This is a genomic window from Acidobacteriota bacterium (genome assembly GCA_022562055.1).
Taxonomy (GTDB): domain Bacteria; phylum Actinomycetota; class Acidimicrobiia; order Spongiisociales; family UBA5794; genus BMS3BBIN02.
In genome coordinates, this window is record JADFQA010000012.1 from 1 (window position 1) to 55,533 (window position 55,533).

Here is a 55,533-nt window from a genome sequence, read left to right on the forward strand (position 1 = left end):
CTGAAATCAAACAGATCTGCTGCGAGTATTGCCCCGTGGCCTGCGGGTACAAGGTCCTGATGTGGCCCGTCGGCACCCAGGGAGGCACCGCGGCAGCTGACAACGCGCTTAGCGTAGATCTGCCAACCACGCCGCTGTCGGGCCGCTGGGTGTCCGAGAACATGCACACAGTGGTGGAGATCGACGGTGTTGCAACGAACGTAATCATTATGCCTGACTACGATATCGAAGCGGTCAATCTTGGCGGCACCCACTCGGTTCGCGGTGGTGCGCTGGCACAGAAACTGTACCGCGCTGACGGCCCAACATCCGACCGCTACAAGACGCCCCTGCTCAAGGTGAACGGCAGCCATGTACCTATTTCATGGGAGATGGCGACCGACCTCGTCGCTGAACTCTCCAAGTACACCTTAGAGACGTGGGACGAGCTCTCCTGGGGGATCAAAATCTACTCGTACCAGTTCTACGAGAATGTCTTTGCGGCGTCCAAACTTGGTCTCGGTATGATCGGCACGCCAAACTGGTCGCCGCATCACGCTCCCGCTGAGGGGGATGATGTGCCGGGGCTTTCCGACTGTGGACTCGACGCGTTCGGATCCGCGTTCGCCGATGATAAAGACGCGGACGTGATCTTCATCGCGGGTTCCGACCCATACGAAACGAAAACCATTCGGTTCACAACTTGGCAGGCGGCTGGAGGCGCGACACTCATCTATGTCGACCCACGCAAAACATTCACCGCAAACTACGCAGAAAACCACGGCGGTCTCCATCTCCAGATCAAGCCAGGGACTGACACCGTTCTCTACAGCGCTCTCGTGAAGTACATCATCGACCAGGGATGGGAAGACGCACAGTTCGTCGCCAATTACATCGCATCAACAGACGAGGTTGAGGCGGAAAGCAAGTGGCGTCGCGCACGCTTCGGGCGTTCATTCGACGGCATCAAAAGAGACCTAGCAGCCCAGCCCGCGTTTGAACTTGAGCGGGCGTCTGAGATCACCGGCGTGCCGATCGAAAAACTGAAGCGGGCGGCCGAACTGCTTACCGGAGGCGGTGGCGAGCGGCCCAAGGCGATGGTGCTCTTCGAAAAAGGAGTGTACTGGTCGCACAACTACGAAAACACCGCCGCGATCGGCAACCTCGGCCTTGTGCTCGGTGCGGTTGGACGATCTGGACGTGCGACCGGTCGCATGGGCGGTCACCAGCGTGGCGGCCAAAAGGCAGCCGGCTACCCATTAGACAAGTCACCGCATTTCTTTGAAAAACCTGAGCAGCCGGTCGAGATGGACACCGAACGTTGGCTGTACGAGGGCAAGACCCGCTTCCGCTGGATTATCGGCACCAACTGGCTCGGAGCGATGGGGGCCTCCCAGGACATGCGCCGCCGCGTCATCGAGCTGACCAGCATTGGGGATGCTGTCGATTCGACCGACTACGAGCGCACGCTGCGTCAGTTGCAGGACCGAATGGACAAGGGTGGCACGGTGATCGTGCACCAGGAGGCCTACCCAAACGGCTCGACCGGCGTAGCCGACATCATCCTGCCAGCCGCAACCTGGGGTGAAGATACCTTTACCCGTAACAACGCCGAGCGCCGTCTTCGGCTCTACGAGAAGATCATGAGCCCACCAGGGGACGCCAAGCCTGATTGGCAAATCTTTGCCATCGTCGCCAAGAAGATGGGATTCGAAGGCTTCGATTGGAAGGACACCAATGAGATTTTCGAAGAAGCAGCGCCGAAGTCGGTAGGAGGGCGCCGCGATTTCGTGGAGTTGGTTAAGAAGGCACAGGCTGACGGGGTACGCGGACACGATCTTCTCAAGACCTTCGGCACCACTGGCATTCAAACGCCAATCAAGAATGAGGGTGGCAAGCTGGTTGGAACCGTGCGGCTTCACGCGGACCTGAAATTCAAGACCGACTCTAAAAAGGCGAACTTCGTCTTTCCGGATTGGGATGCGGTGAACGTTCGCAACGACCTGCTCAAGCCACTTGCGGACCAAGTATGGGTCCTAAATGGTCGAGTCAACGCACTGTGGAACAACATGTCGGACTTCACTCGACGCGAGCTTTCCACGGAACGATGGCCGTCAAATTTTCTCGAGATAAATCCAGACGATGCCAAGGACTGGGGAATCGAGTCTGGCGACATGCTGAGCATTACGTCAGACAACGTTCTCAGCCCCGTTGGCGAGAGGGTTCGCGGGTCCTTCACCGCGGTGGCATACGTGTCGGATATCGTTCCTCCAGGTGTGACGTTCTCCTACATGAACTTCCCTGGCAGCGAAACAAACGCCATCACATCTGCAGACTCCAGTTTGCAACCACTGAACCTGAGACTCAACTTCAAGCTCGGCGCCGGAACCATCAAGAAAATCGGCACGACCGACCTCAAGGAAACTATGTCACTTGCTCCGAGAAACCTCGCTCCATAAGTTCGACTACCCAACACACTCCGGTGCCCACCGGACCACTTAGAAGACCCTTGCTGTGATGGGGGATCATGCCGGAACGGTCACCCGCTCGGTACGCAGAAACTTGAAAAACGACCAGGTGGCGAGCGCCGTCAGCACATGCCAAACGGCGTGAGCTTGGAGGATTGAGTCTGGGTCGCAAAGCCGACTATCTGGAACACCGGTTGTCCATATCGCATACCCGACCATGAAAGACGCGAACCCTGCCCAGTACCACGGCGAGTAGGCACGGCGTGAGTCGGGGGAGTTTCTAGCAAACAACGCCGGCAGCCAGAGGAGCACGACCCACCAGTACCGTCCAATCTCGCCGACAATGCGATCGACAGCCCGAAGAGATCGAGGCCGATGCCGAGGTCAGAGCCGAACACCCAGTATCCGACCGCAAACGTTATCAGGACCGAACCGTACACGACGAAAAATCTGCGGTCGTTCCACCGGCCGAGAATTGCGAGGTTGACGATCCAGGGAATGAGGATGTAGATAATCATCGAGAGGTTGTCGAGCCAGGACCCAAAGAAGGTGTGACTTCCATGCATGACCATCGACCCCGACCCGAGGAACACCACAGCTCCAGCATAAACCAGGGCCGTCGGCCGGTTCCCGATGAATCTGTTCGTCGGGCTCTTGCGGAAAATCTCGTCGCGAGCAAGAACGACAAACATGGAAGGCCCGCAACGACGAACCCGAGATTTCCTAGGGTGTTCGACGGCTCTCGCAGCAGTCCGCCACTTACTCGTTCGCACCAGCGAGAGACCTCCCCGATCGCCTGCTCGTTGGCAGCGGGTGTCCACCACCCGATCACACCACCGCCAACAAAGAGGACCGCAAAACCACCGACGCCCCAGAGCGCGTAAGTGAGGAATCGGTACGGATGATCCATCGTCAGATAGTAAGCAGGTACCGACGCTGGTTAGGTGTCGACGGGTAGGTTTGTGCGCGCAACGAAGCGCCTCTACGAAACGAACACCTCGTCGGCATCGGTAAACGTCTTGAACTCGATGCCGTTGCCCGACGGGTCCTGGATGAACATCGTTGCCTGCTCCCCTGGTTTGCCCTCGTAGCGCACCGTTGGCGGGATCAAGAACTCAACACCGTGCAAACTGATTCGCTCGCGCAACGCGTCCCACGATTGACGATCGAGCAGCGCACCAAGATGCCGCAGCGGAACGTCGATGCCGTCCACCTCAGTGGTCGTCCGAGGCTCCACAACATCGGTGACATGCCCAGAGATCTGGTTGCCGAAGAAGTCAATGTCGATCCAATGATCGCTCTCTCGGCCGATCTGGCACCCCAGAACATCGCGGTAGAACGTACGCGCCGACTCGATTTCCCTTATCGGAAAGGCAAGATGAAACGGTGCTTTCATGGTCACTCCCATTCGATTGTACCCGGCGGTTTTGATGTGATGTCGTAGGTAACGCGGTTGATGCCGGGAACTTCGTTGATCACCCGTGAAGACATTCGCTCGAGAACATCAAAGGGGATGCGCGCCCAATCCGCTGTCATGGCGTCCTCACTGGTCACCGCCCTGATGATCAACGGATACGCATACGTGCGTTGGTCTCCCTGGACGCCGACCGACCTGATCGCCGGCAGGACGGCAAAGGACTGCCACAGCTCGTCGTACAGGCCGGCGCGACGAACTTCTTCGAGCACGATGGCGTCTGCTGCACGCAGAATTTCAAGCCTCTCCCGCGTCACCTCGCCAATGATCCGGACACCAAGACCGGGTCCGGGGAACGGTTGGCGTTGCACAATCTCTTCCGGAAGACCAAGCTCTACGCCGATCGCTCTTACTTCGTCCTTGAACAAGTCACGCAGCGGCTCGATGAGTTCGAAGTCCATGTCGTCGGGCAGCCCGCCAACATTGTGGTGTGACTTGATCTTGGCGGCATCCTTCGTACCGGACTCGATGACATCGGGATACAGCGTGCCCTGGACCAGAAACTTTGCATCGTCGATGTCTTTGGCAACCTCTTCGAAGACACGTATGAACGTCTCTCCGATTGCCTTACGCTTTTCCTCCGGATCGGTGACCCCGACGAGCTTGTCGAGGAAGCGGTCGGCGGCTTTCACGTGGATCAGGTTCATGTGAAACGTCGCCCGAAACGTCTCTTCGATCTGGTCGGATTCCCCCTGGCGCATGAGACCGGTATCGACGAAGACGCACGTCAACTGATCACCAATAGCCTTGTGCACGAGCGCAGCTGCCACCGCAGAGTCGACTCCGCCGGATAGGGCGCAAATGACTTGCGCGTCGCCAACCGCTGAACGCACAGCCGCAACGGACTTCTCGATGATGCCGACGTGGGTCCAGTTCGGACGGGCGCGGCAGATGTCGTGCAGAAAGTGCTTGAACATCTCCTGCCCACGAGGAGTGTGACCTACCTCGGGGTGAAACTGGACCCCGTAGAGACGGCGGTCACGGTCCTCCATCGCCGCCACCGGCGAGTCAGAAGTCGACGCAACCACCGAGAAGCCCTCGGGCGGCGTGACGACTGCGTCGCGATGACTCATCCAGACGTCCTGGGTATCCGGCATGTCGCGAAACATTTGCGACGACCCGGATAACACCAACTCCGTGCGGCCGTATTCGGCGACACCGTTGCTCGCGACATCTCCACCAAGAGCCTGCGCGATCACCTGATGGCCGTAACAGATGCCGAGTATCGGGACACCGAGTTCGAGGATTTCGGTGTCGATATCCGGAGCGCCCTCGGCGTACACAGATGCGGGTCCGCCAGAAAGGATGATGCCGATGGCCCCGCGATCGAGCACTTCCTTGGCGCTGATGTCCCGCGGGACGATCTCGGAGAACACGTGAACCTCGCGCACGCGCCTCGCAATCAGCTGGGCGTACTGGGCACCGAAGTCGAGTACCAGTACTTTGTCAAAATCCCCCGTCGAAGCTTGACCTGCCGGCGTCGCCACGTTCGTCAACCCATGCCGACATGCTGGGTCAACTGGAGACGCTTTCCCTCGGTCTGCAGCGCCGGGGCCACCACGACCTCGGCCTTTTGGAAAGCTTTGACGTTGGCGTACCCAGTTGTCGCCATAGAAACTCGCAAAGCTCCGAACAGGTTACAGCGACCGTCGTTCTCGCTCGCCGGACCGACCAAGATCTCGCGAAGGGTACCGAGGCGGCCAGTTTGGACACGCGTTCCCCGCGGGAGTTCGGGGTGGAACGTTGCCATGCCCCAGTGGTAACCCTGTGCAGGCGCCTCGTCGGCCGAGGTTATCGGTGACCCGAGCATGACCGCGTCGGCGCCGCAGGCGATCGCCTTCGCAACATCGCCGCCGGTACGCATGCCGCCGTCCGCAATGACGTGGACGTAACGGCCGGTCTCTTCGAGGTAGCGGATACGGGCGCCGGCGGCATCGGCAACGGCGGTGGCTTGAGGCACGCCGATCCCGAGCACGCCTCGTGACGTGCACGCAGCGCCGGGTCCGACTCCAACAAGGACGCCGACTGCCCCCGTACGCATCAGGTGGAGTGCGCCTGCGTATGACGCGCAACCGCCCACGATGACGGGGAGCTCCGCACTACCGATGAACTTGAACAGATCGAGCGGGTCGGTACGTGTCGAGACATGCTCTGCTGAAACGACCGTGCCCTGGATGATCAGAAGATCAAGACCGCCGGCGACTGCGTACTCGTAATACTTCGACACATTCTGGGGTGTCAGACCGGCTGCGACCAGCACACCACCATCCTTGATTTCACCGACGCGCTGAGTGATGAGATCGGTGTTTATTTCGGTCTGGTACACCTTCTGGATGACGCGAGTTGCGTCCTCGGGTGAAGCTGCTGCGATCTCCGCGTACGCAGGCATGGGGTCTTCGTAGCGTGTCCACAGACCCTCGAGGTTGAGCACCCCGACCCCGCCTAGCTCGCCGATCAGAATGGCTGTCGATGGTGAAACGGCCGAATCCATTGCGGATGCCATCATCGGCAGATCGAATGTAAAAGCATCGATCTCCCACGAAAGATCGATATCTTCGGGATCCCTGGTGCGGCGCGAAGGGACGATGGCGATGTCGTCAAAACCCCAAGCTCGTCGGCCTGATTTAGCAATGCCGATCTCGATATCCACGAAGATCCTCCAGCTAGCTGTGATGCGCCACAGGCTACCAGCACCTAGCCGCGACGATTCAGCGAGCTTCCGCGATGCGTCGGGTCGTGTCGGCCTCGACTCGACACGCGATTTCCGAATTCAAGATGGCCACGTGGCGCGTTGTCATGGTGTCTTGCCGCGCAACACCACCGCGATATCCGTCCCGATGCTTCCCGGTATGGCGTCCATTCTCTCCTCGAAGGCCGCGCCAAGGGCCTGCTGCAGCGGTTCATAAAGAATCTGTTGTTGGCAACTGCCGGGAAAGAACGCCCTACCGTCCGCTGTGAACGCGAGGACGTATAGCACGGTGTTCGTGCCTACAAACATCTCTGGGTCACCGATCGCGAACCACACCTCGCCGCCAGTGTCGAGCGCCCATTCGACCTCGGGCCAGTACGACCCGTGGATCCAAACTTCTTCAGAGCTCGACTCGCCACCCACCGGTTGTTGGACGATGACCGTGGCTGGCAGGGTGCGGCTACTGTCGTCACTCGCTCGAACGATCCCTCCAACATGCACCCATCCGACCGCCTCCGCCAGGAACTCGATCGCAGGGGCGATTAAGTCCAACGGTTCCGAGCACGGAGAGAACGCAGCGGCGATGTCTGCAATTCCGGCGTTGCGCGGAACAGTCGGGAAGCCCTCCGCGTTTACTCAGATTTCACCGGGTGTCTGCGCACAGCTCGCTGACAGTAAGGCAAGAGATATCGCAGCAACCGCTGCCCGGCGCGGCCTTCGAAACAACCATGTGGTGATCCGAGATCCCGTGTCTGCCTCGACTTCGGCGGGACCGGCATGCGACATCGACACCTCCACGTTAAATGCGGTCGAGACCTACGGCTTGGCGGACTTTTGTTTGATGCGACTCTGCAGCGATTCTGGCGTCGAGGGCTCCCCGGTGCATGATTCGTGCGACCTCGGTGTCGTCGAGCCGCGCATAGGCCGTCCGGATCGGCGCGAGTTCTGCGATCACGGCGTCAGCAACGGCCTGTTTGAACACGCCATACCCCGTACTGCCATACTCGTCAACGAGCGAATCGATCGACGAACCGGTACATGCGGATATGATGTCGAGTAGGTTCGAGATCCCCGGTTTGCTGTCGCGGTCGTAACGCACCTCCGGGTCGGAGTCGGTCACCGCCGACTTGATCTTTTTCGAAATGACGTCGGGCGCATCCAAGAGGAGGATGCGACTCTTTTCGTTGGCGTCCGACTTCGACATCTTCTTTGTCGGGTCGGTGAGCGACATCACCCGCGCAGATGATTCCGGGATGAGCGCCTCGGGAATGTGGAAGACGTCGCCAAACCGATTGTTAAACCGTTCGGCAAGATCACGGGTCATTTCGAGATGCTGACGTTGGTCATCACCGACAGGGACCAAGTTGGCGTTGTAGAGCAGAATGTCTGCCGCCATCAACACGGGATACGAGTACAAGCCAAGGTTCGACCCATCCTTTTCAGCCTTCTCCTTGTGCTGCGTCATCCGATTGAGGACACCGGTCGGTGTCACTGTCCCGAGAATCCACGACAGTTCAGCGTGCTGGGGAACCTGACTTTGGAAGTAAAACATCGATCGCTCAGGATCTATCCCCACGGCCATGAGAACCTTGGCGGCCTCGATGCGCTCCTTCTTGAACTCCGCGGGATCGTACGGCAAGGTGATGGCGTGTAGGTCGACGACGCAATACACGGTGTCGTAGTCGTCCTGGAGAGCGACCCAGTTCTTGAGTGCCCCGAGGTAGTTGCCGATGTGGATGTTCCCGGTCGGTTGCAGCCCCGAGAAGACCTTCTGTCGCGTCTCCACGTCTACTCCTTGATGTTCTGTCGTGCTGGTTGGTAACGAAATAGCGCCGTCGGATTCCTCCGGCGGCGTACATAGTCATGCGCGATGGAGGGATTGCTAAATCCTCTGCCACCACCATTGCATGATCGTCGTATTCATCGAGCAGAGCATACCGGTGCCCACCGAACGAATCAACGCCTCCACGCAACGGCGTCGCTCATAGGACCCGACTGCTCGGACCAGCGGCATGTCCGCCGATACGGGAGTCTCGTGTTGTGAGAGAACTATGACGACAGATGTCGTAACCATCCACCTTCGACAGAGAACCAGCGTTGCAAACCTCAGCTCTCCGTTACGAACCCGGCATCGACGGCATTCGCGCTCTCGCCGTCCTTGCGGTAATCGCCTACCACCTTGGCTGGCTTTCGGCTCCTGGCGGATTCCTCGGGGTTGAGGTCTTCTTCACGATCAGCGGCTTCCTGATCACGTCGATTCTGGTGAGCGAGTTCCGAGACACGGGCCGCATAAACCTTCGCTACTTTTGGAAGCGAAGGGCTCGACGACTCCTCCCGGCGCTGTTCGTGTTCCTCGCATTCACCGCTGCTTATGTCGCCGCGTTCGTGCCATCTGAAGTCGCTCGTGTTCAACGAGAGATCTTCCCTGCGCTTGGGTATGCCACGAACTGGTACTTGATCGGGTACAACGAGTCCTACTTCTAGTCATTCGGGCGGCCTTCGTTGTGGCGCCACCTCTGGTCGCTGGCGATAGAAGAACAGTTCTATATCGGGTTTCCGTTGCTGTTTGTTGTGTTCCGCAAGATTCGCGGGGCGTTGGCGGTCTTTCTTGTTGTTGTTGTCGCGCTCGCCTCGACATGGTGGATGGCCCGGCTAGTTGTCGCGTTCGAAGATCCGTCACGCGTTTACTACGGCACTGACACCCGAGCCGCTGGACTCCTTGTCGGTGTCATACTCGGACTTGCTCGACACCGTATGCCGCTCGCCGAGAGCACCCGACGGTGGCCAGTGGTGTTCGGCGTCGCCGGGCTCGCAACCCTCATATGGCTTGTCGCGACGATGAACGACTTTGAGCCACGTCTGTACCGCGGTGGCTTCTTGATTACGAGCGTGGCAACCGCGTTCGTCATCATCGGTGTTGTCGGCTCGAAGCGACTGCGTGCGATCGTTGGCGCAGCTCCGCTGCGGTGGATTGGGTTGCGGTCCTACAGCCTTTACCTGTGGCACTGGCCGGTGGTCGTCTTCACGCGCCCCCAAGTCGACGTGTTCTGGGATCCCCTCGTTGTCACGGTCGTACGAATCGCCGCGACCTTTGCGCTCGCGGAAGCCTCCTACCGCTGGGTGGAGATGCCAGTGCGAAACGGGAGCCTCGCTGCCTACCGTGACCGCGTTCGGGGTTGGCGCCAGCGCCGCACCACGCACCGTGCATGGCGGGTGGCCGCGACGACGTTGATCGCGGCGTTCTCGTTGCCGATCGCGATCGTACTTGCCTCCCCTGTTCCTGAGAGACCGATCCTCGAACCTGAAGCGGCCGAGGTGTCCGCTGCCACACCAGCCGTTGCCAGCACCACGAGCGCACCCGCCAAAGACGTCGCCATCGGGACCTTGAACCTGAGTCCCGCGACCACCACAACCAGCACCTCACCACCAACGACAGTTGTGCACCGTACGATCGAGCCCGCCACAACGACCGAACAACCTAAGGCCGCACCTGCCTCGATAATTGCCGTAGGCGACTCGGTGATGCTGGGAGCAGCCGAAGAGCTCCAAGCTGCGTTTGGCGATGCAATTGTTGTCGACGCGCTCAAGGCCAGATCGTGGAACGATGGTGTGGAGACGCTGCGGAGACGTTACGCACAAGGCGTTTCAGACGACATCGTGGTGATCCATCTTGGACACAACGGACCCATCAACACTGCAATGCTCGACGAATTGATACAGTCTTCACCCGACGCGGCCCGCATCTACATCCTCACGATCAAGATAGACCGGAGGTGGGAGTCGACCCTCAACACCCTCATCCGAGATCGCGCCGCGTCGGACCCAGTGGTCCGAGTCATCGAATGGAAGTCCCTCGCCGAGTCTGACCGCACACTTTTGGCCCGTGACAACATCCATCTCAGCACGGAAGGCCAGCGCCGATACACCGATCTGGTGGCCACTGTGCTTGGAGATATCTCGTCATGCGCCGCAACGACGACGTGCTCAAACGGCACCGTCGAGTGACAGGTGGTTGACGCTTGTCCAGCTTTCCTGCATACTGACCGCCATGACGAATCACATCGCCCCACCCAGTTTCGAGATTATCACGTAGGCGTACACGCCTTCATATCTGCGTGTACGCACTGACCCTCCGCCAAGCGGGGGGTTTTGTCGTTACCGAACAGACCGAGCACGGAGCAGCACATGACACCCACAATCGAGATCTACGACACGACTCTGCGAGACGGCATCCAGCAAGAGTCGATTTCGCTCACAGCAAGGGACAAGTTGCGAATCGCTGAGCTACTCGACGAGCTTGGCGTTCACTACATCGAGGGTGGATGGCCCGGGGCCAACCCGAAGGAGGACGAGTTCTTTCAGCGGGCGAAGACCGAACTGGACCTCAAGAACGCCACGCTCGTTGCGTTCGGGTCGACCCGTCGCGCAAACACAAGGGCCGAAGACGACGTGGTGCTCAACGCCTTGCTCGAGGCAGAGACCGATGTCGTGTGCATTGTTGGGAAGACGTGGAGCTACCACGTCGAACATGCGCTGCGGGTAGACGAGAAGGAGGCCATTGCCATGGTTGCGGACTCGGTCGGTTACCTCAGGTCGAAAGGTCGTCGGGTGTTCTTCGATGCCGAGCATTTCTTTGACGGGTACCGTGACAACGCCGACTTTGCACTTGCCGTGCTGAAGGAAGCCCACCAAGCCGGAGCCGAGAGACTCGTGCTGTGCGACACCAACGGTGGCTGGTTGGCGCACGAGGTGGAGCGGGTTGTCGGCGATGTCGGTGAACGGCTCGACGATGCAGTACTCGGTGCGCACTTTCACAACGACTCGGGTATGGCCGTTGCGAACAGCCTCATGGCGGTACGGGCTGGGGCAACCCAGGTGCAGGGATGCATCAACGGTTACGGCGAAAGGACAGGGAACGCCGACCTGTGTTCGATTATCCCGAACCTGCAACTCAAGATGGACATGAAGGTCGTCTCAGACGCACAGCTCGCCAAACTCACCTCGATCTCTCACCACATGGCGGAGATCATCAACATCACTCTCGACCCGCAAATCCCCTATGTTGGGGCGTCAGCGTTCACCCACAAGGCGGGTTTGCACACGTCGGCTATTGCGCGGCGCCCGGATGCCTACGAACACCTGCCACCATCGGACGTTGGGAACACGACCCGCGTCGTGGTCTCCGAAATGGCGGGACGCTCAACTGTGCTTGCGAAGGGCAAGGAGTGGGGGATGGATTTGTCAGATGCCGACGCCCAAACGATCGTCGATCGGGTAAAGGAACTCGAGCACGAGGGTTATCAGTTTGAGGCGGCCGACGGTAGCTTCGAACTGCTTATTCGGGACGTGCAAGGCTGGGTGCAACCGTTTTTTGAACTCGAGTCGTATCGAGTGTTCGTTTCAAGCGGCTCGGGGATTGAATCGGAGGCGACAGTGAAGCTCACCGTCGGTGGCGAGCGCCGCGTCGTGACACGAGAGGGTGACGGCCCGGTCAGCGCGCTCGACCGCGCGTTGCGAGCCGCGCTAGTTGACACCTATCCAGAGATCAACAATATTCGGCTCATTGACTACCGGGTCCGCGACCTCGACTCGTCAGACGGGACGAGCGCACGAGTGCGGGTATTGACAACACACAAGATGGGCAACGATTCATGGAGCACCGTCGGTGTTCACACGAACAGCATCAACGCCTCGTGGCAGGCCGTGGTCGAAGGACTGGTCCTCGGGTTGCTCCGCTCCGAACATGATGCGTCTTCGGCTTGACTCGTTCTAGGGACTGTTCGCAACCCGTCGAAACCGCACGCTTACTCCCTTAGCTCAACCGTGGGGTTTCGGCCCTGTTCGATTTCGCGATGGCGCCGCTCAATGTACGGCGCCATGCCGCGATGTGTAAGTACGTAGAACGCGTCTGACTCGACTGCGGCGAGGATCGTGTCGGCAACACTCTCGGCCGTCCTCCCGTGTGCAGTTGCTTCGCGCACCGCCTCCCGAACGCGTGCACCCATCTCGGTGTCCCCGCGCGGGCCACCGGGACGCACCCTGTCGCTATCCGCAATCCCGGTTTGTACCCAGGCCGGGCAAACCACCGTCACACCAACGTTGGCCTCGGCAAGTTGGAGTTCCTGGTACAGCGTCTCTGACAAAGTGACGACACCATGTTTCGCGACGTTATAGGGGGCGGTCCCCGGCGGCGACACGAGACCGGCAACCGACGCGGTGTTCACGACGTAGCCGCCACCTTGTTCGATCATTCGGGGAACAAACGAGTTTATTCCGTGGATCACCCCGTAGAGGTCGATACCGAGCACCCACTCCCAATCATCGAGTGTCGTTTCAAGCACGGATCCGGTTGAGCTCACCCCTGCGTTGTTGAAAATGAGATCGACCGTCGGATACTGAGCGAAAGCAGCGTCAGCCAAGGTTGCAACAGCGTCTTTGTCGCTGACGTCGCATATCTGGGTTGCGGTCAAGGCCGCCATGCCGCCCAATCCCTCGTGCGCCAAGGTCAGAGCGCGTGGGTCGATGTCGGCCATCAGCACGTTGATACCCTTCTCGCACAAAGCCTTGGTCAGCGCCAACCCGATCCCGCTTGCGGCTCCCGTCACAACGGCGGCCATCCCCGATTGAAGTTTCACGACCTATCCTTCCTGACCCATGGTCCCGCCACGCAAAGTCTCGAACAACCGCCGCAACATACCGGCGGTCGCCCCCCAAAGGATTCCCTCTGGAAGTTCCAGAAACCAGATGTCGTACCCGTGCCACTGCTGGCAATGCCAATCAGGCGTTTCCATCAAGAAATCTAGACGCGGGGTCAGGATCGCCGCCACTTCGCGCTCGTCACGTGTCAGCGTCGGACGACCACCGCTGATCCGGCCGATAACCGGGACGATCATCTCTTCCTGGTTACGGGTCCAGAACGGCTCTGAACCGCCGACAACCTCCACCGTTTGCGGGTCGAGACCCACCTCTTCGAACGCCTCTCGCAACGCGGCGTCAACCACGGACTCTCCCGGTGCGAGACGTCCCCCGGGGCACACGATGTCGCCCGGATGCGTTGGCATGTCGTCGGGCCTGCGGGTGAGGATGATGCGGACGTACCCATCGTCGTCCTCGAACAGCGCCACCAACACCGCCGAGCGTGCGTCGGCGCCTTCGTATACCGGGCCGACGTTTTCGACTGCTGACCAGACATCAAGCATCGACGCAGTTTACGACGATAGGCTGTAGCCGATGTTGTCCACCGCTCCGCGATACACCCCCTCCCTCATGTTGCGTCCGTTCCGCCGGCGCGACGTTGGCGCCTTGGAAGAAGCCGTCAACGAGTCCTTGCGTGATCTCAAACCATGGCTGCCGTGGGCCCAGAAAACGTATGGTCGCCACCATGCGCTGCAGTTCATCAAAGAGAGCCTTAATGCATGGAACGGGAACCGTGCGTTCGACTTTTCGATCCGCGGCGCGAGCGACCCGGCTCGCCATCTTGGCAACGCATCGGTGTGGTACACCTCGCACGCTAACCAGAGCGGCGAGATCGGCTACTGGGTGCGTTCCGGAGCGCTTCGTCAGGGAGTGTGCACAGAGGCGACTGCGCGGATACTCCAGGTCGCGTTCGAAGAACTTGAGATGCACAAGATCACCCTACGGATAGCGGTCGGCAACGTTGGATCTGAACGTGTGGCGCACAAACTCGGCTTCCTTAAAGAGGGGATTCTGCGCCATGAGGTGCGAATTGGTGATGACTGGCTCGATCACTCGGTATGGTCGATATTGGCAGAGGAGTGGCCGATCGAGCGCCACCGATACGGTGGCCACGGCTGGGTATGACATTTGCAGCGCATGGCTAGCTTCATGTACAACGTGTTCTTCCCGAGGCGTGGGAAGATACTGGTGTGAACCAAAAAGTCGTCCTCATAACCCAAAGAGTTCTTTTCGCATTCATCGCGGTTGTTTTCATGCTTGTGGCTATCACCACCTTTCAGAAGATTGTCGGAGAAAACGAGTCCGTCGCGATCCGCCCACCAACGACTTCCCCGATCGTATCAACGACAACGACAACGACAACGACAACGACAACGACAACAACACAACCCCCAGCGGTCGTTACGACGACACTTGCGCTTCCCACGACGACGGGGGTGCTAGTGGGTTCATGCACCATGCCTACGCCGGCTGAAGACGGAGGTAGGCTCGTCCGGTTGTACTTCACCTGCGGGTCGCAACCCTTTCCGGCGACAAATACTTCAGTAGTGCGCCGCGTCGAGGCAACCAACCGCTCTTTCACTGCGACACTCACAGAGCTGACAAAGGGACCGACCGAACCCGAGGCATCGTCAGGGTTTCGCTCTTTCTTCAACGAGAACACGTACGGGGCGTTCGATGCCGTGTTCCTCAACAAAGGGCGCGCAACGGTCGAGTTCTCGCGCCCCGTCCTGGATCGCACGCTCACCGAGAGCGAGGCGGCGTTTTTCATCGCAACCGTCAACACCAGCGTGTTCCAATTCAAAACGGTTGATTCGGTGGAGTACCGCATCAGCGGCGATTGCAACGAATTTTGGGAACCGCTCGGGTCACGATGCGTCATTGTGACCCGTGAAAACTGGGAGACACAGGTACGAGATTGGCGCTCTGCAAACGGTTGATCGATGACTAGACACACCACGGTCGCGAAGGGCGCGACTGTTGGCTTCCAACGAGGAGCCGGCCGTAATTCTGCGACAAACGGTCAAGAAGAAATTTCGCTGAAATCGCTTAAGAATCTGCAACCGGACCGACAGACCCTCTGCGAACGGGTAACCCCAAATGGCGAAGCGATATGGATCCGGCTCGGCATCACCACCAATAGCCGATGATTCATTCCCTTCACAAGGAGTTCCGCTAAGGATTCTCCTCGACACGTCGCTTCGTTATGGGTTACCAGCACTTACGAGTGCAGAATGAGGGTGAGGCGTTAAGCCTCACCCTCATTTTCGTCACGATCCGTCTTCCGGCCTCGAGTGGAGCGGAAGTCGCACCGCACCCGCCCTTTCACTGAGGTGCACATGCCTCCCAGCCGCCCACCAGCCATCCTCCAGGGGTCAGATTCGTTCTGACCGTAAGCTTCCACGATCCGAAATCGTCCAAGAATGTCGCAGCGGCCGACTCGCCTACTTTCACTATTTGGTCGAGGTCCAGATCGTGCCAGTCCTGGCGGAGGCGATAATCGCCATCGTTGGCAATCCAATCATCGACAGCCGCGGCAGGGTCGTCGAATCCGCCGCCCTCATAGACCTCAACGCTGTAGTCGAAGATGGCTGCTTCCCGCTCGCCCGTGCACCCCGGTTCGGATCGATCATCCGCGTTCGCGTCCGTAGTCGCTGTCGTTGTCGACGCGACCGCGACGGACCCATCGAGGGCTGCGCCACCGCCACAGGCGTACGCCGCCACCGTAAAGGCCGTTGCCACAATCGCCATCCTGGGCGTCAACACCATGACGCAATTGTATGTTCGTGTTCACAGCTTTTGCCAGCGACTTTCCGCTCTAGCTTCCTGGCATGCGGCACATCGCCAGGCGACCCGCGCGGCTAGCTCCTCCTGCTTTGGCAGGAGGGTCGGTGCAACAAGTTGGGCCCCGGATTGCTCCGGGGCCCAACTTGCATGTCAACAGACATGAGTTACATCATGCCGCCCATGCCACCATCGTGGCCATGGCCGCCGCCAAGCGGCTCATCTTCAGCAACTTCGGCGATGATCGCCTCAGTCGTGATGAGAAGCGACGCAATGGATGCAGCGTTCTGCACCGTTGCACGCGTCACCTTGGCAGGATCGATGATGCCAGACGCCATCAGGTCTTCGTACTCACCGGTGGCAGCGTTGAAGCCGTGTCCGCCTTCCGACTGGAGAACGGTGTTGACAACAACACCACCCTCATAGCCGGCGTTTGCAGCGATCTGACGAATTGGCGCCTCGAGGGCACGACCGATCAAAGCGCGACCGGCCTTCACATCATCGGTGTTGCCACGTAGGCTCGAGATTGCATCGCGCGCACGCAGCAACGCAACACCACCGCCGGGGACGATGCCCTCTTCGATGGCCGCACGGGTTGCCAGGACGGCATCCTCAATACGGTGCTTCTTCTCCTTGGCCTCAACCTCGGTAGCCGCGCCGACCTTGAGGATTGCAACACCACCCGAGAGCTTCGCAAGACGCTCACTGAGCTTCTCACGGTCCCAATCAGAATCGCTGTTCTCGATCTCTTGGCGGATCTGCGCAACACGTGCGTTGACGTCCGCCTTAGTGCCTGCACCATCAACGATGGTGCAGGTGTCCTTCGTGACAACAACCTTGCGGGCACGGCCGAGAAGGTCGACTGTGATGCTGTCGAGCTTGAGCCCGACTTCCTCAGAAATCACGGTCGCACCAGTAAGGATCGCGATGTCTTGCAACATTGCCTTGCGTCGTTCGCCAAACCCTGGGGCCTTCACCGCAACCGACGCGAACGTACCACGCAGGCGGTTCACGACGAGTGTAGCTAGGGCCTCGCCATCGACGTCCTCAGCGAGAACGACGATGGCTTTACCGGTCTGGCTAACCTTTTCGAGAACAGGAAGGAGATCCTGCACAGATGAGATCTTCTGGTTTGCAATGAGGATGTAGGCATCCTCGAGCACGGCCTCTTGGCGCTCCGCATCTGTGATGAAGTACGGAGAGATGTAGCCCTTATCGAACTGCATGCCCTCAGTGATCTCCAGCTCGACGCCAAACGTCTGACTGTCCTCAACCGTGATGACGCCTTCGCCACCGACCTTGGAAAGCGCATCCGCGATCGACTCACCGATTGAGTCGTCTGCAGCAGAGTTGCCCGCAACATAGGCCATTTGATCCTTGTCGTCGGCACTTACCTCTTCGGACATGTCGGCGATTGCACCGACGACCTTCTCAACGGCTTCGTTGATACCAATACGCAGCTCCATCGGATTTGCGCCAGAGGCGACAAGACGGAGACCGTCGCGCACCATTGCCTGGGCAAGCACTGTTGCAGTGGTTGTCCCATCGCCAGCGACCGAGTTGGTCTTGTCGGCGACTTCCTTGGCGAGCTGAGCACCAAGGTTCTCCCAGACATCGTCGAGTTCGATTTCCTTAGCAATGGTCACACCATCGTTGGTAATCGTGGGTGCACCCCACTTCTTCTCGAGAACGACGTTACGGCCCTTTGGACCGAGCGTAACTTTTACGGCGTCGGCAAGTATGTCAACACCAGCTTGGAGACCACGACGGGCTTCCTCGCCAAAACGAATTTCTTTAGTAGCCATGTAGTTAAGTTCCTCCTAACCCAACACAGCAAGTACGTCACGGGCTGAGAGAATCAAGTAATCCTCACCCTCGTACTTGACTTCTGTTCCGCCGTACTTCGAGTAGAAGACGACGTCACCAACACTGACATCGAGCGGGACACGCTCTCCGTCTTCGAAGAGACCTGGGCCGACAGCGAGTACATCACCGAGCTGTGGTTTCTCCTTTGCCGTATCTGGGATGACAATTCCGCTTGCAGTGCGCTGTTCGTCTTCCTCTCGCGGCTGCACGACGATACGATCGCCGAGAGGCTTGAGCTTCATTCCGACTTCCTCCTTCAAGGCTGGACTTAGCAGTCGGGTGCTTTGATTGCTAACGGATCGTAGCAGTCTCCAGACGCGAGTGCTAACTCGTCATGAGGGGAAAAAAGCGCGACTTAGCGACCAATTTTCAGACTTGGATCAACATCGCTGGACCAGGGGGTGAACGCTCCGAGATCGTAGTGATAACGCGCCGCCGCGGCGATCATGGCGCCGTTGTCGGTACACATCTCGGGACTCGGTAGTAGGAGATTCACCCCGCGACGGTCTGCCTCTTCCTTGAGCTTCTGACGAAGACGTCTGTTGGCAAGCACACCTCCACCGCCCGCAACGACCTCGACGCCTGTTGCTTCTACAGCGTTGAACGTCTTGGACACAATCGTGTCAACAATTGCTTCCTGAATCGATGCGCAGACATCTTCGAGCGGAGGGACGGCGTTCTGAGCCTTTGCCTTTTCGAGGAACGTCACAACAGACGTCTTTAGGCCCGAGAAAGAGAAATCGTACGGCCGATCACGCATCGGCCGCGGGAAACGAATTGCGTCGGGGTCGCCGCCGGTGGCGTGCAGGTCGATCGCCGGCCCTCCGGGATAACCCAGGCCCATAAAGCGGGCAAGTTTGTCGAAAGCCTCGCCCGCAGCGTCGTCCAAAGTCTGTCCCATGACGTGGTAGTCCCCCCACGCACGCATGTGCACGATCATTGAGTGACCGCCCGATACGAGCACCACGATCGCCGGCGGTTCGTAGTCGCTGTGCTCAAGTAGGGGCGCGAACAGGTGGCCTTCCATGTGATCGACACCGATCAGCGGTTTCCCAAGCGTCCACGCCATCATCTTCCCGTACGCATAACCCACGGCAAGCGCACCGACAAGACCGGGGCCACGGGTAACGCCGATGACGTCAAGGTCGTCGTGGTGGATGCCGGCCTGGTTGAGAGCCTGGTGCACCAGGGGCCGGATCGCCTCCACATGGGCGCGTGCGGCGACCTCGGGAAGGATCCCGCCGTAACGAGCATGCTCCTCAACCTGGGTGGCCAACACGGAAGACAGCACCTCGTTGCCTGAAAGGACCGCAACCGCGGTCTCGTCGCAGCTCGTCTCGATACCAAGTATGAGCGGCTCCGTCATACGGCCTCCTCTAAGGACTCTCGTATGTCTGCAATACGGGTGGCATAATCTTGAGTGTCTATGTCGATCGCCCACATCACAAGAGCGTCTTCGTCGCGGTAGTAGTCCTTGCGCACCCCGACGGGTGCAAAGCCAAACCGCTCATAGAGCCGACGGGCTGCGCTGTTCGACACGCGGACCTCCAACGTCAGGTGTTTCGCTCCTATGGCCAATGCGCGATCGACAAGGTCGATCATGAGGTGGGTTCCGATGCGCTTTTGTCGTGCTTGCGGGTCGACAGCGACCGTTGTGATGTGAGCGTCGTCTTCCACAATGAGCAACCCCGCATAGGCCACAATGGCGTCATCTGCCACCGCAACAACGTAGGTGCGTGAATCAAGACCGAGTTCGTCAACGAATACCCGCATCGACCACGGCTGCGGATACACCGCTCGCTCGAGCTCGGCAACGACAGGGATGTCGGCGATGACCATCTTGCGAATCTGGACTGCGCTCACGATGGCTCCGATCCTGGCCACACACCCTCGACCCGAAACTCTTTCCACGAGATGTCGGCGTCGACTTCACGCATGTACCGGGGACGAATGTCGTCGACCGTGGAGAACTCCCCCGACTTGGCTTGCAGATTCGCTATCTCAAACACTACGTCCGCGGATGGGTAGCGAGGTCTGCCTTGTTTTGCCCGTTGGATGCGGTCAAGAAATCCGTCCCCGATAGCACCGACGTCGCCGACGACGAGAGTCTCCGCATCGTCGCTCGAAAGCAACGTGTGGAACTCCTCAGCGGACACGACCTGGGCAGGACCATCCGCAACAACACCGCCGGGCACTGGCATGAACGCTTGAGTTGCGACCTGGCGCCTTCGCATGTCAATGACCGGCCATATGCGCCGACGCCCCGTGGCTGCTCGCCACGCGAGTGCCGTCAACGAACCGACCGGGATAATCGGGATCCCGATCGACGCCGCAACCGCTTGGGCAGTTGCGACGCCTATCCGCAGACCGGTGTACGGACCCGGGCCAACGTTGACCGCGACTGCGTCAAGATCGCGAGCGGACCAGCCAACTTGATCGAAGAGCATGTCGATTGCAGGAGCCAGGAACGAAAGGTGGCCAACCCGGTCAACGCGGAGGCTCATCGCAAGAAGCTGGTCGCCGTCACCAAGCGCGACAGATGAGGCCGCAGTGGCCGTGTCGATGGCGAGAATCTTCAAGCCAGCACCTGCTCAATGTTTCGATCCTTCCATGTGCCGCAGGCCTTGAAGTGGACCGTGCGAGCAGTGTCGGATGTGTGCTCAATGTAGATAGTTAGGTGATCGTCTGGAAGACTGGACTCGACAGCCTCTCCCCACTCAATGACCAGAACACCCGGAATGTCGAGAATATCCAGATCGGCGAGTTCCGCCGTGCTGCCGAGACGGTACATGTCGGCGTGTGTCAGTTCGAGGAACCCGTGGTAGTGCTTCACGATGGTGAACGTCGGGCTTGTGATTGGCTCAGAGATCCCCAACCCCTCGGCGATGCCACCGACGAATAGTGTCTTGCCTGCGCCAAGGCGGCCGTTGAGCAAAACCACGTCACCATCGGTCAGTAGCGGCGCGAGCCGACGGCCAATCGCTAATGTCTCGTCTGGCGAAACGCTGTCTATAGAAAATGAGTTACTTTCGTTCAAAAGAGATCTAGCTGCTCGGGACTGACTGATGTCGACTCTTCGACTTCGGAGGCACCGGTCGTGTTGTCAGCAGTATCGTCGAGAATGTCGCGAACGAGGGTAAAATCTTCCTGCATCGCGGCAAGCACCCTGGCAGACCCGCGCAACGCTGCGGCGGGGTGGAACGTCGGCACGAGTTTTCTCCCCCACCACGGGTACGCGTTGCCCCGCAGTCGGGTTATGCCGACGGTGGTGTTGAGCAGCAACTTCGACGAGAAGTTGCCCAGCGTAACGACGACCTTAGGGTCTATCAGAGAGAGCTGCTGACGCAAATACGGCTTACAGGCATCGATTTCTAACGGGCGTGGGTCGCGGTTCCCCGGCGGGCGGCACTTCACGACATTGGCGATGTATACGTCCTCTCTTGCGAGTCCGATCTCACCGAGCAGCGTGTCAAGCAGGGCGCCCGAGCGGCCCACAAACGGTAGTCCCTGCTCGTCCTCGTTCTTGCCAGGCGCCTCTCCCACGATGACGACCGCCGCGTCCGGGTCGCCGGCGCCAAAAACGACATTTGTGCGGGTCGGGGCAAGATCGCAATTGGTGCAGACCGAGGCTTGTTCGGACAGAATTTGCAACTCGGCCGAGCGAATGGCAGCGGGCTGTTTTGTAACAGGGGACATCACCGAACGGTACCAAGCTGGAGACAACATTATTGCGCTTTCTACCCCAGATCTCTGCGTGGACGGGATAAGGAGAGCGAGGAGTCCCTTGCCGGCGCGATGTCCGTTCGTTAGAAGCCGAAACTGCAGATGTCCGTGCGACCGCTGGGTTGGACAATCGATGCGGGGCGGTGGGCTGGCGATTGCAGTCCCTCACCCAAGAACCTAGTTCCCGCATCTTGCCCTGCATCTTGTTGCGATCCCCGGCTGTCAGTCACACTTTCGGGCCATCGGATCGACGGGGGTACCGTCTGGGGAGTCTGGCACTGAATCCACATACGACCTCATAGCTGATCGTGTCGAGGAGATCCGCCCACTCTTCCGCAGAGATTCGGTCATTGCCCTGGGGTCCCAGAAATACGACCTCATCACCAACGCTGACGTCGTCAGAACCACAATCGATGACGACCTGGTCCATTGTTACGTTGCCTGCAAACGGGTATCTCCGTCCGTTGATGAGGACCTCGCCCCCGGCATCAGACAGCCGTCGGGGGATTCCATCGGCGTATCCGATGGGGACGGTCGCGACGGTCGACGCGACCGGTAATGGGCGCCGTCGTCCGTAACTCAAGCGCTCCCCGGCCGGGAGCGCTTGAGTCATGGAGACATGAGACACGACACGCATCGCCGGCTGGAGATCGACAATGGCCTCCTCGTCGGGGTGCGGATACATGCCATAACAACCGAGTCCCACCCGAACGAGATCAAAGCGCGCCTCTGGGAAGTTCAGAGCGCCAGCCGTGTTGCAGGCGTGAACGAGCGGCGGGTAGATGCCTGCAGTGTGCAGTCGGTCAACGAATCCATCGAACTGCTCGATCTGAATAAGGGTAAATGCGGCGTCTTCTTCGGCAACCGCAAAGTGTGTGAAGACACCACCAAGAATCAACCGATCATCCTGCTCGATGCGAGTCACAAGCTCGAACGCGACCTCCGCCGCTGCACCGACCCGATGCATGCCGGTGTCTACCTTGACATGAACGGCGACAGGGTCAGACGACGCGTCGGTGACCGTGGCTGCGATCGACTCGACAAAATCAAGTCGATACACGGTAGGTGTGAGGCGCCATTTGACGACGACCTCCGCCAGATCATCTGGCGGTTCTGATAGCACGAGGATCGGAGCATCGATACCCGCCTCGCGCAACCGGATTCCCTCGTTCACAAGGGCGACTGCGAGGTGGGCGGCGCCACCGCGAAGCGCTGCCTCGGCTGCTGGAATATCGCCGTGCCCATAGCCGTCCGCCTTCACCACCGCGCAGACTGCTGCCGGCGCAACGACCGCGGCGATGGACCGCACGTTGTGCTCGATGGCATCGAGGTCGATTTCTATCCAGCTTGGCCGCACGCCGGTCCCTTCTGTCGTTGTTGAGGACGCTACTCGGGTTCTATATGGGTGGCACCTGCGAGAACCTCGCCAACGGCGTCGATGAGGTTCGCCGCCGTGACCAGACGGTTCGCTCGTTGGCGAGCACCGGCAACTCCATGCCAGTAAGCAGCGGACCGCGCTGCAACATCGGGCTCCATCCCGGCTGCAAGGAACGCCCCGATCATGCCGCTGAGCACGTCACCTGTCCCGATCGTTGCTAGCTCTGGGCCACCGGTGTTCACAACCCAGGTTTGCTGGCCATGGATGAACGTCGGGTTGCCTTTCTCGACAATCACCGCGCCATATCGAAGAGCGGTATCAGCCACCGGTTCGGTCTCATGACTGCGCAATGACCGGAGCTCTCCAGCATGCGGAGTGAGAACAGTCGGTGCTGAACGGGCAGCGATCGCATCGGCGTCGGCAATCGCACGCAAGGCGTCGGCGTCGATGACGGTGGGGCCGGGCCAGCGGGTCGCGATCTCGGCGAGCACTGCGTCAGACGACCTACCCGCGCCGGGTCCGAGCACCAAGACATCGAAGCGGTCGGCGAGCGTTAACACTGGTCCAATGTCTGCTTGAGTAAAGCAGTCGCCGCCCCCGACGCTGTGAGACAGCAGGTGGGCCGGCAGCGGGCCATCGACACCGCCGGGCCGGACAACCGTGACTGCACCGGCACCGGCCGCAAGTGCTGCTTCGGCAGCCAACACCGGAGCTCCACCCATCCCTACGGAACCGCCGACCAGCGCAACCGAACCGGCCGACCACTTGTGGCTGTGTCGGGGCCGCTGTGGCAATGGAGCGTCGCGGCTCTCGCACAACAACCAGATCGGTATTTCGCCAGAGAGACCGATGTCGACAACGACAACGTCGCCAGCGCGCTCAGCGCCGGCACCGACAAGAAGGCCGGGTTTGAGGGCGTGGAATGTCACCGTAGTGTCCGCTGTGAAAGCACGCCCACGGACTTCGCCGGTACCGGCGTCGACACCTGAAGGTATGTCAATCGACAACACGCGCGCCGAAGTCCCCGCCCAGTCGGAGAGAACATCAGGAAGCTCGCCGCTGAATCCAACACCAAAGAGGGCGTCGATCACAAAGTCTGGTGTCCAGAGATCCGTAAGTTCGTGCAACCGCACGCCCGCCGCAAGCGCCCGCTCTCGAACGTCTGACGCAAGCGAACCTTCGTTCGGGACCGCAAACTCGTGAACCTTCACACGGACGCCGCGCTTGGCGAGATGGAACGCCGCAACCCAGCCGTCACCACCGTTGTTTCCCTTGCCGGTCAGCACCGCGACCGAATCGCCGTAACCGAGCGCTGTAATACACGACACTGCGTAACCGGCACGCTCCATCAGCGTCGCCAAAGGGACAGACGTACTCTCGTCAAGGCGCAAAGACTCTTGTGGGGTGATCACGGGCTGCACCAGAGCAGTGTACGAAGAAACCCGGCCGATGGGTGAAATCTCAAGTCTCCCGGCCGACACATGTCCCATGACATCTCTGAAACGCTCAGTTCAGACCTGGGCCGCGGGAGGGGCTGCAATTGGCGCGCTGTTTCTCGCCGCGGGTTGGATCGTCGGGTTCGCCCACTCCCCAGATGTGCTGTTTGCAGTAATGATTGCGGATAAACCCGCGTTGTGGGTCGTGACATTCACACCGATCGTGCTGTCTGTCATCGGAGGGCTTCTCGGTCTTGCGTTGGCGCAGTTTGGACAAACGCAGGGTGATGCCACCGAGCTAGCTGAGCGCGTTGCGGAGGGCACCACCGCAGCAATCCATGAACACAATGTGGAGACGGTTCGCACGGGCAGCGTCCAATCCGAATACTTTGCATCACTTTCACACGACATGCGCACACCCTTATCAGCGATCATTGGCTTTTTGCGATCGGCGAGGACAGCGAAAACATCTCACACAGCGACCTCGTCACCTACATGGCCGAAATCGGGTCAAGTGCGAACAGCCTGCTCAGCATCATTACCGATCTTCTCGATGCGGCGAAGTTAGACAACGGGTCGGTGGAGATCCACATCTCTGACGTCGATGGCGGCGCGGTTGCCGCGGAGGTACCCCGTCATTTCGATCATCGTCTTGGCACTACTGGCAATGTTCCGCAGCCAACTCGTGGGAACGTAGCGGCGGTCACGCCACGCGTGCACGTTACGCTGGATCTTCACCGACGGACATCGCAAACACCATGGCATCGGTGTCGGTGTGCGTGATGGTGAGCAACACATGGGAAATTCCGAGTTGTTTCGCTCGGGCCTCGGCAACACCGAAGAGGCGCACCCGCGGTGCTCCACCACCGGTGATTTCTATATCGTGCCATGGGATCTTGCGCCAACCCCAAAAGAGACTTTTCATCACAGCTTCTTTGCCGGCGAAACGCGCCGCAAGACGCCCTGATGGGTCCTTGTAGCGGTGGGCATACTGCCATTCGTGATCGCTGAAACAACGATCTTTGAAATGCTCCCCATAACGTTCATACAGACGCCGGACGCGTGCAATCTCAGCAAGATCGATTCCAAGGCCAATGATGCGCAATCGATTCTCCGTCCGTGCGAGCGGAGCCTACCGTCCCCCGACAACTTCGCACACACCGGTGAACCCGGCGAACTACTCGACGGTGACGCTCTTTGCGAGGTTGCGAGGCTGGTCTATGTCGTGACCACGCAGACGTGCCACATGGTACGCAAGAAGCTGCAGTGGTATCGCGGCAACGATCGGACCGATCAGATCAGGCGCCGTGGGTATCCGCAGAACCAGGTCGGCCTCCCGCTCAATGTTGGTGTCGTCGTCGTATGCAACCGCGATGACGTGTGCGCCACGAGCCTTTACCTCGGCAACAGCAGACATTGTCTTGTCGTACACGTCTCGCTGAGTCGCGACCGCAACGACAGGGACACCCGGGGTGATAAGAGCCAGTGTGCCGTGTTTCAGCTCGCCGGCGGGTAGTGCTTCGGAATGCAGGTATGAGACCTCCTTTAGCTTCAACGACGCCTCCATGGCGACCGCAAAATCGAGACCCCGCCCGATGAAGTAGCAGTCAGAGGCGTCAACGATCTGCTCGGCGGCGGCGATTGCAACATCTTCGCGTGCAAGGGCCTCTTCAATGTACGCGGGTAGATGTTGGAGGCCGCGACCGATCTCGGCAGCTAAGGTTTGATCAACGTTGCCGCGAGCTTGACCAAGGTGCAGCGCCAGGAGATACTCGGCAACCAGCATCGCAACATATGCCTTGGTGGACGCGACTGAGATCTCTGGTCCGGCACGCGTGTACAGAATGTCGTCCGCACCGCGAGCCAGCGTCGACCCGACCACGTTGGTAAGCGCCAACATCCGGGATCCTTGACGCTGGGCGAGTCCCGCAGCGGCGAGGGTATCGGCGGTCTCGCCCGATTGCGACACTGCAACGGTTAGCGACTCACTGCCGACGAGGGGGTCGCTGTAACGCATCTCGTGAGCGTATTCAACGTACGTTGGGATACGAAGCAGCTTGCGGAACAGCACCCCACCGACCAGTGCAGCGTGATACGCAGTGCCACATGCGGTGAACCAGACGGACTTGATCGACTGGGCGTAATCGGTGTCGAATGCAATATCCTCAAGCCATACGGAGCCGTCCTCATCGAGGCGCCCGGCCAGAGTTTCCGATACCACGGTGGCCTGCTCGTGGATCTCCTTGAGCATGAAATGTTCGTAACCGCCCTTCTCCGCCATGCCCGCGTCCCAGTCGACGACAAACACTTCACGGTCTACCGGGTCGCCTGAGATCGTGGTTATGTGAGCACCGTCGTCGTCGACAACCACCATCTCACCGTCTTCGATGATCAAGAACTTCCTCGTCCGATGCAGCACGGCTGGGATGTCGGACGCGATGAACGTCTCGCCGTCGCCGAGACCGATCACCATCGGCGACACCCTGCGCACCGCGACGATCCTGCGCGGCTCGTACTCTGTCATCACGACCAGTGCGTACGCCCCCTCGGCCATGTCGACAACCGCTCGGACCGCGACAACAAGATCGCCGTCATACGCGTTCGCTACTAGGTGGGCGAGGATCTCGGTGTCGGTCTCTGAAGTGAACACATGACCTGTTTTGCGCAGCTCATCCCGCAGGGTCTGGTGATTTTCAATGATGCCGTTGTGAACCACGACAAACTTGCCGCTCGCATCGGTGTGCGGGTGAGCGTTTGCGTCGCTCGGCACGCCATGGGTGGCCCAGCGCGTGTGGCCAATACCCACCGAACCAACCGGGTTGGCGTCGTCGATAACCGCCTGAAGCTTGTCGATCTTTCCCTGCGCCTTGAGCACCGATATCGACCCGTTAGTTACGGCGATCCCCGCCGAGTCATAACCCCGATACTCGAGCCGGCGCAGCCCGTCGAGAAGAATTTCTGCGGCCTCTTGAGGGCCGACATATCCCATGATCCCGCACATTGCGCGACCTCCTGTGTTCCAGGACTGAGTCGCCGCGCAGGGTTCCCCTGCTTCACATCGTTGCGGTCTTTGTTCCCAAAATCACTTCCAGGATATTCACCGCACCGTTTCGACCGTGAAAAGCCGAGAGAGCATCCGCCGAATCGTTCGATAACTCTCTTCCTCGTCACCTCGCCTAGGCGAGGCCTGGCGCTTCGTTACAGCACCGACCAGTCGTTTGAATTGTCACAGCAGTATAGGACGGCAACCGATATGTGACTACCCATGTTCGGCAGCCACGACGGCAGCTACCGTCTCCGCAATCTCGTTTGCCTTACCGATTTCACCAGCCTCAACCATCACTCGAATGAGCGGTTCAGTGCCAGAGGCGCGGACAAGGATCCGACCGTCCTGTCCGAGCGCAACCTCCGCCTCGGCTACTGCCTTCGTTATGGCGTCGTTGGTGTCCCAACCGGTCTTCGACGTTACGGTGACGTTGGTGAGCACCTGAGGGTAGGAACGCATCACCTTGCGCAACTCAGAGAGCCTCAGACCAGTCGCTGCAAGAACCTCTGCAAGTCGCAGCGCGGTGCGAAGGCCATCTCCCGTCGAGCGGTCCTCCAAAATGACGTGACCTGACTGCTCACCACCCAGGACAGCTCTCGACTTACGCATGGCGTCAAGCACCGCGCGATCCCCGACATCGGTCTCAATCACTTCGACCCCCAGACCGCCCATGGCGCGCTTAAACCCGAGGTTCGCCATGACAGTGGTCACGACGACGTTCCCCTTCAGCTTCCGCCTGTCGATGGCGTGTTTCACCAGAATGGCGAGCACCACATCGCCGTCAACTACTTCGCCGTCCTCATCAACAGCGATCAACCGGTCAGCATCACCATCGAAGCAGAACCCGACATGGCCGTTCGCCTGCTCAGCGAGCGCCTCCGGATACATGGCCCCGCAACCGTCGTTGATGTTCATCCCGGTTGGCTCGTCGTTAAATACCTCGACGTGGGCGCCGAGGATCTCGAAAAGCATCGGGGCAGCTTGGAAGGCTGCCCCGTGAGCCGTATCCAACGCAAACTCAAGGCCCCGCAGCGAGTACGCGACACCGTCCTTGATGTAGTCAACGTAACGTTGCACTGAATTGGCCATCGTTGTTTGGAACCCGACACCGGCACCGGCCACGGTCGCAACGGCAGCTCGGGAGTGGTAACGCCGCTCAATGGCGCGCTCCTCAGAGTCGCTGAGCTTGGCACCGTCGCGGCCAAAGAACTTGATGCCGTTGTCGGGCGCGGGGTTGTGCGACGCGGAAACCATGACGCCGTATCTAGCACCGACGGAGCGGACCAACCGTGACACACCGCCGACGGGGATGATGCCGAGGTCAACCGTGTCAACACCGACGCTGTTGAACCCGGCATGCAGCGCGGCAGCGATCATCGTGCCCGATCGGCGGGTATCGCGACCGATCAGAACCGGTTCAGTGGCGGTCTTGTCGGTTGCCGCACGGGCGAGCTGTATCGCAAGCTCCACGGTGATGTCGGTGTTTGCGCGACCGCGAACTCCATCAGTCCCGAACAACTTCTCGGAGCGATCACCCATGCGTGCGGGCACGACCGCGGATTAACGCTTGGTGAACTGAGGTGCGCGGCGCGCCTTGCGCAGCCCGTACTTCTTGCGCTCAACACGACGCGAGTCGCGCGTGAGAAGGCCTTCCTTCTTCAACGCAGGACGAAGTTCTGGATCGAACTCAATAAGCGCACGCGCAATGCCGAGACGCATAGCGTCAGATTGGCCCGTGAGACCGCCGCCGTGCAAAGTGGTATCGATATCGAACTTGCCCTCAGCCTCAACAACCTTGAACGGTGCCATGACGCGGAGCTGGACCGCCGGATCGGGGAAGTAGTCCTCAAGGGTGCGGCCGTTGAGTTTCATCTCTCCGGTGCCCACGGTGAGGCGCACCCTCGCAACGGAACTCTTGCGGCGACCAGTGGCCTGAATCATTGCGTTTGCCATTAGCGATTAACCTTTCCAAGCTCAAGCGGTTGCGGATCCTGGGCTGCATGTGGGTGCTCGGGGCCGGCATACACCTTCATTTTCTTAATCATTTGACGGCCGAGGCGGTTTTTCGGAAGCATGCCTCTCACCGCGGACTCGATAATGCGCTGTGGGTAGGTTGCCCGTAGCGTCCCAAGGTTCACTTCGCGAAGCCCACCCGGAAAACCGGAGTGGCGGAAGTACATCTTGTCCTCTTCCTTGTTGCCGGTGACGAATACTTTGCTGGCGTTGATCACGATGACGTGGTCGCCCACATCCATGTGCGGAGCAAACATCGGCTTGTTCTTCCCGCGAAGGATCGTCGCGATCTCGGAGGCCAGACGACCAAGAGTTGCGCCGTCAGCATCAACCACGAACCAAGAGCGATGGATGTCGCCGGGTTTAGGCGAATACGTTTTCTGAAGTTTTGGTTTCATGGCTCAACCCTCGAACAAAAACAGGACACAAGGATACCCCCGGGACACCGAGGACGGACACGAATTGTAAGCGAGACCGCCCGTTCGTGCCAATCCATACCGGGATGGTCCGCCATGCGTTAGCCTCCACGCCATGGTCGAACGCCTCATCGTGGAAGAGATTGTCGAGGCCCGCAAGAGGGGCTCCTCGGTCGTTCTCGAAACGCCTGTGCTGCCGTCGACTTCGTTCTCCAAGCTCAGCGGACGAGACGTGATTCTTAAGGCGGAAAACCTCCAGCGCACAGGGTCGTTCAAGATTCGAGGCGCAATGAACGCCCTGTCTCTCCTCGACGACGATCAGGCAAAACGTGGGGTCGTTGCCGCGTCGGCTGGTAACCACGCCCAAGGGATAGCGCTCGCCGCCAAGACACTCGGCATCCCCGCCACGGTCTTTATGCCCGAGGGAGCTGCCATCCCCAAGATCAACGCGACCGAGAGCTACGGTGCGACGGTCAAGATTGCAGGTGCGAACCTCGGCGAGGCTGTCGAACACGCACGAGCGTTCGAAAGCGAGACCGGCGCACGGTTCATTCACCCTTACGATGATCGGGCCATCATTGCAGGCCAGGGAACACTTGGGCTTGAGACCCTCGAACAGGTACCCGACATGGCGACGCTTGTTCTACCAGTCGGCGGCGGCGGCCTGATCGGTGGCACATCAACCGCGATAAAAGCACTGCGCCCCGACATCACCATCGTCGGGGTTCAATCGGCGGCGATACCGACGTATGTCGAGAGTCGTCGTCGCGGCGAACCAACCGCCGTTGAACCCCGGCCCACAATTGCTGACGGTATCGCGTGTCATCTGCCTTCGCAGCTTGCCTTTGATTGCATCGAGCGCTGGGTAGACGACATCGTGACCGTCGACGACACAGCGATTACCAAGTCGGTGACGCTGCTTCTCGAACGCGCAAAGTATCTCGTCGAACCGAGCGGGGCGGTAACGCTCGCCGCGTTGCTTGCCGGCAAGGTCGCCAGCGGCAACGGACCTGTGGTGTTGGTGCTGTCCGGAGGCAACATTGACCTTCTTCTCCTCGACCAGCTCGTACGCCACGGGCAGGAGGCACGCGGGCGGTTTGCGTCTTTGAAGGTGTGGGTTGCTGACAGCCCGGGCCAACTTGCCGGGGTGCTTGAGACACTCGCCGCCGGGGGCGCCAACCTGTTGTCAGTTGAGCACCACCGCGAGGGTTCCGGTCTGCCGTTTGGCATGGTGCAGATACAGCTCACGTTTGCCACCAGGTCCTGGTCCCACATTGACGAGATCGTCGCTGCCTTTGAAGACAACGGCGCCACAATCAAATCCCGACCAACCCGATAGTCCCGCAAACCCGAACACTCGCGTCTAGGGGTATTTCACCTCGACGAGTGTGAGACCGCGGGCCGGGGCGGCACCGTTGCCTCCGCGACGGTCTCTTGACTCGATGACCGCAGGCACATCACCCTCGGGGAGCTTTCCCCTGCCGACATCGACACACAGCGCAACAATCGAACGCACCATCTGATGGCAAAACGACGACGCCTCGATCCTGAAGACTGTGAGCTCGCCCTCCCTGGCCCACGCTGTCGATATCACCGACCGTTCGGTTGAACGCCCAACGGCGGCACGACAAAAGGACGCAAAATCCATCGTCCCGATGAAGAGTTGAGCAACACGGTGCATCACAGCCACATCGAGATCATGGTGCACGTGCCATACACGACCGGCGAGGAAGGGATCGGGGTGTAAACGGTCCAAGATCTGATATCGATACACCCTGCTAACGGCGTCAAACCTGGCATGAAAATCGTCGTCAACCGGCTCAAATGACGACACCGCAATTGACGGGGCAAGCCTCTTGTTCAACGAGCGCTTTATCTTGTCTGGGATGATCTCATGATCTGTGGAGAAGCTGACGACCTGGCCAGTTGCGTGAACTCCGGCGTCGGTCCGACCCGCGACAATCGTTTTCACATCGGGGATGTGCAGCGAAAGCTGTGCCTCCAACGCCCCCTGCACCGTGCGCACGTTTGGTTGAATTGCGTACCCTCGGAAGTCGCCCCCGTCGTAGGCGAGGTCGATCCGATAGGTCGTCATCTAGATGATGCCCCAACCGAGAATCTGGGCAAGCAAGTACCAGCCGACGAGTCCCAGAACGGCGGCGAAAACGGCCTTGCTCGTTTCCAGGTTCGCCTCATACACCAGGCCGCGTGCAACGATCGCGAGCAGCCACGCTGAGCCAGTGAGTAACACGACAAACGGCGAGGAGGACAGTTCTCGCGAAATCAGCACCAACAACATCGTCGGATATGCGAAACCGACGACTCTCAGAATCACAACATAGGCGCCGCTACCCTGGAACAGGTACTTCGAGGCACCAAAGGTGATTCCCGAGAACGCCAGCCAGAACACCAGCGCGTTGAGCATTGCCTGAAAGAAGACGTTGATCCCAGCCGAGCTTGAGATGATCGTCAGCGGCCCGATGCCAAAACCCATAAGCATGAGAAACCGTGTGACGAGAACGAGAAGCACTGCGTCGCCCGTTGCTCGGTCGTTGAGATACATCCACACAAACGCGGAACGATCCATCCGAAGCGTCTGGGCCAATCGATGCAGAACTTCGTTCACGAATCAACCTTCCATCGCGGGGAGCGTCACTGAGCATCCCCGAACTCTCCGGCGATGGTAGATGGGAGCTTACCGATTGAACGGACTGGTGACATCCATGACCATTGTGAGAAGCTTCGTTGCGGGACGCTTCACGGACTCGTCGTACTGGGCCGCGAGTACGTCGTCGAAACCGATCCACTCGGCGGCGCGGACCTCGCTCGACGGTGTCAGCCGATCTGAGGCCGCCTGGAAGGCAAACCGAACATCAAAGTGCACATGACCAGGTTGGTCTCCATGCGCCGGAATGTCGTGGGCATCGATATCGAACAGAATTCCGGCACGCTTGGAGAGTTCCACACCGGTCTCCTCGGTCACTTCTCGACGGGCGGCAGCTTCAAGAGTTGCGTCCTCAGACTCGACATGCCCGCCGGGTTGCACCCAGATGCCAAGCTTGCCGTGGTAAATCAACAGCGTGCGACGCTGTGTCGTATCGACGACAAAACCCGACGCAGTGATATGACCCGGCACGAGTTGCTCACCGGAAAACGGTGCATCGGTATCGGCCAACAAAGCAAGGGTGTCCTTGAGAGCTTGCTGTTCATCGAGCGACGCCGAATACGACTGCAACGAATTGATAACTTGCGGGATGTTCATGGTGACTTCCGAAATAGGAGTGCCGTACGGGCGCTGGCGGTGCGGCCAGCCGACCCATGCACGGTTGTAGCACGCTGGCCGTGTCAGCGGGTGGGGGTAGGACTATCGGGTGTTGGTTAGACCAGCTCGATGCGAGCGAGTTCGGTACCGTCGCCGCGGCGAGGCCCTAGCTTCGTGATTCGGGTGTAGCCGCCGTTGCGGTCGGCGTACCGTGGACCAATTTCGTCGAACAGTTTCGTCACAGCGTCGTTGTTCGGCAACTTTGCTAGAACAAGCCTGCGGGAATGAAGATCGCCTGCGCGAGCCTTCGTGATGAGCTTCTCAATAAACGGTCGCAACACCTTGGCCTTGGTCACGGTTGTCGTGATCCCCTCTGCCTCGATCAACGAAGCCGCGAGGTTCGAGAGAATCTTGCGCTGGTGGCTTGGACTACCGCCGAGACGTTTGCCCTTGCGGGGTGCAGGCATTAGATGGTCCCTGTATCAATATCAGCAGACGCTGGAAGAGACAGGCCAAGCTCGTCGAGCTTTGCAGTGACTTCCTCAAGGCTCTTCTGCCCAAAGTTGGTGATGTTGAGCAATTCGTCTTCGGTCTTCGTCACAAGCTCGCCAACGGTCTGCACCTGCGCACGACGCAGGCAGTTACGGGGACGTTCCGAAAGGTCAAGCGCCTCGATAGGCAGATCCAAGTCTGGCGACGTCGAGTCAGCAACGACGACATCTCCGAGCGTGAGACCCGCGGTCTCCTCCATGTCGGCAAACAAACCGAGTAGGTCGCGCAGGGTTTTACCGGCGGACGACATGGCCTCGGACGGCGACATGGAACCATCGGTCTCAACATCAACAGTGAGCTTGTCAAAGTTGGTGATCTGGCCGACCTGGGTCGTGTCGACCCTGTAGGCAACTTTGGTCACCGGTGAAAAAATCGAGTCGATCGGAATCACTCCGATTACCTCGGACTTCTTGTTGCGATCAGCGCTGCGATACCCAACACCACGCTCGGCGCCGAACTCGGCCTCAATCTTGCCGGTCTTAGACATCGTCACAAGATGCAGATCAGGGTTGAGGATCTCAACACCAGCGGGGACCTTCAAGTCTCCAGCAGTTACCTCGCCCGCACCCTTCACCGACAAGTAAAGGGTGACAGGTTCGTCAACCTCAATTTTTAAAACGACCTTCTTGAGGTTGAGGATAAAGTCGACAACGTCCTCAACAACACCTTCAACAGTTGTGAACTCGTGCTGAACACCCTCGATACGAACGGAACTGATAGCAGCACCTGGAATACGAGACAGCAGCGTCCTACGCAGGGTGTTGCCGAGTGTGTAACCAAAGCCAGGCTCAAGCGGTTGGACCACGAACCGTGATCGATCCTCAGAGACCTCGACTTCTTCTATTTGTGGACGCTGCACAATGAGCACGTTGCGCTCCTCAGGTAAGGGGGGGGTGGACTTACTTTGAGTACAGCTCGACGATGAGCTGCTCTTTAATATCGGTGTCAATCTGTTCCCGTGTTGGCATCGAGTCGACTGTGATCTTGCGATCTGTCTTGTCGACTGTCATCCACTCGGGAGCTGATCGATCAATGGTGTCTATAGAGTGCTGAATCGGCAAGGTGTTACGAGAACGCTCCTTCACCGTCACAACATCTCCGGCAGAAACTTGGAAGGAAGGGATGTCAACCTTCTTGCCGTTGACCAGAAAGTGGGCGTGGTTCACCAACTGACGAGCCTGCGGGCGGGTCGCCGCCAAACCGGCGCGGTAGACAACGTTGTCGAGACGTGTCTCAAGAATCACCATCAGGTTCTCACCCGTAATGCCGGCCTGGCGAGACGATTCGCGGTAGTACCGGCGGAACTGCTTTTCGAGAACGCCGTAGATGAACTTCAGCTTCTGCTTCTCGCGGAGCTGAACTTGGTACAGCGATTCACGGATCCGACCGCGGCCGTGCTCACCCGGCGGGTACGGCCGACGGTCAAAGTACTTTGCCTTGTTTTCGTCGAGCAACTGTCGGGCACGACGCGAAACCTTGGTGCGTGGTCCGGTGTAACGAGCCATGCCTAACGGCCCTTCCGCTTCTTAGGGCGGCAACCGTTGTGCGGCGTAGGTGTCACATCACGGATGCCCGTGATGTCAACGCCACTGTTCTGGAGGGTGCGGATGGCAGTATCCCGACCCGAACCCGAACCGCGGACGATGATATCCAACTTGCGCATCCCCATCTCGGTAGCGCGACGCCCGGCCTGTTCCGCGGCGACCTGGGCGGCGTATGGCGTCGACTTGCGCGAACCCTTGAATCCGACCGAGCCACCCGAAGTCCATCCGACCGCTTGGCCAGACAGGTCTGTGAGGGTGATGATCGTGTTGTTGAACGTCGCCTTGATATGGGCTTGGCCGTGTGGGATGTTCCGCTTGGTACGACGTTTACGTGGTGCTTGAGCCATGGCTACTTTTGGACCTTCTTCTTCCCGGCGATTGCGACTGCCTTGCCCTTACGGGTGCGGGCGTTGGTGTGGGTGCGCTGACCGCGCACCGGCAGACCACGACGATGGCGGAGTCCCTGGTAGCAACCGATTTCGATTTTGCGCTTGATGTTCTGTGCTACCTCGCGACGAAGGTCACCTTCCACGGTGTACTGCTCACCGATGAACCGACGGAGCTCGACAGCCTCGGTGTCGGTGAGGTCGCGGACTTTGGTGTCGGGATCGAGTTCGAGTGCCTCAAGAATCTGGAGCGACCGTGAGCGTCCAATCCCAAAGACGTAGGTCAACCCGATTTCGATTCGTTTATCTCTCGGGAGATCAGTCCCTGCAATTCGTGCCATCTGTTCAACTACCCCTGGCGCTGCTTGTGTCGCGGATTCGGGCAGATGACACGCACGCGACCGTGGCGCCGGATAACCCGGCACTTGTCACACATCTTTTTTGCTGATGCTGAAACCTTCATCGGTACCTGTACGTGATTCTGCCTCGGTCGAGGTCGTACGGTGACATTGCCAAACGTACCCTGTCGCCCGGAAGGATACGGATGTAGTGCATCCGCATCTTGCCCGAGATGTGGCACAGCACCTCATGCTCATTGTCAAGCTTCACCCGAAACATTGCGTTCGGGAGAGGCGTCACAACAGTACCCTCGACCTCAATTACATCGTCTTTTTTCGCCACAAGAAATTCCCGACCCGGACATGGGCCGGAGCGATACTATAGGGACGGCCCGAAAGGACCACAAATTAGCAAGCGTAACAAAGCCGCCCACACAATGAAGCCGAACGGACTCGGCCCACCGAGACGTCAGCACTGTGCCTACAAGATTACACGAGACTGTATCACGGGTCCAATTATCCACACCGCTGGCGACTCGACATACGCCTCCCCGCGAGCAACCTCTCCAAGCGTCGCGATGACCACTAACTCAGTGTCCTTTGTGGCGTTCTCAACAAATGCCACGGGTTCCGACTCGGACCGACCACGATTGATGAGTGAACGCGCGATTCTTCGTCGGTTGGCAACGCCCATCAAGACGACGAGCGTATCAGCCTGGGCGCAGCGATCCCAGGAGTCCTCGGCGTCGGTGATCGTGTGACCGGTGACCACCGTAAAAGACCGCGCAACACCGCGTAGGGTCAGTGGGATACCCGCAATCGGACCGGCGGCGAGCGCCGACGACACCCCGGGAACGGTGACAACATCGATCCCGGCGGCTACAAATGCCTGCCACTCCTCGATCCCCCTGCCGAACACAAACGGGTCTCCACCCTTGAGTCGGACAACGTGGGATCCACGCTGCGCCCTGTCGATCGCGGTCGAAACGATGAGCGCTTGGATCTCATCTTCGTGACCGGGCCGCTTGCCGACATCGATGATCTCAGCCGATGGCCGAGCCCAACCAAGCGCGCGTTTATCGACCAGACGGTCGTGCAGGATCACATCTGCGGTCTCGATCGCCCGTCTTCCTCTCACTGTGATGAGATCCGGGTCGCCGGGGCCAGCCCCGACGAGCGTCACGACACCGCTCATTCTGCAGTCACCCTAATGTGGAGGCCGCATTCGACCTTCCGACCGTTCCAGCGTCCGTCGCGGGAATCACCCGCTCCAAATGTCGGTACGGTGCATGGTGCACAGCCGACACTTGAGTACCCCTCCGCATAGAGAGGGTGCTCGGGGATGTCGTGCTCACGTGTGTAGGTCGCGATGTCGTCGAACGTCCACTCCACGAGAGGGTTTACCTTGTACAGCGTGTGGGTGTCGCTCTGCTCATACCGTTCTACCTTCGGCGTATCGTGCCGAGAGGCCGACTGACCGCGTCGCAGCGCTGTGAACCACACCGAGTAATCGGCGAGCGCCTCACGTAACACCTCCACCTTGCGTTCGTTGCAGCAAGCATCAGGGTTTGTCTCATACACCATCCCGCGAACGGTCTCCAGCTCCTGGCGAGACACCCGCGGCCGTAAGGTGATGAGGTTGAGGCTCCACCTTGCCGCCAGCTCATCACGGAACTCAAGCGTCTCCTGGAAGTGGTACCCCGTGTCAAGGAATAACACCGCGATATCCACCTTGATCTGGAGGATCTGGTGGAGCAGAACGAGTCCACCCCGCTGGGTGGATATTGAAATGGCCAGCGTCCCTTCTCGGCCCAGACCCCACGAAATGACGTCCTCCGTCAACCACCGAGCGTCGTCTCTTACAAGCGTCGTCATCCTGACACTCCCTCTGTCGTTACGAGCCCGATGGCGTGACTGATTGTTGTCGCCGCCCCGTCGTGGTCGCCCGCCTGAAACCTGGCGTGTGCTTCGGAGTCGACGATGCGGTACCAGGCATCTCGCCTTTCCTCGTACGTTCCGAAGGACGCCTTCACCATTGGTCTGAATTGCCGCAAGAACGTCAACCAGGAACCCTGCCCGTGGCCGACCATGGCCGCGATCCGATCCCGCAGCCGTGTCGCCACGGCCGGAGCCGCGCCACCAGTTGAGATAGCGACCACAAGATCACCGTCTCGATGCACCGCAGGCAGCATGAAGGAACAGTGGGCGGGATCGTCGGCGCCGTTGGCAAGGATGGAACGCTCGTTTGCCGCCTCCCATACGGCCCGGGCGACGTCGGGATCGTTCACAGCCGAGATCACCAGCACCGCACCGTCGAGGTCTTGCGGCTCGAAAGGTTTCTGCCGCCAGGACAAAACTCCCTCGCTGTCGAGAGCGCGTACAGCAGCGGTGGCCTCGGGAGAAACCACCTCGATAACAGCCCCGCCCGCCACAAGAGCTCGAAGCTTCTGCGCGCCGACCGAGCCGCCGCCAACGACGACCACGCGGCGTTCAGTCAGGTCGATCAACACGGGATACAACTCGGGCGGTCCGGTGTGACCTACGCGCATTCTGACTCTCCCAACGTCACCGCAAAGGGAACGGACTCGTCGAAATCCGTGTAGAACTCCGGAGCCTCGGCTGGCGAGGCGACCACCGTGAGATCCTCAACCGAGGCGCGCAGAACAGCGATACCACCGGCCCGGTCGATCCACGCCGCGAACGTCTCGCCTGCATCACGCGCGTTTGAAAATGCCCCGACAAGGCGTACGACGACCGCCGGTACGTTCTTCGCCGGAAGCCGACAGACCCGCTGAGCAAACTCGATCCGCTCGTCGCCCACGTAGCCGCCGACCAGCATCTGATACCCGGGCACGGACTCACCATGGCTGCGACGTTCAACACCGTGGAAGCCGATATCGGCGACGTGATGGTGACCGCACGAGTTCGTGCACCCCGAGATGTTGATCCGGATGCCGCCAACCTCGGCCAGGGCCGCATCTTCAAGTGCGGCATCGATCGCCTTGGCAAGGCCACGCGACTGGGTGATAGCAAGGTTGCAGGTGTCGGCGCCAGGGCAGGCCACAACATCTCGTGCGAACTCTGCACCGGGGCTGGCCATGCCGATCTCGACGAGCGCGGCGTGCACTGAACCCAGCCGGTCGGCATCGATGCCACGGAACACCACATTTTGGCGATTCGTGATCCGCACGTCGGCATCGACGGCGCGCTGGATCCCGGCAAGACCACGAAATTGGTCGCCTGTGATGTCTCCGAGGAACGCATGGGCGTAGACGGATACCGTCGCGTCGCGAACACCACGGACAACGTTCGTCGACGACCAGCGGTCAAACGGCGACACGCCCCTGATCTGCACAGGAGTACCCTGACCGAGCGTGGTGATCTCGCCGACCGCGATCCCGGCGGCAGGCTCGTCGCCGAACTCGTGGACCTGGTGCGGGATACCTCCCGGATACGATGACGACGCGGGAAGCAACCGACGGACCTCCATCACGCGGCGTTGCACCTCATCGAACCCGATAGTGTCGACGAGCCACTTCATCCGGGCACGAAGTTTGTTCTCCCGATTACCCGCCTGGTCGAACACACGCAGGATCGCCTCGAGTGTCGGCAGTAGATCCTCACGGGTCGTGAACGGCTCTAGGGCCAACGCGGGATGCGGGTTAGCGCCGAGACCCCCGGCGACGTATACCCGGAAACCAACCTGTGTGGCGCCTGACTCGTCTGTTGTGGCAACCGCGATAACGCCGATGTCGTTGAACATTGCCTGTCCGCAGTCGGTTGCACAACCCGAGAAGTTCACCTTGAACTTTCGCGGGAGCCGTTGAGCGATCGGATTCCGCAGAAACAGCCGATACGCTGCCTCGGCCCACTGGGTGATGTCAAGTATCTCAACGGGGCACGCTCCAGCGAGGTGACAGCCCTGAACATTGCGTACGACATCGCCGCACGCCTCACGAGTCGTCAACCCAACAGATGCCAGGAGCCGGAGAACTTCCGGCACAGCGTCCAGGTGGACGAAGTGAAACTGGATGTTCTGCCGGCTCGTGATGTGGCCGAAACCGCGAGAATGCGACTCGACGAGATCGCCGAGAAGGTCGAGCTGTTCCGGGGTCAACGAGCCGTAAGGCACTTTGACCCGGATCATCTGGTTGTCATTCCCCTGCCGCTGACCGTAGACGCCGTTGGAGAGCCTGAACGAGCGGAAGACGTCCTCGTCTACGTCACCGGCCCGGTACCGGGCGAGCATGTCTTCAAATTTCGTTATGTCGGTTAGAAGGGCTCGGTCGAGGTCGTTGTCGGAAATGGCGCGTACGGTCATGTGTTTGTCCTAAGAATATTGTGGGGACGGTCGAGAATGCAGTGGTTGGCGAGCTGTTTACAGCGTCTCGCCGACATCGCATTCGCATACACATGGTCGTCTTCACCTTCATCGGGAGTCACCGCGCCCACCAAGGGCATGATCCAGGTCTTCGATCAAGTCAGCAACGTCCTCAAGACCGATCGACAGCCGAATGGTCCCCGTCATGCAGACCGACATCTGAACGCTCCTCAGGGGTGAGCATGCGGTGCGTCGTCGTCCCTGGGTGCGTCACAAGGCTCTTGGTGTCGCCAAGGTTGTTCGAGATGTCGAACACTGTGAGAGGGTCGATAATTTCGAATGCGCGGGATGTCGATCCTTCCACAGTGAACGTCACAACGGTGCCACCCGTCGACATCTGCTCCTGCGCAAGCGAGCGCTGGGGATGCGAAGCGAGGAACGGGTAGAGAACCGTGGCGACCGCCGCGTGACCCTCAAGCCACTCCGCAACCGCTAACGCCGAAACTGACTGCGCACGGACACGAAGGTCAAGCGTTTCGAGACCCTTCAGAGCCACCCACGCGTTGAAAGGACTCATCGCTGGTCCAGTGTGCCGATAGAACAACTGGAGATGCTCATCAATGAACTGTTCGGACGCCAGCACCGCTCCACCCAGTGTCCTGCCCTGGCCGTCAATGTGCTTAGTGGTCGAGTACACGACGACGTCGGCACCGAAAGCGAGCGGACTCTGCACCACCGGCGACGCGAAGACGTTGTCCACAACAACCGTCGCACCACCGCAATGAGCGATCTTGCTGACCGCGGCGATATCGATGATCTCAAGTGTCGGGTTTGAGGGTGATTCGAAAAACACCGCGGTTGTTGGGACACTTAGCTCGCGCTCCCACGCGTCGAGTTCCGTCCCATCAATGAGCACCGTCTCGATGCTCCATCGAGGCAAGATCTGGGAGATTATCACTTTGCACGAACCAAAAAGTGCCCGCGACGCAGCGACTCGATCGCCAGCTTGAAGCTGCGACGCAAGCGCCGCGAATACTGCGGCCATGCCGGTCCCTGTGGCCTTGCAAACCTCTGCACCCTCAATGAGTCTCAGCCGCTCCTCGAAAACAGCAACAGTCGGGTTGCCGTAGCGAGAATAGATGTACCGGTCGATGTCGCCTTCGAAGGCGGCCTTTGTTTCGGCGGCCGACCCGTATACATATCCTGAGGTGAGGAACATACCCTCGGACGTTTCGCCGAACGGAGTGCGATTGAGGCCACCACGCACCTGCAACGTGGCAGGTCTCCAGGAGCGGTTATTTTGTGAAACGGCGGGCGAAGATGAGGACATGGGGAAAACTCCGGGGACAGGTGTGCTCAGTGAACAGATTGTCAGGACAACCGCCGTCAAGCGAAATTACCCTCGGGTGGCGGTGACGGCGTTAGGAGTACGACCTGCATGCGCATGCCGCACTCGGGTTAACCACCCGAGAGCTACACATCAAGCACATACACATCAGCGTCTTCATACCCGAGAAGGTAGCGCACCGGACGCCGACGTCAAACTCGCGATCGAGTCGCACCCGGGTCCACAGACGAGCAGCATCAGCCTCGGATTATTCACCCACGCCGGCTCGTGCACTTCCGCACCAGGCCAGTCAGGGCGTAAGAGGTAAACCTGTCATCGCGGAGACCCCGACAACGTCCCCGGTTGTCACAACTAGGCGACCTGCTTGGGCTCCGGGAGAGTGAACACGAACGAGCCGTCCGGGGTGAGGGCGACGGTGTGTTCCCAGTGAGCCGACAAGGTCCCATCTGCGGTAACGACCGACCAATCGTCGTCAAGCACAGCAGTATCGCCGGATCCAAGGTTGAACATCGGTTCGATTGCAAGCGCCATGCCCTCGCGTAACTTGAAACCGCGCCGAGGACGGCCGTAGTTCGGCACGCTGGGGACTTCATGCATGGACTGTCCAATACCGTGGCCCGTGTATCCACGGACCACGCCATACCCGTGCGGTCGCGCGGTAGCCGACACAGCAGCGCCGATGTCACCGATTCGGTTGCCCGACTTCGCCTGCGCAAGACCTTCCCACAGGCCCCGTTCAGTCACATCAATAAGCTTTTGGGCCTCGGCTGAGATCTCACCAACCCCCGTGGTGAACGCCGCGTCGCCGTGCCAGCCCTCATAGATGGCACCGGCATCGATCGAGATGATGTCGCCCTCCCTCAGGATGTAGTCGTCGGGTATGCCGTGCACGATGACCGAGTTTGGCGACGCGCAGATCGTCGCCGGATAGGTGCCGTTGTAGCCCAGAAACGACGGACGACAGTTGTTTGCGCGCACTACACGCTCTCCGATTTCGTCCAGGGAGCGCAGCGAGACACCGGGTTTGATCGCGGCACGAATCTCGTCGAGGAGCTCGGCGACGACACGCCCCGCGATCTGCATCTTTGCGAAATCGCCCACCGTTTTGATAGAGAGCAACCCCGAACTCATCGCTCGGTGGCGAGCGCCATCACTATTCGCGAAAACACGTCTTCAACGGACCCTGAACCGTCGACGGTCACGGTCGGTACACCGTGTTCCGGATAGTACTTGAGGAGCGGTTCGGTTTCTGACCGAAACACTTCGAGGCGACGCACGATTGTCTCTTCGCTGTCATCGGATCGACCGGCGATAACCGCCCGTTGCATAATGCGGTGGACAAGCTCGTCATCGTCGACAGTCAACAGCACCACAATCCCAATCGCGTTGCTTCCGACAGATCGATCGAGCGCGTCGGCCTGCTCCAGGTTTCTAGGAAAGCCATCGAGAAGAAACCCGCAAGCAGCGTCGTCCTTCGCAAGACGTTGCGCAACCATTGCTACTACAAGATCGTCCGGCACGAGATCGCCGGTGGTCATCAAAGCGCCCGCCTGCTTCCCAAGTTCGGTGCCTTCGGCAACCGCCTCGCGCAACATGTCGCCCGAAGATATATGTGGCACACCGAGAGTACGCGAGAGCAGCGCTGCTTGCGTACCTTTGCCGGCCCCGGGAGGGCCGATAAAAAGAATTCGACGCCCCATCTAGGCCAAAAATCCGTCGTAGTTGCGCATCATGAGCTGGCTCTCAATCTGTTTCATGGTCTCCAGCGCCACACCGGTAACGATGAGGATCGAAACCCCGGACAACCCGACCGGCACATGGTACAGCCAACCGAGCAGGGATGGCGCCACGGCGACGACAGCGAGATACAGAGAACCTGGCAGGGTGATGCGTGACAGGACGTTTTCGAGGTAGCGCACCGTGGCGCGGCCGGGTCTGATACCCGGAATGAACCCACCCTGACGCTGGATGCGGTCGGCCTGTTGCACCGGGTCGAACTGAATAGCGGTGTAGAAATACGTAAACCCAACCACCAGCAAAGCAAGCATTGCAATATACGGCAGCGTGGGAGACAAACCACCCTGCCCAGATTGCAGCAGGTTGTCGTTGATCCAACTACGCACCGTTTGTCCCCATCCGGTAGCCGGAAGGGTCGATCCGATAAGGACTGGGAAATACATAACCGAGGTCGCGAAGATCACCGGGATGACGCCGGCCATGTTCACCTTCAACGGGATGTACGTCGATCCTCCCCCGAGCACCTTGCGGCCGCGAACTCGCCTGGAGAACTGAATTGGTATCCGGCGCTGCCCCTGGTCGACAAAGATAATTCCAACCGTCAGCACAGCCATAAGGGCCACGATTGTCCAGAACTGGTACGCCTGCGAACTGGCTTTGAGTATCCCGAATTGGCTCGGGAGCTGACTCACGATGCTGATGAAAATGATCAGCGACATACCGTTGCCGACACCGCGTTGCGTTATCAACTCACCAAGCCACATGATCAACGCCGTACCGGCGGTCCATGTGACGATGACAAGGACCACATTTCGCAGGGTGAAGTCGGGAATCAGGTCGATCCCGCCGAATGAGCCGCGGTGCAAGAGCTGAGTGAACGATGCCGACTGCACGAGCGCGAGACCCACCGTGATGTAGCGGGCCCACTGGGTGATTGTCTTCTGACCAGACTCGCCCTCTTCCTGAAGTGCTTGCAGCTTCGGGATGACCACCGTGAGAAGCTGCATAATGATTGTCGCGGTGATGTATGGGGTGATACCGAGCGCAAACACCGACATCCGACCAAGCGCACCGCCCGAAAACAGGTTCAGGAGGCCGAGGAAACCCTGGTCGTTTGCGGAGTCGGCAAAGGCTCCAACAGCATTGAGGTCTACACCAGGAACTGGAATTGAAGTACCCAGACGGTACAGCGCCAAGACGGCGAGCGTAAAGAAGATCTTCGCGCGCAGATCGCGAATCTTGAACATGTTGCGAAAAACGGAAAGCATAGGTTTTGACTACTCCTCTGGCTGCATCACACCGGCAACGCCGCCAATGTAGCGCGTTGGCGGACCAACACTATTCGACGACTTCCACCGAGCCGCCGGCTGCTTTGATCTTCTCGATAGCACTGTTGCTGAAACGATGGGCGTGGACCGTGAGTGCGCGGTCGATTTCGCCCTCGCCGAGCACCTTGATCCGCCCGCGGTGTTTCACCATGCCCGACGCCCGAAGAGTCTCAACCGTGACATCGGTGCCGGCGTCGAACTCGTTCAGCCTCTCCACATTGATAACGGCAAATATCTCTTTGTTACGGCTTTTGAAACCGCGCAGTTTTGGCAACCGACGCTGCAGTGGTGTCTGCCCACCCTCAAAACCCGGTCTGACCTTGCTGCGGGCCTTGGTGCCCTTGGTACCACGACCGGCGGTTTTTCCGCGACGTCCCGCTTCACCGCGTCCAACCCGAATCTTGCGTTTCTTCGACCCCGGAGCGGGGCGCAAGTGGTGCAGTTTCATGAAATTTCCTCAACATCCAACAGGTGCTTGGCGCGGAACACCATTCCACGCACGTCTGGTGTGTCTGGTCGCTCAACCGTGGAATTAATCTTGCGCAAGCCCAGACTTTCGATCGTCGCTCGGGTCTTAGGCCTCTCGCCTATGAGACTCTTCTTGAGCGTTATCTTGAGTGTCTTGGCCACTAGCGCCCGCCTATCTCAGCACGCGCCAACTCGGTGGAGTTATAGGCAGCGATCAAAGCCGGCGGGAACAACTCCTCGGGTCTACGACCCCGAGCGCGCGCAACGACATCGGGACGATCTTGAGACATCAGAGCAATCATGGTCGCCTTTGCGACGTTCAGCGGTGTGGCGGAACCCAGCGACTTTGCCAGGATGTCAGACACGCCGGCCGCCTCGAGGATCTGTCTCGTAGCGCCACCTGCAATGACACCGGTACCGGGCGAAGCCGGACGTAGCAACACGCGCGATGCGCCGAGAACGCCGATAGACTTGTGGATGATGGTCTGCCCCGCCATAGGAATGTATTTCATATCCTTGCGAGCGAGTTCCATGGCCTTCTGGATGGCCGTCGGGACCTCTTTGGCCTTTCCGTAGCCAATGCCAACCTTGCCTTTGCCGTTTCCGACCGCGACAAGTGCGGTGAAGGAGAACCGGCGCCCGCCCCTGACCACCTTTGATACGCGATTGATCGTGATAACCCGCTCGTCAAACTCGGGTTCACGGTCTCGACCGCCGCCTCTTCTGTTTCTGTCGTTACGATTTCGATTCATACAGCCAGCTCCTAAAACTTAAGTCCGGCGTCGCGGGCGGCGTCGGCGAGCGCTTTGATGCGGCCGTGGAATGCGTTCCCGCCGCGGTCGAACACAACTTCGCTAACACCTGCTTCGGCTGCGCGGCTCGCAATGAGTCGGCCAACCTTAGAAGCGGTGTCTGTCGTAAGACGTTCGCCTGAAAGCGATGCCTCGCGCGATGAGGCACTCGCCAAAGTGCGCGCCGCATCGTCGTCGATGACTTGCGTGTAAATGTACTTGTTTGACCGGTAGACGGAAAGACGCGGACGCTGCGCCGTCCCGCGAAGGTTTTTTCTGACGCGATGGTGGCGGCGACGCCGTGCGGTTATGCGTGTCGATTTCATCAGGCTCCTGCCTTGCCGGCCTTGCGACGAACGTGCTCGCCGACGTACCGGATGCCCTTGCCCTTGTACGGCTCTGGCGGACGGACACGACGGATGTTTGCGGCGACCTGACCAACAAGCTCCTTGTTAATACCGGACACAATGATCTTGGTCGGTTCTGGGACCTCGAATGTGATGCCATCGGGTGCCTCGAGAAACACCGGATGCGAAAACCCAACCGAAAGCTCAAGCTTGTTGCCCTTGAGCAGCGCGCGATACCCCACACCGCGAGCCTCGAGTTCCTTTTTGTAACCCTCGGATACTCCGATCACCATGTTGTTGAGAAGCGCTCGGCTGAGGCCGTGAAGAGCCCGAACGTCACGGTCATCGTTGGCGCGCGTCACGGTGACTACACCGTCTGTTAAATCGAAGCTGATAGCGGAGTTGAAACTACGCGTGAGTTCACCCTTGGATCCCTTCACCACGACTTCAGAACCGTTGATGGTCACATCAACGCCATCGGGCAAAGTGATGGGGGCTTTACCTATTCGGCTCATCTGCTACCAAACCTCACAGAGAACTTCGCCGCCGATGGAGCGCTTGCGAGCGGCCCGGTCAGTGAGAAGGCCTTCAGAAGTTGAGACAATTGCGATGCCGAGACCGCCGCGAACCCGACGAATGTCGACGGAAGACTTGTACACGCGCAGACCCGGCTTCGAAATCCGGTTGATCGCCGACAACACGCGGCTGCGGTCTTCGTTGTATCGCAACCTGATCGTAAGAGTTTTTCCGGGGTTGGCATCTTCGATGCGGTAGCTATCAGCGTAACCCTCGGCAACAAGAACCTTGGCAATCGCTTCTTTCATCTTCGATGACGGCATAGAAGTCTCAGGATGCAACGCCTGATTGGCGTTACGAATCCTGGTGAGCATGTCTGCAATGGGATCTGTGTACATTCCTACCACGAGGCCTTTCGTACGCCGGGAAGTTCGCCGCGGTGCGCAAGTTCGCGCAACGTGATGCGCGAAACCCCGAACTTGCGGTAGTAGCCACGTGGGCGCCCGGTCTGGCCGCAGCGGTTGCGATACCGCGTCGCCGAAGCATCGCGCGGCATCTTTGCGATCGCTTGATACGCGACCCGCTTAGCTTCATAACTTGCGTTCGGATCCTTGATGACCACGACAAGTTCAGCGCGCCGGTCCGCGTAACGTTCGACTATGGCCTTGCGGCGTTTGTTCTTTTCGATCATTGATGTTTTCGCCATTTACACACCTGCCTGTTGCTGGCGGAACGGGAAGCCGAAAGCGGCAAGCAGGGCACGGCCCTCTTCGTCCGTCCTGGCCGTAGTTACAAGAGTTATGTCCATACCGCGTACCTTGACAACCTTGTCGTAGTCGATCTCGGGGAACATGAGCTGTTCCTTCACACCAAAGGTGTAGTTGCCGTTGCCGTCAAAACCCTTCGGGTTAAGACCGCGAAAGTCGCGGATACGGGGAATTGCGAGCGTCACGAGACGATCGAAAAACTCCCACATCCGGTCACCGCGCAGCGTCACCGATGCTCCGATTGCTTGCCCCTCGCGCAGTTTGAAGTTTGAAATCGACTTTTTGGCCCGGTTCACCTTCGGCTGCTGACCGGTAATGACGCGTAAATCCTCCACCGCAGCGTTGACCAACTTGGAGTCGCCGGTTGCGTCGCCAACCCCCATGTTGACAACGATTTTTTGCATACGAGGCGTCTGCATGACGTTCTCGAGTCCAAGCTCCTCGCGAAGTTTGGTCGCAATCGAGTCGCCATACATGGTTTTTAAACGAGGAATCACTTGAGATCACTCCCACACTTGCGACATATCCGCAGCTTGGCGCCGCCGTCGTCAAAACGGTACCCAATCTTGGTGGGACCACAATCGGGGCACACGATCATCACGTTCGATACCGCAATGGGCTGATCCATGTCAATGATGCCGCCCTGCATTGCGTCACCCTGGGGACGGGTGTGCCGCTTGGCGGTAGCGACGCCCTCGACAACGATGCGATCGCGCTTTTTGTAGACATGGGTGATCTTCGCTTCGACACCCTTGTCCTTGCCCGCAATAACCCGAACGTTGTCACCGACTCGTAACTTCATCAGATCACCTCTGGGGCGAGCGAGACGATGCGCATAAACTTCTTGTCGCGCAACTCACGAGCGACGGGACCGAAAATACGGGTGCCACGGAGCTGGCTGTTGTCGTCGATAATCACACAGGCGTTGTCGTCGAACCGAATATAGGTGCCATCGCTACGGCGGCGCTCCTTGCGCGTACGCACAACGACAGCCTTAACGACTTCGCCCTTCTTGACGTTGCCACCGGGTGTTGCATCCTTGACCGTACAGACAATGACGTCACCAACGAACGCGTATCGACGCCCGGACCCACCGAGCACGCGGATACACAGCACCTCTCGGGCACCCGAGTTATCGGCGACTTTGAGTCTGCTCTCTTGTTGGATCATCGGGCTCGCTCCACAATTTCTGATACGCGCCAGCGCTTGGTCTTAGACAACGGACGTGTCTCGACAATGCGGACGGTGTCACCCATACGAGCGTCATTGTTCTCGTCGTGGGCATGGAATCGCTTCCGAACAGGGATCGTCTTGGAGTAACGACGATGCTGCTTGGAGTCTCTAACCTCAACGGTAACCGTTTTATCGCGGGCATCCGAAACGACGGTGCCAGTGCGGACCTTGCGGCGTCCTCGTTCCATTAGTTGTCCTCCTGCTGGCGTTGCCATGCGTCAAGTTCTTGCTGAGCCATCACCGTACGAATTCGGGCGATGTCTTTCTTCACCTGACCCATGCGGGTGGTGTTGTCAAGCTGATTGGTAGCGAGTTGAAAACGGAGATTGAAGAGTTCCTCTTTGGACTCTCCGAGTTTCTCACCGAGTTCGTCGTATGTGAGGTCCGTAAGTTCGGCGATTTTCATATGAGCTCCCGCTTCACAAACTTGGTCTTCATAGGAAGCTTATGGGCAGCAAGCCGCAGCGCCTCGCGGGCACGCTCCTCGGAGATCCCCGCCATCTCAAACATGACCCGCCCCGGCTTGATGACAGCAACCCAGTACTCGGGGTTGCCTTTTCCCGATCCCATACGGGTCTCCGCCGGTTTTTCGGTAATCGGTTTGTCTGGAAACACGTTTATCCAAACTTTTCCGTCGCGCTTCACCGACCTGGTCATCGCAATACGCGCCGCCTCTATTTGGCGAGCGGTCAGCCATCCACGTTCCTGCGCTTGGAGACCAAACTCACCAAACGACACGGTCGAGCCACCCTTGGTGGACCCCTTCATCCTGCCTTTTTGGACCTTGCGGTACTTTGTGCGCTTAGGCATCAACATGACTAGGCACCCTTGCCGTCAGAGTCAGGGGCCCCGCTAGCGTCAGCAGCCTCGTCAGCGTCAGCGGCCCCGTCGGCAGCGGCATCCTCAGACGTGTCGCCTTCGGCAACTGCCTCTGGAGTAGCGCCGTCGTCGGATGAGGTGTCACTGTCAGACGCGTCATCGACGTCTACGGCCTCGGTCGTCGAACTCTCTGAAGAGTCTTGGGTGACGTCAATGGCATCTGTCTGAGACTCGGTCTTTGTCTCCACGTCGCTCGTGGACGTTTGCTCGCTCGAGACATCCGCGGCCACGTCGGTGGCCGTGGTGCCGTCGACAGCGCCGCGTGCATCGTCAAGCTCTTCCTTAACATCGGCGGCCGACACTGTGGGTGTGTCTTCGTGCTTTGGACGACGTTTACCGCCGCCGGCCTCAACAAGACGTTTGCCGCCGCCGGCCTCGATGATCTTGCGTGGGCCGGTAGGACCACCGCCTTTTGCGGCTGCCTCGGCACGAGACTTCGCCGGGCGACGGCGATTCGACGGACCACCTGCAGCGAGCCGAGCCTCGGCCGCAATCTTGTCTGCGCGCCCGAGCAGTGATGGTGAAACATCACCCTTGTACACCCACACCTTGATGCCGATCGTTCCGACGGTGGTGTGCGCGGTGGCGACGCCGTAGTCAATGTCGGCGCGCAGGGTGTGCAATGGCACACGACCTTCGAGGTACCACTCTCGACGACCCATGTCAGCGCCGCCGAGACGACCAGACGCCTGCACACGGACACCCTCAGCACCTGCCTTGAGCGCGGTTGCGACAGTGCGCTTCATAGCTCGCCGGAAAGACACCCGACCCTCAAGCTGGTCAGCGACCGAACGGGCGAGCAGCGTCGCATCGAGCTCGGCGTTCTGGACCTCTATGACGTTGAACTTCACAATGAGACCGGTGAGTTTCTCAAGCCCGCGGCGCATCCGCTCGGCCTCAGAACCTGCGCGACCAATCACAACACCAGGTCGCCCCGTGTGGATATCGATCTGGACCTTCTTGTCACCGATTCGTTCGATGTCTATCCGCGAGATTGCACCGCGCGATAGTTCAGTCGTGAGATACGTGCGGATATCGGCGTCTTGGTTGACCTGGAACGCGTAGTCCTTTTCGGAGTACCAGCGTGACTTCCAGTCCGTGACGATGCCCAGACGGAGTCCGTACGGATGTATTTTCTGTCCCACTACGCCTCCTCTCTTTCGGATACAACGATGGTGATGTGACAGGTGCGCTTGCGAATCTTGGTTGCGCGGCCACGAGCACGTGGGCGCCAACGTTTCAGCGTCGGACCTTCGTCGGCGTATGCCTCAGAAATGAACAACTCATCTGCGTCGAGAGCATGGTTGTGCTCAGCGTTTGCGACGGCGGAATCGAGGACCTTCAGGATGGTGTCAGCCGCTCTGCGATTGGTAAACCTCAACACATCGCTGGCTTCGTCGACCGGAAGTTCGCGAACCAAATCGAGAACTCGACGGACCTTATACGGTGACTGACGGATGTACTTCGCCTGCGCTTTGACGTTCATCGGCGCCTCGATGACTTGTCAGCAACGTGGCCGCGGAAGGTGCGCGTTGGTGCGAACTCGCCAAGCTTGTGCCCCACCATGGACTCGCTGATGTAGACGGGCACATGCTTGCGCCCGTCATGCACTGCAATCGTGTGCCCGACCATGTCGGGAATGATGGTGGAGCGGCGGCTCCAAGTGCGGATAACACGCTTTTCGCCACGCTCGTTTGCGCCTTCGATCTTCCGCAGAAGGTGCTCATCGACGAACGGGCCCTTTTTGAGACTTCTCGCCATGGGCTACCTCTTTCCCTTCTTCGTACGACGACGCACGATGTACTTGTCAGATGTCTTATTTGCTTTGCGGGTTCGACCCTCTGGTTTACCCCACGGACTCACCGGGTGACGACCGCCAGAACTACGACCCTCACCACCACCGAGCGGGTGATCGACAGGGTTCATGGCAACACCGCGCGATTGCGGGCGGATGCCCTTCCAACGGTTTCTGCCGGCCTTGCCGATCTTGATGAGTTCAGCGTCGGTGTTACCAACCTGGCCGATGGTGGCGCGACAGTCGAGCAATACCTGACGCGTCTCGCCAGACGGGAGACGCAACAGAGCAAGCTTCTTCTCTTTGGACATCAGTTGGACAGCAGTGCCCGCCGCGCGGGCCATCTTGGCTCCGCCTCCGGGACGAAGCTCCACCCCGTGGACCATGGTCCCGGTCGGGATGTTGCGAAGCGGCAAGCAATTCCCTGGCCGAATGTCAGCCCCCGAACCCGACTCGAGCATGTCGCCAACCTTGATCTGCAGGGGCGCAAGGATGTACCGCTTCTCACCATCGACATAGTGCAGTAGCGCAATGCGAGCGTTGCGGTTGGGGTCGTATTCAATGGACGCAACCTTGGCCGGAATACCGTCCTTGTTGCGCCGGAAGTCGATGATCCGGTAGCGGCGTTTGTGACCGCCACCGCGATGGCGCGAAGTGATTCGGCCATAGCTGTTGCGGCCCGAAGAACGCTTCTGCTTGACAAGCAAAGACTTTTCAGGTTTCGAAGTTGTGATTTCGCCGAAGTCGGAGACGGTTTGGAACCGCCGGCCCGGCGACGTTGGTTTACGTTTCTTGACTGCCATCGTTAAACCTCGAAGATGTCGATCGACTCGTCGGGGGCGAGCGTTACCAGCGCACGCTTTTGGTCCGAACGTTTCCCGATCGTGTAGCCGGTGCGCTTGCGCTTGCCTTTGCGGTTGATCGTGTTCACGGAGATCACCTTGACATCAAAGATCTTCTGAATCGCTTGTTTGATCTCGGTCTTGTTGGTCCGCGGGTGCACGAGAAATGTGTACGTGTTGAAGTCTTCGACCAGTTGGTACGACTTTTCGGAGACAACCGGGGAAAGGATTACGTCGCGGGCGTCCTTCATGCGTCGTCACCCCCCGAAGATTCTGCGCTGTCGCTCGCAGCGGCGTCGCCTTGTGCAGCAGCGACCTGAGCAGCATGCTCGGATGAACCACGCGGCACGTTCTGCCCCAACTCGAGCGTTCCTTTGCTCATCACGATCGTATCGGCCCACAGCACGTCGTACGTGTTCGCCTGTCCGACGTTGCTTGCAATCACACGCTTGATGTTGCGGAACGACTTGATCGCAATTCGTTCGTGGTCCTCAGCCAACAAGAGAACCTTGCCGGTTACACCCATGGCGTCGAGCAACTTGACTGCATTTTTCGTCTTGGGACCGTCCCAATCGAACTCTGCAACAACTTTGATCTGCTGCTCGGCTGCGCGAATCGACAGCGCCGAACGCAGCGCAAGACGACGCATCTTCTTTGGCGTCCGCTGCGTGTAGTCACGAGGTTTTGGCCCATGGGCAATACCACCGCCTATCCACTGCGGAGAACGGATCGATCCGTGTCGTGCACGACCGAGACCCTTCTGACGCCATGGTTTGCGCCCACCACCACGCACCTCAGCGCGGGTCTTGGTGGAGTGCGTTCCTTGACGGGCAGCGGCGAGCTGTGCTGTGACGACCTGATGCATCACGTCCTTGTTTGGCTCGATACCAAAGATGTCCGCGTTCAGCTCGACCTGACCGTGTGGGGTTCCGTCGGCGCTGTAGAGGTCGGCAGTGATCTTGCTAGCCATGTGCCTTCACCGCCTCGCGAATGATGACAAGGCCGCGTTTGTTGCCGGGCACTGCGCCTCTGACCATCAATAGGCCCCGATCAGCATCGATCTTTGCAATCGTGAGGTTCATAGCTGTGCGTGTGTTACCACCCATGCGACCAGGCATACGCTTCCCCTTGTGGACACGGGCAGGTGTTGCACAGGCGCCGATCGACCCTGGTGCTCGGTGAACCCGATGTGCCCCATGGGAGGCGGGCATGCCCTTGAAGTTGTGGCGTTTCATCACCCCGGCAAATCCCTTGCCCTTGGTGACACCCGCAACGTCGATCTTCTGACCGACCTCGAACAGATCGGTGATCGATATCTCCTGACCGAGTGAGTACTGCGAAACGTCGTCGACACGAATTTCGACAATGTGCTTCGCCGGCGCAACACCCGACTTTGCGAAGTGGCCTGCTGTTGGGCGATTGACGTGACGCTCTGGCAACTCTTTGTATGCGATCTGGATCGCCTCATACCCGTCGTTGTCCTGCGTTTTGATTTGTGTGACGTGAACGGGACCAGCCTTGATGATGGTCACCGGAATTACCCGGTTCTCATCATCGAAGATCTGAGTCATGCCCAGCTTTTCGCCAAGAATCGCTTTCACGTCTTGATCTCCACTTCAACCCCGGCGGGCAGATCGAGACGCATGAGAGCGTCCACTGTCTTTGGCGTCGGATCAAGAATGTCAATCAAACGCTTGTGGATACGTATCTCGAAGTGCTCGCGGCTCGTCTTATCGACATGCGGGCCACGGATGACGCAGTACCGGTGGATACGGGTCGGCAACGGAATCGGGCCCTTGATCTTCGCTTGGGTACGAATCACCGTTTCTGCAATTTTGCGCGCCGACTCATCAACCACTGAGTGGTCGTAGGCCTTGAGTCTGATCCGGATCCTGTGTTCGTTAGCCATGGTTCAGTAACTCCCAGTCCCTACTTGATGATTTTGGTGACTCGGCCGGCACCAACAGTCCGCCCACCCTCACGAATAGCGAACCGCAACCCCTCATCCATAGCAATCGGATTAATCAACTCAACCGTCATCTCAGTGTTATCACCAGGCATCACCATCTCCGTACCCTCAGGCAACGACACCGAACCAGTCACATCCGTCGTCCGAAAATAAAACTGCGGACGATACCCATCAAAAAACGGGTTCTGACGCCCACCCTCATTACGCGTCAACACATACACCTGAGCCTCAAACAACGTATGAGGAGTAATCGAACCCGGCGCCGCAATCACCTGACCACGCTCCACATCCTCCTTACCCGTCCCCCGCAACAACAACCCAACATTGTCACCAGCATGAGCCTCATCCAACAACTTACGAAACATCTCCACCCCAGTAACCGTCGTCTTCTGCAACGCCCGAATACCAACAATGTCAACCTCAGACGCAATCTTCAACCATCACTGCTCAACCCGCCCAGTCACCACAGTCCCCCGCCCAGTAATCGAAAACACATCCTCAATCGGCATCAAAAACGGCTTATCCATATCCCGCTCAGGCAACAAAATGTACTCATCAACAGCCGCCATCAACTCCAAAACCTGAGCCGAAGCACCCTCATCACCCTCCAACGCCAACAACGCCGAACCACGAATCACCGGAACCTCATCACCCGGGAACTCATACTCCGACAACAACTCCCGAACCTCCAACTCAACAAGATCCAACAACTCCTCATCATCCACCATGTCAACCTTATTCAAAAAGACAACAATCCGAGGAACCCCAACCTGCAACGCCAACAACACATGCTCACGCGTCTGCGGCATCGGACCATCAGCAGCCGACACCACCAAAATCGCACCATCAATCTGCGCAGCACCCGTAATCATATTCTTCACATAATCAGCATGACCCGGCATATCAACATGCGCATAATGACGATTCACCGTCTCATACTCCACATGAGAAATCGCAATCGTAATACCACGCTCACGCTCCTCAGGAGCATTATCAATCTCATCAAAAGCAGTGAACTGCGTCACCCCACCAACAGTCTCAGCCAACACCCGCGTAATCGCAGCAGTCAACGTCGTCTTCCCATGATCAATATGACCCATCGTCCCAACATTCACATGCGGCTTCACCCGCTCAAACTTCTC

The 55,533-nt window shown here is 59.1% G+C and carries 70 protein-coding genes and 2 pseudogenes (1 of these 72 only partly in view); 9 read left to right on the forward strand and 63 right to left on the reverse strand.

The features are described 5' to 3' along the window. Window positions 1-35: 35 nt before the first annotated feature. A complete protein-coding gene (locus IIC71_05555) occupies window positions 36-2,438 on the forward strand; it encodes an arsenate reductase (azurin) large subunit (protein MCH7668655.1) in 2,403 nt (800 codons plus the stop codon). Between the two features lie 131 nt (window positions 2,439-2,569). Here the strand turns inward: IIC71_05555 and IIC71_05560 are convergent, their stop codons facing one another. The 6 genes from IIC71_05560 to trpS all read right to left on the reverse strand — a co-directional run bounded on the left by IIC71_05560 (window position 2,570) and on the right by trpS (window position 8,396). Next, window positions 2,570-3,139: a hypothetical protein gene (locus IIC71_05560; protein ID MCH7668656.1), complete on the reverse strand. Its 570-nt coding sequence runs from the start codon at window positions 3,137-3,139 to the stop codon at window positions 2,570-2,572. 290 nt (window positions 3,140-3,429) lie between these two features. Beyond that, on the reverse strand, window positions 3,430-3,843 hold the full coding sequence (locus IIC71_05565; GenBank protein MCH7668657.1) for a VOC family protein: 414 nt from the start codon (window positions 3,841-3,843) through the stop codon (window positions 3,430-3,432). 2 nt (window positions 3,844-3,845) lie between these two features. Beyond that, window positions 3,846-5,417, reverse strand: a complete 1,572-nt coding sequence (guaA, locus tag IIC71_05570; protein ID MCH7668658.1) for a glutamine-hydrolyzing GMP synthase — start codon at window positions 5,415-5,417, stop codon at window positions 3,846-3,848. Further along, entirely contained in the window at window positions 5,414-6,571 is a 1,158-nt protein-coding gene (locus IIC71_05575; GenBank protein ID MCH7668659.1) for a GuaB3 family IMP dehydrogenase-related protein, read from the reverse strand. Before IIC71_05575 ends, guaA begins: the two co-directional genes overlap by 4 nt. Window positions 6,572-6,715: 144 nt before the next feature. Continuing rightward, window positions 6,716-7,162 (reverse strand): hypothetical protein, encoded by a 447-nt coding sequence (locus IIC71_05580; GenBank protein MCH7668660.1) that lies wholly within the window; start codon window positions 7,160-7,162, stop codon window positions 6,716-6,718. Window positions 7,163-7,409: 247 nt separating this feature from the next. Next, complete coding sequence (trpS, locus tag IIC71_05585) at window positions 7,410-8,396, reverse strand: tryptophan--tRNA ligase (protein ID MCH7668661.1); 987 nt, start codon at window positions 8,394-8,396, stop codon at window positions 7,410-7,412. 311 nt (window positions 8,397-8,707) lie between these two features. Here trpS and IIC71_05590 point away from each other — a divergent pair, with 311 nt between their 5' ends. The 3 genes from IIC71_05590 (at window position 8,708) to IIC71_05600 (ending at window position 12,373) form a co-directional block, all read left to right on the forward strand. After that, window positions 8,708-9,094 carry an acyltransferase gene (locus tag IIC71_05590; GenBank protein ID MCH7668662.1) on the forward strand — a complete coding sequence of 129 codons (387 nt, stop codon included), beginning with the start codon at window positions 8,708-8,710 and terminating at the stop codon, window positions 9,092-9,094. Window positions 9,095-9,112: 18 nt separating this feature from the next. Beyond that, on the forward strand, window positions 9,113-10,615 hold the full coding sequence (locus IIC71_05595; GenBank protein ID MCH7668663.1) for an acyltransferase: 1,503 nt from the start codon (window positions 9,113-9,115) through the stop codon (window positions 10,613-10,615). A gap of 180 nt (window positions 10,616-10,795) precedes the next feature. After that, window positions 10,796-12,373: a citramalate synthase gene (locus IIC71_05600; protein ID MCH7668664.1), complete on the forward strand. Its 1,578-nt coding sequence runs from the start codon at window positions 10,796-10,798 to the stop codon at window positions 12,371-12,373. Between the two features lie 41 nt (window positions 12,374-12,414). Here the strand turns inward: IIC71_05600 and IIC71_05605 are convergent, their stop codons facing one another. After that, a complete protein-coding gene (locus IIC71_05605; GenBank protein ID MCH7668665.1) occupies window positions 12,415-13,245 on the reverse strand; it encodes an SDR family NAD(P)-dependent oxidoreductase in 831 nt (276 codons plus the stop codon). A gap of 3 nt (window positions 13,246-13,248) precedes the next feature. Beyond that, on the reverse strand, window positions 13,249-13,809 hold the full coding sequence (locus tag IIC71_05610) for a CoA pyrophosphatase (GenBank protein MCH7668666.1): 561 nt from the start codon (window positions 13,807-13,809) through the stop codon (window positions 13,249-13,251). 31 nt (window positions 13,810-13,840) lie between these two features. Between IIC71_05610 and IIC71_05615 the strand changes: the two genes are divergently transcribed. The 3 genes from IIC71_05615 (at window position 13,841) to IIC71_05625 (ending at window position 15,456) form a co-directional block, all read left to right on the forward strand. Then, the gene (locus IIC71_05615) at window positions 13,841-14,431 is read left to right on the forward strand and encodes a GNAT family N-acetyltransferase (GenBank protein ID MCH7668667.1); all 591 of its coding nucleotides are present in this window, start codon (window positions 13,841-13,843) and stop codon (window positions 14,429-14,431) included. Window positions 14,432-14,496: 65 nt separating this feature from the next. Next, a complete protein-coding gene (locus IIC71_05620) occupies window positions 14,497-15,246 on the forward strand; it encodes a GerMN domain-containing protein (protein MCH7668668.1) in 750 nt (249 codons plus the stop codon). 3 nt (window positions 15,247-15,249) lie between these two features. Then, on the forward strand, window positions 15,250-15,456 hold the full coding sequence (locus IIC71_05625; GenBank protein ID MCH7668669.1) for a hypothetical protein: 207 nt from the start codon (window positions 15,250-15,252) through the stop codon (window positions 15,454-15,456). A gap of 175 nt (window positions 15,457-15,631) precedes the next feature. On the opposite strand, the gene IIC71_05630 is transcribed toward IIC71_05625, so the two are convergent. The 10 genes from IIC71_05630 to IIC71_05675 form a co-directional block, all read right to left on the reverse strand. Continuing rightward, a complete protein-coding gene (locus tag IIC71_05630) occupies window positions 15,632-16,075 on the reverse strand; it encodes a hypothetical protein (GenBank protein ID MCH7668670.1) in 444 nt (147 codons plus the stop codon). Between the two features lie 182 nt (window positions 16,076-16,257). After that, window positions 16,258-17,895, reverse strand: a complete 1,638-nt coding sequence (groL, locus tag IIC71_05635) for a chaperonin GroEL (protein MCH7668671.1) — start codon at window positions 17,893-17,895, stop codon at window positions 16,258-16,260. Window positions 17,896-17,910: 15 nt separating this feature from the next. Beyond that, window positions 17,911-18,198 carry a co-chaperone GroES gene (gene groES / locus IIC71_05640; GenBank protein MCH7668672.1) on the reverse strand — a complete coding sequence of 96 codons (288 nt, stop codon included), beginning with the start codon at window positions 18,196-18,198 and terminating at the stop codon, window positions 17,911-17,913. A 113-nt stretch (window positions 18,199-18,311) separates the two neighbouring features. Then, the gene (gene tsaD / locus IIC71_05645; protein MCH7668673.1) at window positions 18,312-19,322 is read right to left on the reverse strand and encodes a tRNA (adenosine(37)-N6)-threonylcarbamoyltransferase complex transferase subunit TsaD; all 1,011 of its coding nucleotides are present in this window, start codon (window positions 19,320-19,322) and stop codon (window positions 18,312-18,314) included. Then, the gene (gene rimI / locus IIC71_05650) at window positions 19,319-19,819 is read right to left on the reverse strand and encodes a ribosomal protein S18-alanine N-acetyltransferase (GenBank protein MCH7668674.1); all 501 of its coding nucleotides are present in this window, start codon (window positions 19,817-19,819) and stop codon (window positions 19,319-19,321) included. Before rimI ends, tsaD begins: the two co-directional genes overlap by 4 nt. After that, window positions 19,816-20,535 (reverse strand): tRNA (adenosine(37)-N6)-threonylcarbamoyltransferase complex dimerization subunit type 1 TsaB, encoded by a 720-nt coding sequence (gene tsaB, locus IIC71_05655; protein MCH7668675.1) that lies wholly within the window; start codon window positions 20,533-20,535, stop codon window positions 19,816-19,818. The genes rimI and tsaB overlap by 4 nt, the downstream gene beginning before the upstream one ends. Beyond that, on the reverse strand, window positions 20,532-20,993 hold the full coding sequence (gene tsaE, locus IIC71_05660) for a tRNA (adenosine(37)-N6)-threonylcarbamoyltransferase complex ATPase subunit type 1 TsaE (protein MCH7668676.1): 462 nt from the start codon (window positions 20,991-20,993) through the stop codon (window positions 20,532-20,534). The genes tsaB and tsaE overlap by 4 nt, the downstream gene beginning before the upstream one ends. Then, the gene (locus IIC71_05665; protein MCH7668677.1) at window positions 20,990-21,652 is read right to left on the reverse strand and encodes a uracil-DNA glycosylase; all 663 of its coding nucleotides are present in this window, start codon (window positions 21,650-21,652) and stop codon (window positions 20,990-20,992) included. Before IIC71_05665 ends, tsaE begins: the two co-directional genes overlap by 4 nt. Window positions 21,653-21,905: 253 nt before the next feature. Continuing rightward, window positions 21,906-23,036: an alanine racemase gene (alr, locus tag IIC71_05670; protein MCH7668678.1), complete on the reverse strand. Its 1,131-nt coding sequence runs from the start codon at window positions 23,034-23,036 to the stop codon at window positions 21,906-21,908. A gap of 29 nt (window positions 23,037-23,065) precedes the next feature. After that, complete coding sequence (locus IIC71_05675) at window positions 23,066-24,478, reverse strand: NAD(P)H-hydrate dehydratase (GenBank protein ID MCH7668679.1); 1,413 nt, start codon at window positions 24,476-24,478, stop codon at window positions 23,066-23,068. A gap of 67 nt (window positions 24,479-24,545) precedes the next feature. Between IIC71_05675 and IIC71_05680 the strand changes: the two genes are divergently transcribed. Continuing rightward, window positions 24,546-25,061, forward strand: a complete 516-nt coding sequence (locus tag IIC71_05680) for a hypothetical protein (protein MCH7668680.1) — start codon at window positions 24,546-24,548, stop codon at window positions 25,059-25,061. A gap of 153 nt (window positions 25,062-25,214) precedes the next feature. Here IIC71_05680 and acpS read toward each other — a convergent pair whose 3' ends face one another. The 5 genes from acpS to rplM all read right to left on the reverse strand — a co-directional run bounded on the left by acpS (window position 25,215) and on the right by rplM (window position 29,950). Continuing rightward, a complete protein-coding gene (acpS, locus tag IIC71_05685; protein MCH7668681.1) occupies window positions 25,215-25,598 on the reverse strand; it encodes a holo-ACP synthase in 384 nt (127 codons plus the stop codon). Between the two features lie 72 nt (window positions 25,599-25,670). Continuing rightward, the gene (gene glmS, locus IIC71_05690; GenBank protein ID MCH7668682.1) at window positions 25,671-27,494 is read right to left on the reverse strand and encodes a glutamine--fructose-6-phosphate transaminase (isomerizing); all 1,824 of its coding nucleotides are present in this window, start codon (window positions 27,492-27,494) and stop codon (window positions 25,671-25,673) included. Between the two features lie 258 nt (window positions 27,495-27,752). Next, the gene (gene glmM / locus IIC71_05695) at window positions 27,753-29,090 is read right to left on the reverse strand and encodes a phosphoglucosamine mutase (GenBank protein ID MCH7668683.1); all 1,338 of its coding nucleotides are present in this window, start codon (window positions 29,088-29,090) and stop codon (window positions 27,753-27,755) included. Between the two features lie 9 nt (window positions 29,091-29,099). After that, window positions 29,100-29,492, reverse strand: a complete 393-nt coding sequence (gene rpsI, locus IIC71_05700; protein MCH7668684.1) for a 30S ribosomal protein S9 — start codon at window positions 29,490-29,492, stop codon at window positions 29,100-29,102. Further along, the gene (gene rplM, locus IIC71_05705; GenBank protein MCH7668685.1) at window positions 29,492-29,950 is read right to left on the reverse strand and encodes a 50S ribosomal protein L13; all 459 of its coding nucleotides are present in this window, start codon (window positions 29,948-29,950) and stop codon (window positions 29,492-29,494) included. The genes rpsI and rplM overlap by 1 nt, the downstream gene beginning before the upstream one ends. 133 nt (window positions 29,951-30,083) lie before the next feature. Here rplM and IIC71_05710 point away from each other — a divergent pair, with 133 nt between their 5' ends. Beyond that, window positions 30,084-31,307 carry a threonine ammonia-lyase gene (locus IIC71_05710; GenBank protein MCH7668686.1) on the forward strand — a complete coding sequence of 408 codons (1,224 nt, stop codon included), beginning with the start codon at window positions 30,084-30,086 and terminating at the stop codon, window positions 31,305-31,307. Window positions 31,308-31,331: 24 nt separating this feature from the next. Here the strand turns inward: IIC71_05710 and truA are convergent, their stop codons facing one another. From truA to tuf, 40 genes and pseudogenes are all read right to left on the reverse strand, one after another. After that, window positions 31,332-32,063, reverse strand: coding sequence for a tRNA pseudouridine(38-40) synthase TruA (truA, locus tag IIC71_05715; GenBank protein ID MCH7668687.1), 732 nt, complete (start codon window positions 32,061-32,063; stop codon window positions 31,332-31,334). Next, window positions 32,064-32,594: a hypothetical protein gene (locus IIC71_05720; GenBank protein ID MCH7668688.1), complete on the reverse strand. Its 531-nt coding sequence runs from the start codon at window positions 32,592-32,594 to the stop codon at window positions 32,064-32,066. It lies immediately after the preceding gene. Between the two features lie 69 nt (window positions 32,595-32,663). Continuing rightward, the gene (locus IIC71_05725; protein MCH7668689.1) at window positions 32,664-33,230 is read right to left on the reverse strand and encodes an NUDIX hydrolase; all 567 of its coding nucleotides are present in this window, start codon (window positions 33,228-33,230) and stop codon (window positions 32,664-32,666) included. Window positions 33,231-33,346: 116 nt separating this feature from the next. Beyond that, window positions 33,347-33,697: a 50S ribosomal protein L17 gene (gene rplQ, locus IIC71_05730; GenBank protein MCH7668690.1), complete on the reverse strand. Its 351-nt coding sequence runs from the start codon at window positions 33,695-33,697 to the stop codon at window positions 33,347-33,349. Next, complete coding sequence (locus tag IIC71_05735) at window positions 33,697-34,650, reverse strand: DNA-directed RNA polymerase subunit alpha (GenBank protein MCH7668691.1); 954 nt, start codon at window positions 34,648-34,650, stop codon at window positions 33,697-33,699. Before IIC71_05735 ends, rplQ begins: the two co-directional genes overlap by 1 nt. A gap of 31 nt (window positions 34,651-34,681) precedes the next feature. Further along, complete coding sequence (rpsD, locus tag IIC71_05740) at window positions 34,682-35,287, reverse strand: 30S ribosomal protein S4 (GenBank protein ID MCH7668692.1); 606 nt, start codon at window positions 35,285-35,287, stop codon at window positions 34,682-34,684. A 2-nt stretch (window positions 35,288-35,289) separates the two neighbouring features. Next, window positions 35,290-35,673, reverse strand: a complete 384-nt coding sequence (gene rpsK, locus IIC71_05745) for a 30S ribosomal protein S11 (protein MCH7668693.1) — start codon at window positions 35,671-35,673, stop codon at window positions 35,290-35,292. 2 nt (window positions 35,674-35,675) lie between these two features. Then, window positions 35,676-36,053 carry a 30S ribosomal protein S13 gene (gene rpsM, locus IIC71_05750; protein ID MCH7668694.1) on the reverse strand — a complete coding sequence of 126 codons (378 nt, stop codon included), beginning with the start codon at window positions 36,051-36,053 and terminating at the stop codon, window positions 35,676-35,678. 8 nt (window positions 36,054-36,061) lie between these two features. Then, a complete protein-coding gene (gene rpmJ, locus IIC71_05755) occupies window positions 36,062-36,175 on the reverse strand; it encodes a 50S ribosomal protein L36 (GenBank protein ID MCH7668695.1) in 114 nt (37 codons plus the stop codon). Continuing rightward, window positions 36,172-36,393, reverse strand: coding sequence for a translation initiation factor IF-1 (gene infA / locus IIC71_05760; GenBank protein ID MCH7668696.1), 222 nt, complete (start codon window positions 36,391-36,393; stop codon window positions 36,172-36,174). Before infA ends, rpmJ begins: the two co-directional genes overlap by 4 nt. Before the next feature lie 138 nt (window positions 36,394-36,531). Continuing rightward, on the reverse strand, window positions 36,532-37,245 hold the full coding sequence (gene cobA, locus IIC71_05765) for a uroporphyrinogen-III C-methyltransferase (protein ID MCH7668697.1): 714 nt from the start codon (window positions 37,243-37,245) through the stop codon (window positions 36,532-36,534). After that, window positions 37,242-37,925, reverse strand: coding sequence for a phosphoadenylyl-sulfate reductase (locus IIC71_05770; GenBank protein MCH7668698.1), 684 nt, complete (start codon window positions 37,923-37,925; stop codon window positions 37,242-37,244). The genes cobA and IIC71_05770 overlap by 4 nt, the downstream gene beginning before the upstream one ends. Beyond that, window positions 37,922-38,599, reverse strand: coding sequence for a bifunctional precorrin-2 dehydrogenase/sirohydrochlorin ferrochelatase (locus IIC71_05775; protein ID MCH7668699.1), 678 nt, complete (start codon window positions 38,597-38,599; stop codon window positions 37,922-37,924). The genes IIC71_05770 and IIC71_05775 overlap by 4 nt, the downstream gene beginning before the upstream one ends. Then, window positions 38,590-40,371, reverse strand: a complete 1,782-nt coding sequence (locus tag IIC71_05780; protein ID MCH7668700.1) for a nitrite/sulfite reductase — start codon at window positions 40,369-40,371, stop codon at window positions 38,590-38,592. Before IIC71_05780 ends, IIC71_05775 begins: the two co-directional genes overlap by 10 nt. Before the next feature lie 108 nt (window positions 40,372-40,479). Further along, window positions 40,480-41,701, reverse strand: a pseudogene (locus IIC71_05785) (O-succinylhomoserine sulfhydrylase). A 369-nt stretch (window positions 41,702-42,070) separates the two neighbouring features. Continuing rightward, on the reverse strand, window positions 42,071-42,850 hold the full coding sequence (map, locus tag IIC71_05790; protein MCH7668701.1) for a type I methionyl aminopeptidase: 780 nt from the start codon (window positions 42,848-42,850) through the stop codon (window positions 42,071-42,073). After that, complete coding sequence (locus IIC71_05795; GenBank protein MCH7668702.1) at window positions 42,847-43,419, reverse strand: adenylate kinase; 573 nt, start codon at window positions 43,417-43,419, stop codon at window positions 42,847-42,849. The genes map and IIC71_05795 overlap by 4 nt, the downstream gene beginning before the upstream one ends. After that, on the reverse strand, window positions 43,420-44,724 hold the full coding sequence (gene secY, locus IIC71_05800) for a preprotein translocase subunit SecY (GenBank protein MCH7668703.1): 1,305 nt from the start codon (window positions 44,722-44,724) through the stop codon (window positions 43,420-43,422). It abuts the gene before it with no gap. A 70-nt stretch (window positions 44,725-44,794) separates the two neighbouring features. After that, the gene (gene rplO, locus IIC71_05805; protein MCH7668704.1) at window positions 44,795-45,232 is read right to left on the reverse strand and encodes a 50S ribosomal protein L15; all 438 of its coding nucleotides are present in this window, start codon (window positions 45,230-45,232) and stop codon (window positions 44,795-44,797) included. Beyond that, window positions 45,229-45,414, reverse strand: a complete 186-nt coding sequence (rpmD, locus tag IIC71_05810; protein MCH7668705.1) for a 50S ribosomal protein L30 — start codon at window positions 45,412-45,414, stop codon at window positions 45,229-45,231. Before rpmD ends, rplO begins: the two co-directional genes overlap by 4 nt. Continuing rightward, the gene (gene rpsE, locus IIC71_05815) at window positions 45,414-46,004 is read right to left on the reverse strand and encodes a 30S ribosomal protein S5 (protein ID MCH7668706.1); all 591 of its coding nucleotides are present in this window, start codon (window positions 46,002-46,004) and stop codon (window positions 45,414-45,416) included. The genes rpmD and rpsE overlap by 1 nt, the downstream gene beginning before the upstream one ends. Window positions 46,005-46,015: 11 nt before the next feature. Beyond that, the gene (locus IIC71_05820; protein MCH7668707.1) at window positions 46,016-46,369 is read right to left on the reverse strand and encodes a 50S ribosomal protein L18; all 354 of its coding nucleotides are present in this window, start codon (window positions 46,367-46,369) and stop codon (window positions 46,016-46,018) included. Then, window positions 46,369-46,905, reverse strand: coding sequence for a 50S ribosomal protein L6 (gene rplF, locus IIC71_05825; protein ID MCH7668708.1), 537 nt, complete (start codon window positions 46,903-46,905; stop codon window positions 46,369-46,371). The genes IIC71_05820 and rplF overlap by 1 nt, the downstream gene beginning before the upstream one ends. A gap of 3 nt (window positions 46,906-46,908) precedes the next feature. Then, the gene (gene rpsH, locus IIC71_05830) at window positions 46,909-47,304 is read right to left on the reverse strand and encodes a 30S ribosomal protein S8 (GenBank protein ID MCH7668709.1); all 396 of its coding nucleotides are present in this window, start codon (window positions 47,302-47,304) and stop codon (window positions 46,909-46,911) included. Window positions 47,305-47,306: 2 nt separating this feature from the next. After that, on the reverse strand, window positions 47,307-47,612 hold the full coding sequence (gene rpsN, locus IIC71_05835) for a 30S ribosomal protein S14 (GenBank protein ID MCH7668710.1): 306 nt from the start codon (window positions 47,610-47,612) through the stop codon (window positions 47,307-47,309). Continuing rightward, complete coding sequence (gene rplE, locus IIC71_05840) at window positions 47,613-48,149, reverse strand: 50S ribosomal protein L5 (protein ID MCH7668711.1); 537 nt, start codon at window positions 48,147-48,149, stop codon at window positions 47,613-47,615. It lies immediately after the preceding gene. A gap of 17 nt (window positions 48,150-48,166) precedes the next feature. Continuing rightward, complete coding sequence (locus IIC71_05845) at window positions 48,167-48,475, reverse strand: 50S ribosomal protein L24 (protein ID MCH7668712.1); 309 nt, start codon at window positions 48,473-48,475, stop codon at window positions 48,167-48,169. Next, window positions 48,475-48,843, reverse strand: coding sequence for a 50S ribosomal protein L14 (rplN, locus tag IIC71_05850; GenBank protein MCH7668713.1), 369 nt, complete (start codon window positions 48,841-48,843; stop codon window positions 48,475-48,477). Before rplN ends, IIC71_05845 begins: the two co-directional genes overlap by 1 nt. Further along, window positions 48,840-49,094, reverse strand: a complete 255-nt coding sequence (gene rpsQ / locus IIC71_05855) for a 30S ribosomal protein S17 (GenBank protein MCH7668714.1) — start codon at window positions 49,092-49,094, stop codon at window positions 48,840-48,842. Before rpsQ ends, rplN begins: the two co-directional genes overlap by 4 nt. Continuing rightward, window positions 49,094-49,312 (reverse strand): 50S ribosomal protein L29, encoded by a 219-nt coding sequence (gene rpmC, locus IIC71_05860; protein MCH7668715.1) that lies wholly within the window; start codon window positions 49,310-49,312, stop codon window positions 49,094-49,096. Before rpmC ends, rpsQ begins: the two co-directional genes overlap by 1 nt. Continuing rightward, window positions 49,309-49,722: a 50S ribosomal protein L16 gene (gene rplP, locus IIC71_05865; protein MCH7668716.1), complete on the reverse strand. Its 414-nt coding sequence runs from the start codon at window positions 49,720-49,722 to the stop codon at window positions 49,309-49,311. Before rplP ends, rpmC begins: the two co-directional genes overlap by 4 nt. A gap of 2 nt (window positions 49,723-49,724) precedes the next feature. Then, window positions 49,725-50,930 (reverse strand): 30S ribosomal protein S3, encoded by a 1,206-nt coding sequence (gene rpsC / locus IIC71_05870; GenBank protein ID MCH7668717.1) that lies wholly within the window; start codon window positions 50,928-50,930, stop codon window positions 49,725-49,727. Then, entirely contained in the window at window positions 50,930-51,271 is a 342-nt protein-coding gene (gene rplV / locus IIC71_05875; GenBank protein ID MCH7668718.1) for a 50S ribosomal protein L22, read from the reverse strand. Before rplV ends, rpsC begins: the two co-directional genes overlap by 1 nt. Further along, entirely contained in the window at window positions 51,268-51,546 is a 279-nt protein-coding gene (rpsS, locus tag IIC71_05880; protein MCH7668719.1) for a 30S ribosomal protein S19, read from the reverse strand. The genes rplV and rpsS overlap by 4 nt, the downstream gene beginning before the upstream one ends. 3 nt (window positions 51,547-51,549) lie before the next feature. Continuing rightward, window positions 51,550-52,383, reverse strand: coding sequence for a 50S ribosomal protein L2 (gene rplB, locus IIC71_05885; protein MCH7668720.1), 834 nt, complete (start codon window positions 52,381-52,383; stop codon window positions 51,550-51,552). A 2-nt stretch (window positions 52,384-52,385) separates the two neighbouring features. Further along, entirely contained in the window at window positions 52,386-52,673 is a 288-nt protein-coding gene (rplW, locus tag IIC71_05890) for a 50S ribosomal protein L23 (GenBank protein MCH7668721.1), read from the reverse strand. After that, a complete protein-coding gene (gene rplD, locus IIC71_05895; GenBank protein MCH7668722.1) occupies window positions 52,670-53,392 on the reverse strand; it encodes a 50S ribosomal protein L4 in 723 nt (240 codons plus the stop codon). Before rplD ends, rplW begins: the two co-directional genes overlap by 4 nt. Then, on the reverse strand, window positions 53,385-53,993 hold the full coding sequence (gene rplC, locus IIC71_05900) for a 50S ribosomal protein L3 (GenBank protein ID MCH7668723.1): 609 nt from the start codon (window positions 53,991-53,993) through the stop codon (window positions 53,385-53,387). Before rplC ends, rplD begins: the two co-directional genes overlap by 8 nt. A 26-nt stretch (window positions 53,994-54,019) precedes the next feature. Then, on the reverse strand, window positions 54,020-54,331 hold the full coding sequence (gene rpsJ / locus IIC71_05905; protein ID MCH7668724.1) for a 30S ribosomal protein S10: 312 nt from the start codon (window positions 54,329-54,331) through the stop codon (window positions 54,020-54,022). Between the two features lie 20 nt (window positions 54,332-54,351). Continuing rightward, window positions 54,352-55,533, reverse strand: a pseudogene (tuf, locus tag IIC71_05910) (elongation factor Tu); it runs 9 nt beyond the window's last position.

Bases quoted from the DNA above. Each gene is read 5' to 3' on its own strand.
- rplQ (MCH7668690.1), bottom strand. From the start codon at position 33,697: ATGCCTGCACCCCGCAAGGGCAAACGTCTCGGCGGTAGTCCAAGCCAC.
- rplD (MCH7668722.1), bottom strand. From the start codon at position 53,392: ATGGCTAGCAAGATCACTGCCGACCTCTACAGCGCCGACGGAACCCCA.
- rpsM (MCH7668694.1), bottom strand. From the start codon at position 36,053: ATGGCACGAATTGCAGGGACTGATCTCCCGAGAGATAAACGAATCGAA.
- rpsS (MCH7668719.1), bottom strand. From the start codon at position 51,546: ATGGCGAGAAGTCTCAAAAAGGGCCCGTTCGTCGATGAGCACCTTCTG.
- IIC71_05665 (MCH7668677.1), bottom strand. From the start codon at position 21,652: ATGTCCCCTGTTACAAAACAGCCCGCTGCCATTCGCTCGGCCGAGTTG.
- groES (MCH7668672.1), bottom strand. From the start codon at position 18,198: ATGAAGCTCAAGCCTCTCGGCGATCGTATCGTCGTGCAGCCGCGAGAG.
- IIC71_05820 (MCH7668707.1), bottom strand. From the start codon at position 46,369: ATGAAATCGACACGCATAACCGCACGGCGTCGCCGCCACCATCGCGTC.
- IIC71_05630 (MCH7668670.1), bottom strand. From the start codon at position 16,075: ATGGTGTTGACGCCCAGGATGGCGATTGTGGCAACGGCCTTTACGGTG.
- rplO (MCH7668704.1), bottom strand. From the start codon at position 45,232: ATGAAACTGCACCACTTGCGCCCCGCTCCGGGGTCGAAGAAACGCAAG.
- rplP (MCH7668716.1), bottom strand. From the start codon at position 49,722: ATGTTGATGCCTAAGCGCACAAAGTACCGCAAGGTCCAAAAAGGCAGG.
- IIC71_05615 (MCH7668667.1), top strand. From the start codon at position 13,841: ATGTTGTCCACCGCTCCGCGATACACCCCCTCCCTCATGTTGCGTCCG.
- rpsE (MCH7668706.1), bottom strand. From the start codon at position 46,004: ATGAATCGAAATCGTAACGACAGAAACAGAAGAGGCGGCGGTCGAGAC.
- rpsH (MCH7668709.1), bottom strand. From the start codon at position 47,304: ATGTACACAGATCCCATTGCAGACATGCTCACCAGGATTCGTAACGCC.
- map (MCH7668701.1), bottom strand. From the start codon at position 42,850: ATGAGTTCGGGGTTGCTCTCTATCAAAACGGTGGGCGATTTCGCAAAG.
- tsaD (MCH7668673.1), bottom strand. From the start codon at position 19,322: ATGACGGAGCCGCTCATACTTGGTATCGAGACGAGCTGCGACGAGACC.
- rplW (MCH7668721.1), bottom strand. From the start codon at position 52,673: ATGAAGGACGCCCGCGACGTAATCCTTTCCCCGGTTGTCTCCGAAAAG.
- rpsD (MCH7668692.1), bottom strand. From the start codon at position 35,287: ATGGCTCGTTACACCGGACCACGCACCAAGGTTTCGCGTCGTGCCCGA.
- IIC71_05565 (MCH7668657.1), bottom strand. From the start codon at position 3,843: ATGAAAGCACCGTTTCATCTTGCCTTTCCGATAAGGGAAATCGAGTCG.
- rplC (MCH7668723.1), bottom strand. From the start codon at position 53,993: ATGACTCAGATCTTCGATGATGAGAACCGGGTAATTCCGGTGACCATC.
- IIC71_05770 (MCH7668698.1), bottom strand. From the start codon at position 37,925: ATGACGACGCTTGTAAGAGACGACGCTCGGTGGTTGACGGAGGACGTC.
- IIC71_05625 (MCH7668669.1), top strand. From the start codon at position 15,250: ATGACTAGACACACCACGGTCGCGAAGGGCGCGACTGTTGGCTTCCAA.
- cobA (MCH7668697.1), bottom strand. From the start codon at position 37,245: ATGAGCGGTGTCGTGACGCTCGTCGGGGCTGGCCCCGGCGACCCGGAT.
- IIC71_05725 (MCH7668689.1), bottom strand. From the start codon at position 33,230: ATGAACATCCCGCAAGTTATCAATTCGTTGCAGTCGTATTCGGCGTCG.
- rpsJ (MCH7668724.1), bottom strand. From the start codon at position 54,331: ATGGCTAACGAACACAGGATCCGGATCAGACTCAAGGCCTACGACCAC.
- secY (MCH7668703.1), bottom strand. From the start codon at position 44,724: ATGCTTTCCGTTTTTCGCAACATGTTCAAGATTCGCGATCTGCGCGCG.
- IIC71_05780 (MCH7668700.1), bottom strand. From the start codon at position 40,371: ATGACCGTACGCGCCATTTCCGACAACGACCTCGACCGAGCCCTTCTA.
- rpsI (MCH7668684.1), bottom strand. From the start codon at position 29,492: ATGGCAAACGCAATGATTCAGGCCACTGGTCGCCGCAAGAGTTCCGTT.
- rplB (MCH7668720.1), bottom strand. From the start codon at position 52,383: ATGGCAGTCAAGAAACGTAAACCAACGTCGCCGGGCCGGCGGTTCCAA.
- IIC71_05710 (MCH7668686.1), top strand. From the start codon at position 30,084: ATGGTCGAACGCCTCATCGTGGAAGAGATTGTCGAGGCCCGCAAGAGG.
- rplV (MCH7668718.1), bottom strand. From the start codon at position 51,271: ATGAACGTCAAAGCGCAGGCGAAGTACATCCGTCAGTCACCGTATAAG.
- rpmC (MCH7668715.1), bottom strand. From the start codon at position 49,312: ATGAAAATCGCCGAACTTACGGACCTCACATACGACGAACTCGGTGAG.
- rpsQ (MCH7668714.1), bottom strand. From the start codon at position 49,094: ATGGAACGAGGACGCCGCAAGGTCCGCACTGGCACCGTCGTTTCGGAT.
- rpmJ (MCH7668695.1), bottom strand. From the start codon at position 36,175: ATGAAGGTTTCAGCATCAGCAAAAAAGATGTGTGACAAGTGCCGGGTT.
- rplE (MCH7668711.1), bottom strand. From the start codon at position 48,149: ATGTATGGCGACTCGATTGCGACCAAACTTCGCGAGGAGCTTGGACTC.
- rplM (MCH7668685.1), bottom strand. From the start codon at position 29,950: ATGAAACCAAAACTTCAGAAAACGTATTCGCCTAAACCCGGCGACATC.
- groL (MCH7668671.1), bottom strand. From the start codon at position 17,895: ATGGCTACTAAAGAAATTCGTTTTGGCGAGGAAGCCCGTCGTGGTCTC.
- IIC71_05845 (MCH7668712.1), bottom strand. From the start codon at position 48,475: ATGAAGTTACGAGTCGGTGACAACGTTCGGGTTATTGCGGGCAAGGAC.
- rplF (MCH7668708.1), bottom strand. From the start codon at position 46,905: ATGAGCCGAATAGGTAAAGCCCCCATCACTTTGCCCGATGGCGTTGAT.
- glmS (MCH7668682.1), bottom strand. From the start codon at position 27,494: ATGTGCGGGATCATGGGATATGTCGGCCCTCAAGAGGCCGCAGAAATT.
- IIC71_05680 (MCH7668680.1), top strand. From the start codon at position 24,546: ATGACATCTCTGAAACGCTCAGTTCAGACCTGGGCCGCGGGAGGGGCT.
- IIC71_05610 (MCH7668666.1), bottom strand. From the start codon at position 13,809: ATGCTTGATGTCTGGTCAGCAGTCGAAAACGTCGGCCCGGTATACGAA.
- IIC71_05600 (MCH7668664.1), top strand. From the start codon at position 10,796: ATGACACCCACAATCGAGATCTACGACACGACTCTGCGAGACGGCATC.
- rpsK (MCH7668693.1), bottom strand. From the start codon at position 35,673: ATGGCTCAAGCACCACGTAAACGTCGTACCAAGCGGAACATCCCACAC.
- rplN (MCH7668713.1), bottom strand. From the start codon at position 48,843: ATGATCCAACAAGAGAGCAGACTCAAAGTCGCCGATAACTCGGGTGCC.
- IIC71_05795 (MCH7668702.1), bottom strand. From the start codon at position 43,419: ATGGGGCGTCGAATTCTTTTTATCGGCCCTCCCGGGGCCGGCAAAGGT.
- rpsN (MCH7668710.1), bottom strand. From the start codon at position 47,612: ATGGCGAAAACATCAATGATCGAAAAGAACAAACGCCGCAAGGCCATA.
- IIC71_05560 (MCH7668656.1), bottom strand. From the start codon at position 3,139: ATGTTTGTCGTTCTTGCTCGCGACGAGATTTTCCGCAAGAGCCCGACG.
- IIC71_05775 (MCH7668699.1), bottom strand. From the start codon at position 38,599: ATGCGCGTAGGTCACACCGGACCGCCCGAGTTGTATCCCGTGTTGATC.
- truA (MCH7668687.1), bottom strand. From the start codon at position 32,063: ATGACGACCTATCGGATCGACCTCGCCTACGACGGGGGCGACTTCCGA.